This window comes from Nocardia sp. NPDC046763 (genome assembly GCF_040645495.1).
Lineage (GTDB): Bacteria > Actinomycetota > Actinomycetes > Mycobacteriales > Mycobacteriaceae > Nocardia.
Genome location: NZ_JBEYYI010000027.1, coordinates 1 through 57,671, shown reverse-complemented (window position 1 = coordinate 57,671; position 57,671 = coordinate 1). Strand labels below are relative to the sequence as shown.

The following is a 57,671-nucleotide window of genomic DNA, read 5'->3' as shown; positions in this document are numbered from 1 at the left end:
GAGGAACACCGACAGGTGGTCCTGGAGGTTCTGCCCGACCGGCAGATCGCGAACGGTCTCGATGCCGAAGGCCGCCAGCTGTTCGGCCGGGCCGATGCCGGACAGCAACAACAGCTGCGCGGAGCCGTAAGCGCCTGCGGCCAGCACGATTTCACGCCGGGCCCGAATGGTCTCGGTGCTGCCGCCGCGGCCGATCACCACACCGGTGGCCCGGCCGTTCTCGATGACGATCCGGTGCGCGAGGGCATCGGTGATGACCGTCAGGTTCTCCCGCTCCAGCGCCGGGTGCAGGTAGGCGACCGCGGCACTGCATCGCATGCCGTTGCGCTGGGTCACCTGGTAGCGGCCGACGCCGAGCTGGGTGACGCCGTTGAAATCGTCGTTGCGGGTGTGCCCGGCCTGTTCGGCGGCACGCAGGAATGCTTCGCCCAGTGGATGATTCGACCGGCTGTCACTGACCGACAGCGGCCCGCCCACACCGTGGTAGGCGTCCTTGCCGCGCTCGTTGTCCTCGGCCTGCACGAAGTACGGCAGCACCTCGTCGTAGCTCCACCCGTCCGCGCCGGCCGCGGCCCACGCGTCGTAGTCCGCGCGGGCGCCACGGATGTAGATCATGGCGTTCATGGAGCTGGATCCGCCCAGGACGCGGCCGCGCGGCAGGTAGGCGCGGCGGCTGTGCAGCCGGGGTTCGGGTTCCGTGTCGTAGTCCCAGTCCAGCGGGCTCTTGAACAGGGACGGGAAGGCGACCGGCAGGTGGATCTCCTCGGCGGTGTCCCGCGGCCCGGCCTCGATCACGGCCACCCGGATCGCCGGATCCTCGGACAATCGACTGGCCAGCACGGATCCTGCGGACCCCGCGCCTACGACGATGTAGTCGTACACGGTCGGCACCTCTCTCCACCTCATCGATCGACCCGGGTCCGCTATGACCCGGGTCACTGTCGCTGTCGGTGTCGATACTGCGGGTCAGGTGCATCCGCCCACCATGTGCGCGGGTTTGCCGATGCCGCCCGGCCGACTGTGCTGGAGCACAGTAGGCGTCGAGAGCAAGTGCCTACTATCGAATCCATGACAGCGCTCACCGGCCCGCCGCGCAACGGCTCCACCGCAGTGCCGCCGACCGGTTCGACCGTGGTAGCACCGAGCGGTTCGACCGCGGTAGCGCGCACCCTGCTCGTCGAGGTCGACGACCTCACCACCGAACTCGTCGGCCGCATCCTCACCGGCGAGAACGCCTACGCGGAGGCCGCCCTCACCGAGGCGCAGCTGCACCTCGTCGTCCGCGACAATCTGGCCGCCCTGCTCGAACAACTCTCCGGGAGCGCCGGGCGGCGGCTGCAACCGGCGACCGTGGTGGGCCGGGTCAAGGCGGAACTGGGCGTGCCGATCGCGGCGGTGCTGCACGCGTACCGGCTGGCGGGACGGCTGCTGTGGGAACGCGCGCTCGTCACGGCGCGGGGGACGAATCTGGACGCGCTGCCGCAGCTCGGCTCGGAGATGTGGCGGCTCCTCGACGACTATTCCGGAGCCGCCGCCGACGCGTACGCCGACTACCTCACCGAGCGGGTCCGCCGCCACGACGTGGAGCGTCGCGCCATGCTGCGGCGGCTGTTCGACGGCGAGGCGGACGATCCCACCCAGCGCGACATCGCCCGGGCCCTGCACCTGCCGCCACTGGGCAGTTTCGTCGTCGTGCACGCCGAAACCGATTCCGGCGCAATCGAACCGCTGTTCGGGATCGAGGATCGGCTGCGGGCCGACTTCGTCGAGTCGATCTGGCTCACCGAGCCGGGCGCGCGGATCGGGCTGCTCAATGTGGCCACCGCACGCTCGCACGAACGGGTGCTGTCGCGCCTGCGCGCCCATGCGACCGGGCGAATCGGGGTGAGCCGTCCCTTCCCGACGCCGGGATCCGCGGGGACCGCCCTGCGCGAGGCCGAACTCGCGGGGCGGTGCGCGCCACCCGGCAGCCCGACCGTGACCGCGTACGGCAGCACGCCGATCCCCCTCGTCCTCGCGCATGCGCCCACGGCGTCCCGGGAATTGGCGGACGATGTCCTGGGCCCGGTACTCGAACTGCCGCCGGAGGAACGCGACACCCTCCTCGACACCCTCGAGCTGTGGTTCGAATGCGGTGGCTCCAATACCGAAGTGGCGCAACGGCTCCACTACCACCGCAACACCATTCACTACCGGCTGCGGCGGATCGAGACGCTGACCGATCGCCGGTGCTCGGACCCGAAAGCCGCCGCCGAGCTGTACATAGCCTTGCATGCCGCGCGGCTCGCCGGATTCGATCCGGCCTGAGCCGCAACCGGGTTCAGCGTCCGGATCACCCGACTTCCTCGCCCAGCTGCGCCGCGAACTCGACGAACCGACCCAGGAACTGCCGGGGATCACCGTCGACACCCGGCACCCGGCACCCGGCGTATCAGCCCGGCCCCGCCGCCGCGCTGATGCCGGGCGTCACGGCGCCAGCGGGAGTCGATCGGGCGTGCGGGCTACCGGCCGTCCCGCGGCACGGACCAGCTCACCGATCCGGATCGCATCGCGGACGGCCGCGCCACCGGCATCGTTGTTGAAGAAGACATAGGCGTCGAGATTCCGATCCCACGTGTCCTCGATGCGCCGGACCCATTCGGCCAGAACGCGTTCCGGGTAGCGAGGCGCGGACCGGCCGCGACCTTCATGGAAACGGACGTAGGCCCAGTCGGCCGTGCGCCACAGCGGCGTGATCGGCCGCCCGAGCCGGTCGGCCCAGCACAGTGCCGCACGGTGCGCTTCGAGCACGGCCCGGACCCGGTCGTCCCACCAGCTCTCGTGGCGCGGCTCGACCGCCACGCGCAGCTCGGCGGGGATCAGCCCGAGCACCCGGTCGAGCCGCTCGGGTTCGGCGGGCAGGGTGGGCGGCAGCTGAATCAGTATCGGCCCCAACCGATTCCCCAGTCCGCGCGCCGCATCGATCATCCGCTCCAGCGGGACTTCGACGTCCCGCAGCCGGCGATAGTGGGTGATCACCTGACTGGCCTTCACCGCCATCACGAAATCCTCCGGCGTCCGCCCGTGCCATCCCTCGAAGGTCGTCCGCGCCACCGGCCGATAGAAGGCCGCGTTCAACTCCACGGCCCCGAACGCCCGCGCGTACACCTCGAGCCACCGCCGCTGCCCGAGCCCTCGCGGGTACACCAGCTCCCGCCAGTCGGCGTACTGCCACCCCGATGTCCCGACGAACATCGTCACGGCTCGCCACCCCGGCCGCGCATCACGAGAGCAAACCTCCGGAGGCCATACCCCACTGTCCCACTACCGGTCCGGCAAGACAGTGAAATCTTTGTGTTTCACACAACTTTTCGATCGATCAGCTTCGGTCGAGTAATCTCGTGGCGCCCGCGGGCGCCACGAGGCCGCCCCACGTCATACCCAGGACGGTCGATCGACGCGCAGGCACCGTGAGCGGGGTGGCTGTGGCCTACTCTCGGATGGCATGAGCTCAGCCGCTGATACAACTGCCGTGACGAACTTGATCGCGAAGTATGCCGAGTTGGTCGATAGTGGGGATTTCGCTGGAGTGGGTGCGTTGTTCGCGCACGGTGTGTTCGGCGGCAGTAGTGGGTCGGTCGCGGGGAGTGAGCGCATCGAGAAGATGTTCCGGGGCATGGTGATCATGTACGAGGACGGAACGCCGCGCACCCATCACGTCACCACGAACATCGCCGTCGAATTCGACGAGGATGCCGATACCGCCACGGCGCGTTCCTATTTCACGGTTTTCCAGGCCACGCCGGACCTGCCCTTGCAGCCGGTGGCGGCCGGCCGCTACCGGGACCGCTTCGAGCGCAGTGCCGGGCAGTGGCGGTTCGCCGAGCGCCAGGTGCAGATCACGCTGACGGGCGACACGAGTCGGCACCTGCGCACCCCGGCCCCACAGGAGAGCTGACGGGCGGGTCATTCCCACCCGTGCAGGGCGAAGGAAGTGCCGAGGTGGCAGTTGCGGACGCCCGCGGCCTGGTAGGGGATGATATTGGGCGGCAGGGCATTCGGGTCGGCCCAGAGCAGGCCGGCGCATTTGTGGGGCTCCATGTTCACCGGCTCTCCGGTCCAGCGGAGCGCTTCGAAGAAGAAGCCGATGCGGGCGGCCCCGGACTCGCCACGGTGGTGGAGTACGTGTGCGAAGCGCAGATCGGCAGGATCGATGGTGATTCCGATTTCTTCCATGGCTTCACGGATCACGCCGTCCACCACCGATTCGCCGTCCTCGAGGTGGCCGCTGGGTAGATTCAGCCAGCCGTCACCGTAGCCCGTGTTCGCGCGCTCGCCGAGCAGAACCAGGCCATCGCGCCACAGGACGATGTGGACATCGATGATGCTGCGGTAACGATCCGTCACTCTCCGACCCCAATTCCGTACCGGCGCTGTCGTTCTTGTTGCCGACATTGTCGCCGATCGGGGGCTCAGCGGGGTGATCCGCCCGACTTCCGCCCGATTCCACACGCCCACAAGGTCCCCAGCACCGCCCCCGGCGGCACCAGCACCCACACCCACCACGGATAGAACCACTCCAGCGTGACACCCAGCAACAGCCACACGATCAAGTTCAGCCCGCTGAGCGACAACCACACAATGGTCAGCACCGTCATGGCGATCCGCCCGCCCGATGGCCCCGGCTCTTTGATCTCGGGCAGATCAGCGGACACCTTGGCCAGCTCGCCCCGGGTACGAGCCTGCCAGATCGACTGCACCCGGCTGTCGAACTCACCGAGATCGAGCACGCCGGCGTCCACAGCGCGGCGCAGCGTCTCCTCGAGCTTCTTTCTTTCGGCATCGGAGATCCGAATGTCGTTGGGGTGCACCGGCTCACTCACCATCCCGATCCTGCCATCCCGGGCCCAACCGCGCACGCGAGTGAATGAGGAGCGCGACGAGAAGCGACAGCACCCGGAAAGGCGGTCACGGTGAACCGATTACGGAACTCTCCGGATGCTGTTCAGCGCTGGTGCTCGATTCCGTAGCGGCCCGGCTGATATCCGATCCGGCCGAGGTCGACGGGGCCGGCGTCATCGCGGCGGCCGCCCGCAGCATGGCCACCGTCCGGCAGGTGTGGCTGACCTCGGTGTGGGGCAACGGGATTCAGTAGACGACGATCGGCCCACCACGAATCGTGGTGGGCCGATCGTTCAATGAAACCCTTTACCGCACGCCGGTGACCTGCCCGGACGTGGATATCGCCGGGACTAGCCGCGCCGGGCCGCTGCGGTCACCGGACCGACGGCCCGGAAGGTGAGGGCGACGACGAAGGTCAGGGCCGCGATGGCGGCGGCGGCCGCGAAGGCGGTGGTCATGCCGCCGACCAGCGCGTGCTGGAGCGAGCCGCCCGCATCGCGGGAAGCGGTGCCGAAGACCGTGACCAGGATGGCCAGGCCGAGGGAGGCGCCGGTCTGCTGGAGGGTTTGCAGTGCGCCGCCGGCCGCGCCCGCCTCGTGGGTGTCGACATTCGACATGATGATGACGTTCAGGGGCGAAACCGCCAGGCCGATACCGCATCCCATCAGGATCATGGCGATGAACAGGAGCGGGAAGTAGCCGCTGTCGGCTGTCAGCTGGGTGAGCAGGACCAGGCCGGCCACCATCAGGGCCGCGCCGGTGACGGTCACCGGTTTCGGGCCGAAGCGGGGCAGCAGGCGCGGGATCAGCCGGATCATGGTGAACATCAGCAGGGCGGTGGGCAGAAAGGCGAAACCGGTTGCCAGCGCGCTCAATCCGAGCACGTCCTGCAGAAACTGGGTGAGGAAGAAGAACATCGACATGCCCGCCATCGGCGCCAGGAACATGTTCGCGTAGGCGGTGGCACGATTGCGGTCGGCGAACAGCCGCAGCGGCAGCAGCGGTTGGGCCGCACGGGATTCGATGGCGAGGAACGCGGCGATCAGGATCGCGCCGGCCGCCAGGCAGATGTCGGTGGTGGCAGTCTCCCAGCCGTCCGAGGCGGCGTTGATGAAGCCGTAGACGAGAGCGGCCACACCGGTGGTGGCGGTCAGCGCGCCGGGCAGGTCGAGGTGGGCCGGCTGACGTTCGGCCCTGGGCAGGTAGCGCAGTGCCAGCACCACGACGATCAACCCGAACGGCACATTGATGAAGAGCACCGAGCGCCAGCTCAGCCATTCGGTCAGCAGCCCGCCGACGATGAGGCCGATAGCGAAACCGGCACTGGACATTCCGGAGAACAGCGCGAGTACGCGCATCCGGGCTTTCGGATCACTGAAGGTGGTGGTCAGCAGGGCGAGTGTGTTGGGTCCGGCCATTGCCCCGCCGATGCCCTGCACGACGCGCGCGGCGAGCAGCCAGCCGGCGGAGGGCGCCAGCCCGCCCGCGAGCGAGGCCAGGGTGAACAGGGTGGCGCCGGCGATGAACAGGTTGCGGCGGCCGAACAGGTCACCGGCGCGCCCGCCGAGCAGCAGTAATCCGCCGAAGGCCAGGCTGTAGGAGTTCATCACCCAGGACAGTCCGGTGGCGCTGAAGTGCAGATCGGTCTGGATGCGCGGCAGCGCCACATTCATCACGGTGATGTCGAGGACGATCATCAATTGGCAGGTCAACAGGGTGGCCAGCACGATTCCCGACCGCAGCCCGGGGGCTCGAGCGGGTGCCGGCACGCGCACGGCAGCGTTCGAAGGAAGAGTGGTCGACAAAGAATGCTCCATCGAATGGGATACAAACGGAGGAAGCCTCCGTTTCCGATGGAGTTATCATATGGAGGGTTCCTCCATTTGTGCAAGTCTAACCGGAGGGTCCATCCGTTTCTAGTGGAGGGTTCGTGGAAGCACCGTCGACCGGAAAGCCGATGCGCGCCGACGCGCGCCGCAACTATGAGCGGATCGTGACCACCGCCCAGCAGGCCTTCACCGAACTGGGCCCCGAGGCGCCGCTCGAGGAGATCGCGCGCCGGGCGGGGGTCGGGATCGGCACCCTGTATCGGCACTTCCCCAATCGCGAGGTGCTGATCGAGGCCGTCTACCGTTCCAGCATCGAGCATTTGAGCCAACGCGCCCACGACCTCCTCGAAACCCACACGGCCGGAACGGCTTTCGAATACTGGCTGCGCGAACAGGTGGAGTGGGTGATGGCCAATCGCGTCCTCGCCACCACCCTGAAGGCGGGCATGGACCACAACACGCCGACCTTCACGCTGTGCCGCGTGGCGATCACCGAGGCGGCTTCCCTACTGGTGCAGGCGGCGCGGGACGCGGGCACGATCCGCACCGACATCGAGCCGCGCGATCTGATCAGGCTCGGGCACGGGCTGGGCGTCGCCTGCGAGACCACACCCGATGCCGCCGAACGCCTGATCTCGGTGACCCTCGACGGCCTGCGCGCCACCCCGGCCGACGCTCAGCGGTCGTAGAGCTGTTCCCGAACCCAGCCGAAACCGCTCTCCAGCAAGGGAAACGACCTCGGGTCGAGCCGAACCACGCGTGGACGCGATGACCCGAGTAGTCGTCGGCATCGACGACCATCCTGCCGGGACCCGGCCGCCAGTAGCCGAGGCGCATGGCGGCGGGTGCTAGAGCAAGCTGTGGGCGGCGAGGCGCGCGAGGCAGGTGTCGACGACGTCGGCGGCGGAACCGGACGCCTCCCCCGCCGCCCAGAGTTCGGTCGCCAGGCGGACGGCGGTATTGGCCATGGCGGCGGCGAGTGCGACGTCCAGGTCGTCGGCGGGGCGGCCGGTGCGGGCGGCGATGATCGGGATGAGCTGGGTTTCACAGTCGTATTGAACGCGCAGCCAGGTCGCACGCAGAGCGGGCAGTTGAGTTGCGGCCCGGACCAGCGGGCGCAGGCGGCTCTCGGCGATGCCCTCGATCGCGAGGGTGCCGACCGTGGCGGTGCGATACGAGCGGCTCAGGGCTTCCCGCAGCGACAGTTCGGGCGGGCAGCCGGCGAGTTCGTCGGCCCAGGCCTGAGTTCCGATGGCGAGCAGCGGCGCGACGACGTCCTCCTTCCCGGCGAAATACCGGTAGAACGTGCGCAGCCCCATCCCGGCGGCCGCCGCGATCTCGTCCACGGTCGTTGCGGCATAACCGTTTTCGATGAAGAGATGGGCCGCCACCAGCGCCACCTCCCGGCGTGTGGCCGCACGGCGGGTCTCGCTGAGCGCCGGGCGTCCGGCACGGTTTCGCTCGCTCGTCACCCGGGGAACTGTACCGAGGTCGAAGACGTTTGATGGCGCGGCGTGCCATTTTCGGCATATCGTGTCAGAAACTGTTCCACCGATCAGGAAGTGATCCATGAACCGTCTCGAGCAGCGCCGCATTCTGGTGACCGGCGCCGGATCCGGTATCGGCCAGGCCACCGTCCTCCGTCTGCTGTCCGAAGGCGCGGTCGTCGCCGGCGCCGACGTCAATGCCGAGGGCCTCGCCCTGACCCGCAAGCAGGCCGCCGAGGCGGGCACCGCCGCGCGGCTGACCACCGTCGAGATGAATATCGGCGTGGAGTCCGAGGTGGTCGCGGGCGTGCGCACCGCCATCGACGCCCTCGGCGGACTGGACGCGGTGGTCAACGCGGCGGGAATTCTGCGCGCGGCCCACACCCACGAGACATCGCTGGACCTGTGGAACCAGATCATCAGCGTCAACCTCACCGGCACCTTCCTGGTGATCCGCGAGGCCCTGCCCGCACTGCTCGCCAACCCGCGCAGCACGGTCGTCAACTTCAGCTCGACCTCGGCGAACTTCGCCCACCCGTACATGGCCGCGTACTCCGCCAGCAAGGGCGGGATCCAGACCCTGACCCACGTCCTGGCCCTCGAATACGGCAAGCAGGGCCTGCGCGCGGTGAGCGTCGCCCCCGGCGGCATCAAGTCCGGCATCACCGACGCCACCCCCGGCTATCTCCCCCAGGACGCCGACTGGTCGCTGTTCGGCCGCCTGATCGCCGTTCTCCCCCAGGACAATCCGGCCGAACTGGCCGGCCCCGAGAACGTGGCCGGCGTCATCGCCATGCTGGTCTCCGACGACGGCCGCTTCATCAGCGGCACCGAAATCCGCATCGACGGCGCGGCCCACACGTAGTACGGCAAGGCCCCGATCGACGATCCGATCGGGGCCTGCTGTCGCAACTACTTTCCGGCACCCGCCATTCCGGCCGGCGCCCCGCGCAGAATGCCGTCCGCCGTCCCCGCCACCCACTCGAGCGCCGCATCCAGCTTGCCCAGCACGTCCCCCGCGGGCGCCTCGACCAGGCACCGCTCGATCTGACTGATCACCCCGGCCGACGGCCCACCCTTCTTGGCCACCTCGGCCTGCGTCCACCCGTTCTCACGCCGCCGCGCCTTCACCCGCTCGGCCAGTGCCTTGATATCCGGCGCGCCCGCGGCAACGGGCTCCGAGATCTCCGCGACAACCGCGACCGGGCCGTCCGCGTCGATCGGCTCCGCGACCCGCGAAACCACCGCCTCCGCAGACTCCACGACGGCAGCCCCCACCGTCTTCCCGGAAGTGATCATCCCCTGGGTGATGAGCCGAGACCGCTTCCGCCTACCCATCTTCGCCATGCGCCACTCCTCGATCCGCAATCTCAGCCTTCGCTGAAGCCCCGGCAAGGTTGCCACAAGTTCGCGCGAATCCCCCGCCAATCCCGCTCCCTCGGCGTGCCAAGCCTTGGAATCGCACGCACAGACGACCGGCCGATCGCTGGATGCCGACCGCGCCGAACTCCGGACTCACCCGGATTTCCGACCCCAACGCCGAGCCCGGGGGTGCGGACCTGCGATTCCCTCGCGAAGCCGACCCGGTACCGTGTCAACCGTTTTCAGGTGAGTTGTTGCGGTGGAGCGGTACGTCTTCGAACTCGGTGAGCACCTGACGGAGGAAGGCTCGAATCAGCTGCTGGGCTGATGTCGTTGCGCCGTACAGGGTTCCGATTACCGGTTGCAGCTGCGCACCGGTGTCGACGACAAGGCGCACCAGGCCTTGTTCGGCGCAGCGGGTCAGGGTCGGCTCGAGGAACGTCGCGGCGTCCGCGGTCCGGCCGGCGGCCGACAGGCAGCAGCCGTACAGAAGTTCGGCATTCGTGAGCGCGCGAGGGCGGTTCTGGGTGGAGATCACGTCGACGAGGCGCTGCGCCTGCCGGCATGCCTGTTCGGCCGCTGTCGAGGTGCCCTTGCCGAGGAGTAGCCGGATGGCCGAGTCGTGGGCCAGTTCCGCGGCCACCGCGGTGGGAGCATCGGGGTGGGCGGTATACGGTTCGAGATGTTCGAGGTCGCGGCGGTCGGTGTCGGTGATCGGCAGACCCAGTCGAATGCGTTCGTTGATCATGCGGGCTGCCAGCCGCGGCAGGTTCATGTTCGCCGCGAGCTTGGCTCCCTCGTCCAATCGCTCGTTCATGGCGTCGATATCGCCGCGCACCGCGGCCAGGCGGGCGGCGGTGCCGTAGCCCGCCATCTGGAACTCGACCGCCCCGCCTTCGACGCCGAGCCCGCCCGCGAGCAGTTCCTCGGCCTCGATGAATTGGCCTTTCTCGTACAGCAATTCGCCGAGCAGCGCGCTGGCGAGCCGGGTGGCCTGCGATTTCGTGCCCGTCTGCAGCGCCTGACCGAGCGCGGTGCGGAACCGGGACTCGGCAGTGCCGACATCGAGCTGTTCGCTGGCGGCGCTCCCGTCGACACAGTCGCAGTACACCGCGCCGAACGGTCCGCGCGCCCGGTCGCGGTACGGTTCGATCCAGCGATACCAGCTGTGCACCTCGGCGAAGTCGAAGCGATACAGCGCCGAGATCATCGCCCCCACTGCCAGCCCGTGGGCCAGGAAGGGCCGCACCGAATCCCGTGCCTGCGCGAGTTCCGGCGCCAGTTCCGCCGTCTGGTCGGTGGCGAGCGCCAGGCCGATGCGCACCAGCTTCATCTCGAGCTCGAGGTCGGCGGATTCGCCATCGTGGTCGCGGGCCAGCGCGAGCGCCTTCTCGGCGCGTTCCAATGCGGTCTCCGCGGCGGCCGGCCGCTGTACGGCGACGTTCGCCCACGCGATGTGTACCTGCAGTTGCGGATTCGACGCGGTGAGCGAGCCTGGCAGTTTGGCCGCCAGCCCGAGCAGCGTCCCCATGCGCGACTGCTCTATCAATTGCCCGGCGTGCTCGGCGACCAGCCGGCAGGCCCGCTGGGGTTCGCCCGCGGCGAGCAGGTGATCGACGGCCTCGGTGAGCATGTCGTGGGCCTCGAACCACTGCGCAGCGGTGAAGTGCAGTTCCTCGAGCAGTCCCGGGTGCTGCCGGATCAGCCGCTCGCGCAGGAAGTCGGCGAACAGCGAGTGGTAGCGGAACCAGCGCAGATCGTCATCGATGCTGCGCAGGAACAGATCCCGCTGCCGCACCTGTTCGAGCATGTCCTGGCCGTTGCTCACGCCGGTCAGCGCCTCGGCGAGGTCACCGTTGATACGCACCGGAACCGATGTCCGCATGACGAATTCGAGCAGTTCGGGTTCGAGGGTGTCGACGACGTTCTCCATCAGGTACTCCCCGATGGCGTAGTGCCGTCCCGAGATCTGATCGATGTACGCGCCCGGATCGTCGCGGCCACGCAGCGACATCGAGGCCAGTTGCAGTGCCGCCGCCCACCCTTCGGTGGATTCGCGCAATCGCTCGACCTCGTCCGCGGCGAGGGTCAGCCCGCTGGTGTCGGCGAAGAATGCCGCGGTTTCCGAGTCGTCGAATCGCAGTGCGGACTCGTCGATCTCGGTGAGCTCGTCGCGAACCCGCATGCGCCCCAGCGGAAGTCCGGTGCGGCTGCGGCTGGTGACGATCACCCGCAGGTGATGGCAGCCGTGGTCGAGCAGGAATTCCATCGCGGCCACGGTCGCGGCGCTGGTCACCCGGTGCCAGTCGTCGATCACGAGCGCCACGTTCTGGCCGCTGTTGTGGATCTCGTCGATGAGGGTGGTCATGACGTGCCGCGCGGCATCACTGGCATGCTCCTCGAGCAGCTGTTCCAGATCCGCGGCCACACCCGGATGGGCGTAGCGGATCGCCTCCACCACATGGGTCAGGAACCAGACGACATTGTCGTCATCATCGTCCACGCTGAGCCAGGCCGCTCGAACGCCCTCGGCGGCGAGCACATCCACCCATTCCGCGGCCAGCGTGCTCTTCCCGAATCCGACGGGTCCGTGGATCAATACCAGCCGCCGGCCCTGCCCTTCCCGCAGCCGGTCGAGCAGGCGGCCGCGCAGTACCGGCTGCCGCGGCGAGCTCGGCGGACGGTACCGAGTGGACGGCGTCGGCGCCGGGCTCGAACGCGGCCGCGGGACGGGAACCGGCGGTGTGACCGTCTGGGCTTCGACATCGGTCGGCAGCGCCATCGAGTCGACCACGAGCCCGGAGGCGAATTCGATTTTGCGCAGCCGGTCACCGAACTCCCGGGCCGTCTCCGGCCGGTCCGAAGGATCGTGTGCCATAGCGGTTTCCAGCGCCGAGCTCAGCGCCGCCGGCACATCACTCTGCCGCAGGTCGGGCACCGGCTCGGAGGTGATCCGGACGAATTGTGCGACCATCGACTCGCCCTCGCGGCGTTCGAAGGCGGCGTGCCCGGTGAGCAGGCAGAACAGTGTGGCGCCCAATCCGTAGATGTCCGCGGCCTCGGCCGGTTCGGCGCCCCGCAGCACCTCGGGCGCGGTGAACGCCGGTGTGCCGGCGATGAGTCCGGACCCGGTCTCGAAGGCCCCACTGATGCGGGCGATTCCGAAATCGCTCAGCAACGGCTCGCCATAGTCGGACTGCAGGATATTGGCCGGATTCACATCGCGATGCACGATCCCGTGCCCGTGCGCGGCCGCCAGCGCACCGGCGATCTTCACCCCGACCGACAGCACCTCCTGCCACGACAGCGGTCCCCGCTCCCGAATCCGCGATTGCAGCGACCCGAGCGCATAGAACGGCATGACCAGATACGGCCGCCCGGTGACGGTGACGTCGGCGGACAGCACCTGGACGATGTGCGGATGCCCGCCGAACCGGCCCAGCGCCCGCTGTTCGCGGAGAAACCGTGCCCGCTCATCCCCGCTCGACCGCGTATCGAGCACTTTCACCGCGACCAGCCGATCCAGCGAATGCTCGTGACACCGGTAGACGACCCCGAAACCACCCCGCCCGATCTCCAGGGCATCGTCGAGCCCGGCCGCGGCGAGTTCCTCGGCGACCCCTATCCGCAGGTCAGGCTGCGTACCGTCGCTATTTCGTTCGACCATGCCCCGCTCACTTGCCCTGACGAGTTGGGCCCCGATACCCCGATCGTAACCACGGGTATGCCCGATCCGCGGATTGTTTCCCGCACCGGGCGAGGGGATCGCCACCACCTTGGGTTCTCGGCGGCGGCTCGCGCGCCGATAGCCGACCGCGGCCACACACGGCGCGCCCAGCGACCACGCCAGGCTCAACAGCGGCCGGGCCAGCGACCGCCCTCGGCGAGCGCGCGCGTGGCCGCGTTGGTGACCGAGACGGGCTGGTGCTGTGGCAGCGGAAGGATCCAGTCCGGACAGGCAGGGGCCGGCGCGCAGCCCCCGCCGAGCCTATTCGGACGGGGAAGCCGCTCCGGAGCGACCCCGCACTGCTCTGACGTCCACGGAGACCGCTTCCCCGATTCCGGGGAGGCGAGTCGTTCGGTGCGTGGTCCGATAACCGGAACAGCGGTCCGCAAGACAAGACCGCCGGAATCGGCTCCCCCCAGCGAACGCTGCGCGATAGTTGAAGTCGGCGAAGGAGTTCAGATGGCAGAAATCGTGTCCGTCACCGGCGGCAAGGTTCTGGGCACGCGCGAGGGCGGCGTCACCCGATTCCTCGGCATCCCTTACGCGGCAGCACCGATCGGGCCCGCCCGGTTCGAAGCCCCACGACCGGTCGAGGCCTGGTCCGGGGTGCGCGAAGCCCTCGAATTCGGACCCACCTGTGTGCAATCCCCGTATCCGGCACCGATTCACGCCCTCATCGGCAGCGACGGGATCCCCGGTGACGAGTATCTGAACGTCAATGTGTGGACCCCCGATCACACGGGGTCCGGTCTGCCGGTGCTGGTGTGGATTCACGGTGGGGCGTTCGTCCGCGGGTCGAACGCCAGGCGTATCTACGACGGCACCGCCTTCGCGCGCGACGGCGTCGTGGTGGTGTCGATCAATTATCGGCTCGGCATCTCCGGGTTCGCCGCCGTTCCGGGATCCGCGTCGAATCGTGGTCTGCGCGACCAGATCTCCGCATTGGAGTGGGTGCGCGAGAACATCGCGTCCTTCGGCGGCGATCCCGGCAATGTCACGGTCTTCGGCGAATCCGCGGGCGGGATGAGTGTGGTGGCGCTGCTCGCGTCACCGCGGGCACGCGGGCTGTTCCGGCGCGCTATCGCACAGAGCGCCAACGGTTCCGCGGTCGCCACCGCGGAGGACGCGGGCAAGGTGGCGCGGCAGCTGGCCGATCTGCTCGGCATCGAACCGACGGCGTCCGCCTTCGGCCGGCTCGGACCGGAGGAGCTGCGCAGCGCCCAGGATGCACTCGCCCTGGCGCTGATGACCGACCCGGATCCGGACCGCTGGGGTGCGTCGATCGTCGCCAACGGACTCGGCATCATGAGCTTCTTCCCGATGATCGACGGCGATGTGATCCCGGACCGTCCGACGGATATCCTTGCCGCCCAACCGCATCGGACCGTGCCCCTGCTCACCGGATGGACCGCCGAGGAATTCCGATTCTTCACCTTCCCCTCCGGTCTCGCCGCCGGAATCACCGAGCAGACGCTGCCGCATTTCCTCGCACGCTACGGCCTGGATCCGTCGGTCGCCGAGCGCTACGCCGCCAACCGCCCGAACGCCACACCCGCGGACGTGTTCGCCGCGGTCCTCACCGACCTGGTCTTCCGCGATGACGCCATGCGCATCGCGGAATCCACCGCCGCAGCGGGCAACCCGGCCTACGTCTACGAATTCGCCTGGCGCTCAACCATCGCCGACCTGGGCGCCTGCCATGTCATCGAGATCCCTTTCGCCTTCGACCAACTCGCCGCCGCCCACACCCTGATCGGCCCGAACCCACCGCAACCCCTGGCCGACGAGGTGCATCGCGCCTGGGTGCGCTTCGCCACCCACGGCGATCCGGGCTGGTCCCGCTTCGACACCACCACCCGCGCCGTCCGTGTCTTCGACGCCCCGGAATCCCATGAGGTAGCCGACCCCCGCGCGGACGAACTGCGCGCCCTGCGCCGGGCGAAGCTCACCTCCAGCGCTGCGGTATAGCGGCATGAAATGACAAAGGCCGCAGGTCAGGAACCTGCGGCCCGCGTCGAGCGTGCCTGCTCGATTCCGCGAGAGGCGTTGGGCCCCAATGAATCCGGGCGGCGTGATCGGCATGCAAAGCACCGTCCGAAGCCGCTCGGCGCACGCCCGGCTTGACGCGAGCGCGGCCCCGCCGGTACCTTGAAATCGAGACAGATCAGTCTCGATCTTGGCCCGATGGAGGCGAGTCGAACATGGTTTCGCAGGCACTGGACGCGCGGGAAGCCGTCCAGATCGTCGAACGATTGGCACAGGCGAAAAGCCGACAGGACGTGGCGGCCACAATGGCCGTATACCACCCGGACGCCGTGCTCGAATCGCCGTCGCTCGGATCCCATTACGCCGGGGCCGAGGTCGAGGGCGCGATCACGGGATGGTTCGCGTTCGCGCCCGACTACGAGGTCCGGCTGGATGGCCACGGACTCGATGACGAGACGCTGTGCTGCTGGGGCGAGATCGCCTTCACTCCGGCGTTCACCTTCAATGGCGCAGTGCCGAACGGCAATCGGGTCTCGGTGCCGGTCTTCATTCTGTTCCGCTTCCTGGACGGCCGGGTGAGCTGGGAGAGCTTCCACTTCGATGTCGCCGGGGTCGCCCGTCAGTGCGGCGTCGACGCGAGCGCCCTGGTGCGGGCGTCATGATCGTCGGCGCTCGCCGGCCGAGCACTACCACCATGCGCGCGGCTCGGCACGAGAACTGGGGATCGCCACTGGAGATCGCCGACGTCGAACGGCCGGAGCCCGCCGCGGGCGAAGTCCGCATCGCGGTGCGGGCGACCAGCGTGAACCCGATCGACATGCACACCGGCAACAATTCCGGCTACGAGCAGTCCATGCGGCTGCCCTGCATTCCCGGGTGGGACGTCGCCGGTGTGGTGGATGCGGTCGGCTACGGAGTAACTCGCTATGCCGTGGGCGACCGCCTCTACGGTCTGGCCTGGTTCCCCTATCCCGCGGGCACGTATGCCGAGTACATGACCGTGCCCGCGTATCAGCTTGTGCCGATGCCGAAGTCGGCTTCCTTCGCGGAGGCGGCGTGCTTGCCGATGGCCGCGCTGACGGCCTGGCAGATGCTGGACGCTGCCGGGGTACGCGCCGGTCAGCACGTTCTGATCAGTGGGGCCTCCGGCGGCGTGGGTCACCTCGCGGTGCAGTTGGCGGTCGCACGGGGAGCCACGGTCACCGCCCTGGTGCGTCCCGATCATCATGCCGCACTGCGCGAATTGGGCGCGCACGCCTGCGTGGACTACACCGATGCGGACGCTGTCACGGCGATCGGGAAGGTCGACGCCGCGATCGATCTGGTCGGATTCGATTTCGGCGCTTCACTGTTCGACCGCGTCACGCCCGGCGGCGCGATCGCCTTGTCGACCGCATGGTCGGTCAAGGGATATCAGGCCGCCGCGGCGGAGCGAGGTATCCGCGCGGCCTCGTGCTTGGTGGAACCCGACCCCACGGCCCTCGCGGCCATCGCGGAGCTGGTCGATTCGGGCGCGGTGCGCGTCGTCGTCGGCGCCGAGTTCGATCTCACCGAGGCCGCCGATGCCCAGCGGTGGGTCAAGGACCGGCGCGGCTTCGGCAAGGCCGCGATCGTGGTGAACTAACCGGAGCGAGCGTGACCGAAAAGCCCAAACAGCTGCGTGGTATCGCGGTGCGCGACAAGCTTGTCGGCATCGCGACCGACCTCTTCTACGACAACGGTGTGCGTGCCATCGGCGTCGATGAGGTGGTGCGGCGGGCGGGGATGGCGAAGGCGAGCCTGTATCGCTGGTTCCCCACCAAGGACGACCTCGTTCTCGCGGTGCTGCAGCAGCGCGACGACAGGTTCTGGGCCCGATGGGACCGGACCGCGTCGCGCCACGCCGACGCGCGGGACGAACTCGAGGCCCAGCTCGCCTGGATCCAGGACGTCGCGACGCGCGAGGGCTACCGCGGCTGCGCTTTCGTCAACACAGCCGCGGAATTCAGCAGTGCGCAATCGGAGCGTATCCGGCTGCGGTGCGCCGAGCACGAACACGAACTCGCGCGGCGGCTCCGCGCGCTGACGGCACGGCTCGGTGTCACCGACGGCGATCGGCTCGCCGATCAACTCCATCTCGCCATCGTCGGCGCCTTCGCGGTCGGCGGGATCTACCCGACGGGCGGACCGGCCGTCCGGCTCAGAGCATTGGCCGAGGACCTGATAGACGGGCGGCCGCCGAACTGACAGTGTCGGATCGGTCGCGCCTATTCGACAGCCAGCCGGGTCGGCAGGGGCGCGAGGGAGAAGTTCCTCCAGATGTAGGCGTCCATCTGGTGCTGATCGAGGTGGGAGAACCCCGGCGTGTTCCCCCACTGTCACACCAAATCACGTGGACTACGCATGTGAGCGTGGGCGAAGCCGTTCCGCGGGTTGGTATAGATCCGGACGCAGAGTCCGTCGGGGGTTCGGAATTCGATCAGGTGTCCGATGAATCCGGTGATGATGGGTGAATGCTCGACGCCGACCTCGTCCAGATGGGCCGCCCACCGCCGCAATCCCTCGACCCCGTCGACGCCGAAGGTGATCGGATCGAAGCCCGCTATCGCGGTGGCCGCCAGCGGATTCAGGCGCAACTCCACCGGAATCGCCACACCGGGCAACATCATGATGACGCCGAACAGGGTGCCGTCGGGGTGGCAATGGTCGAACTTCTCCAGCCTCCTCGCACCGAGCGCGGTCTCGAACCAGGCGATGCCGGCCGATAGATCGGATACCGGCAGCTTCAGATGATGCACACCGGCGAGAGAGGGAGCCATGGCGATCTCGTTTCGACTTTGACGGAACAGATAGTTAGGTGCCATATTAAGTCCATGGCGACGGATCCGGATGATGCCCTTGCGGCTCCCACACTGGAGCAGGCGCGGTCACAGATCCAGCGCTACGCACTCGAAGACGAGATCGACCCGCGGGTCGTCCTCGTCGCGGTGCGGCTGCTGGCCACAGGAGCCAGGCTCACCCAGGCGACCGAGGCGCACTTCGCGCGATTCGGACTCTCGGCCGGGCGTTATCGCCTGCTCGCCGCCCTGGAGGATGCCGACGGCGAGCTGTCGCCGTCGCAGTTGGCGACCGTGCTCGGTGTCACGCGCGCAACGGTTACCGGACTGATGGCCGGTCTGGAACAGCAGGGGCTGGTGTGCCGCCGCGCCTCGGCGGAGGACGGTCGCGGCGTGGTGGCGGTACTCACCGCGCGCGGCGCCCAGCAGCTTCGCGACATGGCTCCCGAGCATTTCGGTCGCCTGCAGGCCATGGCCGGCGCGCTCACCTCCGAGGAACGCGCCACCTTTCTCGACCTACTCGAACGCATCGGCCGGGGCATCGGCGCGCTCACCGCGGACTGAGTGCGACACCCTGCGGTCCGGCGCTTTTGCTACGACATATAGTTAGGTACCTAATCATATGAGCACAACGGCGGTGCCGCCCAGATTCGTCCTGTGGCGGGAAGTCCTGTTCGCGTACCTGGCGCCGGCGCTCAGCGCGGGAGTGGGCGGATTGCTCACCGGGCGGCCCGAACTGGTGCTCGCCGCGCTGACATCGATCGGGGGCACGTCTGCGATGGTGGCCTTCCTTTTCGGCATGTGGCTTCGATACCGGGAAGTCCGGTGGACGTGGCCGCGACGTATGCCACCGGCCGCACTCGCGGTGGGGTTCGGTCTCGGCTCGGCCGCGCTCGGGGCGGTGGTCGCCCAATTGCTCTGCCGCACATCGTGGTTCCCCGAGCGTATTCGCATCGACGTCCCGATCGCCGCCGCACTGGCCGCCGCCATCGTCGTGTGGCGCTGGTGTTCCATCCAACGAAAGGAAGACCGCCGATAACGCTCACCGACCGGGTCCGAGTCCGGCGCCAGGTCGGTCGGCCTACACACAGGGGTGGTGTGGGACCTGATCGCCGCGGTCTGCCCGGTGGTGCGGGTGAGCGGTGCCCGCCGGTTCGGTACCCAGCGTCTCCAGGGCGGTGGTCATGGCGGTGACAATGGATTCGACGGTAGGATGGTCGAAAAGTTCGGCGGCGTAGATCATTTCGCCGTGGATCCCGGCCTGGTCGCCGTCGGGGGTGTACTCCTCACGCAGGTTGAGTAGGAGTTCCCAAGGGGTGTGGCGGACCGGGACCGGGCGGTGGCGGATGGTCAGTTCGGCTCCGGCTGTGGCGATTTCGGCTCCGCGAAGGTAGGTGACCATGACTTGAAAAAGCGGGTGGTGGGTTCGGGAGCGGGGTGGGTTGAGGAGTTCGACGAGGTTGTCGAACGGGAACTCCTTGTTGTCGTAGGCGGCGAGGACGCGTTCGCGGACCTGTTGGACGAGGTCGGAGTGGGGCGGGTCGCCGGAGAGGTCGACGCGGACGATCGCGGTGTCGACTACGCAGCCGACCAGGTCCTGCAGGCCCTCGGCGTCGCGGGCGCTCAGGGCGACGCCGATGGGCAGGTCGGGGCCCGCGCCCCGGTCGTGCAGGGCGAGAGCGAGGGCGGTGTGGACGAGCATGTAGATGCTGGCCCGGTGGGTACGAGCGGTGCGGGCGAGGGCGCGGTGGGTGGCGGCGTCGAGGTGGACGGGGACGGCTGCCGCGATGTTCTCCCGACGCTCGGCGCGCGGGCGATCGGTGGGCAGCACCGGATGTGGTGGCAGACCGTCGAGTGCGGTGCGCCAGTAGCGCGCCTGCCGGGTCAGCAGGCCCCCGTGCGCGCCGGCGGCGTCGAGCGTTTGCCTCACCCACAGGGTGTAGTCCGCGAACTGTGTTGCCGGAGTGCGCCAATGGGGTGCTTGCCCGGTAGCACGCGCACGGTAGGCGGTGAGCAGGTCCCGCTGGAGTACGGCCAGGGATTCGCCGTCGCCGGCGGCGTGGTGAAGTACGCCGAGTAGGACGTGATGCTCCGGGCTCGAGCGGTAGAGCCGGATGCGCAGAGGTGGTTCGGTGGTGAGGTCGAAGCCGCGTTGCAGCTCGGAATCGATGGTTCTATCGATGGTTTCGCTGTCAAGGACGTCCACGACGCGGAAATCCGGCCGCGCGGACTCCATGGGCAGGATGCGCTGAATGGGACCGTCCAGAGCATAGGGCAGGACGGTTCGCAGGATTTCGTGCCGCTCGACCAGATCGTTCACCGCCGCCGCCACCGCCGTCACATCGAGCGGCCCGCGCAGCTCGAGTCCGGTGGCGATCAGATAGTCGGGGCGGTTGCCGCTGAGATAGTTCACGGTCCACAGCCTCTGCTGTGCGGGCGCGAGCGGGATCGGGTCGGTGCGGTGCACGGCGGCGATGCGCTGCGGGAGATCCCCGGGTTCGCGCCGATCCAGGGTCTGCTCGAGGGCGGCGATGGTCGGCGATTCGAACAGATCGCGCAGCGATACCGCGACGCCGAGTGCGGACCGCAAGCCTGCGACGACGCGGATCGCGGACAGCGAGTTGCCGCCGAGCGCGAAGAAGTCATCGGTGACACCGACTTCCACCACACCCAGCGCCCGCGCGAACGTCATCGCGATGACCTGCTGCCGTTGTGTGCGAACCGGAACGTGATCGCCGGCGACGGGCATCGGCAATGCGCCGACATCGAGCTTGCCGATGGGAGTCAATGGCAATTCGTCCAAGGCCACGATCGCCGACGGAACCAGGTACGACGGCAGGGCCGCTGCCAGCCGGGTCCGCAGCGCGGCGGTGTCGACGGTGCTGTCCCCGACGACGTGCGCGATGAGCGACTGTCCGCTCGCGGCCCGGCGCGCCGTGACGATCGCCGCGGTGATGCCGGGTTCACGCCGGATGGCCGCCTCGACCTCTCCGGGTTCGACGCGAAAACCGTTGATCTTCAACTGCCGGTCGGCACGGCCGAGGAAGTGCAGCCGGCCGTGGGTGCCCCAGCGCCCGAGATCACCGGTGCGGTACATGCGCGCACCGGCCGGGCCGAACGGGTCGGCGACGAAGCGTTCCGCGGTGCGGGCCGGGTCCCGGTGGTAGCCGTTGGCGAGTCCCGCGCCGGACAGGTAGATCTCCCCGGTTACCCCGGCGGGTACCGGTCGCAGGCCCGAGTCCAGTACCGCGACCCGGGTATTGTCAGCCGGGTGTCCGATCGGGACCGGACTGTCCGGCGACATGTCGTCCGGGATGGCGAAGTAGAGCGCGAAGCTGGTCGCCTCGACCGGCCCGTACAGATTTCTCACCACGGGCGGGCGCTCGCCCCGCCGTACCGTCGCGGCGGCGTGCGGCGGCAGCACATCCCCGGCGGACGCGATCATCCGCAGTTCGGCGAGCTCATTCGGAATCTGCTCTGCGAGTAGGTGAAACAGGCCCGGCGGCAGCATGATCGAGGTGACCTGGCCGGCTCGCAGCACTTCGGTGTAGTCGTGCACATCGAGGACGCCGGGTCGCGCGAGCACCACGGTGTGGCCGTTGAGCAGCGGCAGCCACAGCTCCCACACCACCATGTCCCAGGTGTAGGGCAGATGCATCAGCATCCGCTGGTGCCCTTCGTCCCGGCCGATCCGGTCGCGGGCGCGCGCCACGATATTGCGGTGGGTGACCTCGACGCCCTTGGATGCCCCGGTCGATCCGGAGGTGAACATGAGCGTGGCCACGGCATCGGCCGGCACGGCGACGCCGAGATCGCTGTCGTCGAACTCGGTTGCCGCACCGTCGAGTTCATGTATCACCAGTTCGGCACCGGTGAACGCCAGCAGCCGTCGCACGTGCGCGGGCGGGTAGCGGTCGCTCAGCGGTACGCATACCGCGCCCAACTTGGCGATGGCGAGAAAAACGACGACGAGATCGACCGAGCGGGGCAATGCGATGCCGATCGGCACGCCCGGGCCCGCACCGCGGGTGCGCAGCCAGCGGGCGACCTGATTGGCGCGCGCGTTCAACTCGACGTAGGTGAGCTCCGCACCGTCGCACCAGAGCGCGACATCGTGTGGGTGCGCCCGTACGGTCGCCTCGAAACACTCTGCGAGCCCGCCATTATCGAGTTCGGTCGCCGCGCCGCGTCCGGCGGCGAGCAGCTCGGCCCGATGCGCGGGCGGCAGTAGGTCGAGTTGCCCCACCGGGGACTGTCGCGATGCGGTGAGCGCCGCCGCGGCGGCTAGGATGCGCGACCACAGCTCGTCGACCTCGGTGAGGGCATCGACCTGCTCGAGCTGCACCGCGATTCGGAAGGTCAGCGCGCCCGCACCGGGCTCCACGATGACGGTCAGCGGGAAATGTGTTCCGCCGAGAACATTCACCGAGGTCACCCGGAAGTCCGCGTCGGGGTCGTCGAGCAGAGCGGTATCGAGGGGGAAGTTCTCGAAGACGAGCGAGGTGTCGAACAGGTCGCTCACGCTCTCCGCCGCCAGGATGTCGGGCAGCCCGAGATGGTCGTGCTCCATCAACGCCACGCGTTCCCGCTGAATCCGGACCGCGAGTTCGAGTGGCGTTTCCGACGTGCGCGAGCGCACCCGCAGCGGCACGGTATTCATGAGCAGCCCGACGACGCCGTCCAGATCGCCGCCGTCGCGGCCGGAGACGGTGATGCCGAAGACGACGTCATCGCTTCCGGTCAGATTCGACATCACCAGCGCCCACAGCGCCTGGATCATCGAGTTGAGCGTCAGCCCGTGCGCCGCCGCCTGTTCGCGCAGCGCGGTGACCGTGGCGGCGGGCAGGACGAAGCTGCGCTCGTCGGGTCGCCGCCACCGCCGCTGGTCGACACGTGCGACCTTGCACGGCTCGGCTCCGGCGAGGGCCTCCGCCCAGGCCCGACGCGCAACGTCGCGGTCCTGCGCCGCGGACCATTCCAGGAAGGCCGTGAACGGTGTGGCAGCGGGCAATTCGAGGCCACGGTAGCCCAGCAGCAGTTCACGGAGCAGGATGCCCAGCGACCAGCCGTCGAGCAGCGCATGGTGATGCGTCACCAGCAGAGTGGCGGAGTTCGGCGCGGTGCGAACGAGAGTGACCGTGAGCAGCGGACCCACCAGCGGATCCGTGTGGGCGTCCTCGGCGCGCACCCGCTCCACCGCGTCGTCCCGCTCACCGGAGGTCTCATCGTCGAGATCCACTACCCGCCAGGGCAACTCGACGTCCGTGCGAATCTCGTATTCCGGTGTGTCGCCATCCACGACGAACCGGCCCAGCAGGTGTGGATGCCGGTCGAGCACCGCGCGCAGGGCGGCGCTCAGCCGCTCCGCGTCGATCGGGCCGTCCACCCTCAGCGCAACCTGTACGAGATAGGGGTCCTCGCCTTCCCCGTCCTGGTACAGCGAGTGGAACAGCAGCCCGGCCTGTAAGGGCGTCGCGGGCAGGAAGGCACGGCCGTCGCGCATGGTGAGCGGGTTCACCGCCGCTCGGGCGGGCTCCGGCGCAGGCGTCCCGACCGTGCGCGCCAGCGCACGAATACTCTGGTGTTCGAACACATCCCGCGGCGTGATCGCGATCCCGGCGGCACGGGCGCGGTCCGACAGCCGGATGGCGAGGATGCTGTCTCCGCCGACGGCGAAGAAGCCGTCGTCGACGCCGAAACCGTTGTGCCCGAGCACCTCCGCGAATACCGCGTGCAGCCGTTCCTCGGCCTCGCCGCGCGGCGAGGCGCCGCCGGCGGGTGCCGTGCCATCGCTGGTGAGCGCGTGCAGGGCGCGTTCGTCGATCTTGCCGTTGGGGGTCGTCGGGATGGCGTCGACCGCCACGATGATGGACGGAACGGCATGCGCGGGAAGCTGTTCGGCGATCGCGGTGCGCACCGCGCCGATGTCGACACCCGGGCCGGCGACATAGGCGGCCAGCCGCCGGTCACCCGGCCGGTGTTCGATGGTCAGCACCACCGCCGCACGTACCGCCGGGAGTGCGCACAGGGCCGCCTCGATCTCGCCCGGTTCGATGCGGAAGCCACGGATCTTCACCTGCCGATCTGCTCGCCCGAGGTATTCGAGCGTCCCGCTCTCGGTCCACCGCGCCACATCGCCGCTGCGATACATGACGGTGCCGGACCCACCGAAGGGATCGGCGGTGAAACGCACGGCGGTGCGGCCCGGCTGGCGCAGATATCCCGCGGCGACGCCGGGACCGGCGACATAGAGCTCGCCCGGCACGCCGGGCGCGGCGGGGCGCAGTGCGGCGTCGAGGACGTACACAGCCAGATCCGGTATAGCCGTGCCGATTTCGCCCGCGGACGCCGTGCCTGCCAACGGCGTGCCGGTGGTGAACACCGTCGTCTCGGTAATTCCGTACATATTGACCAGGCGCGGCGCCCGTGGATCATGCCGTGTCCACCACTCGGCCAGCCGCCACGGCTCCACCGGCTCACCGCCGAACAGCACGTAACGTAGTGCGAGCCGGTCGCTTTCGGCCGGCCGGCTCGCCTCGGCGTCGACCAGCATTCCGAAGGCGGACGGCGTCTGGTTGAGCACCGTAACCCGTTGCGTCACCAGCAGTTCGAGAAACTCGCGCGGCGACCGCGCCGTCTCGGCGTCGACGATGACGAGCCTGCCGCCATGGCCCAGCGCTCCCCAGATCTCCCATACCGAGAAGTCGAATGCCGTGGAGTGGAACAGGGTCCAGACGTCATCGGGCCCGAACTCGAACCACGGCCGGGTCGCCGTGAGCAGCCGGACCACATTGGCGTGCGTGACCACCACGCCCTTCGGGCGGCCGGTCGTACCGGAGGTGTGAATCACGTAGGCGGGGAACTGCGGAGAGCGCAGGACGGCGGGCTCGCTCGGAACGACCTGCGCGGGGTCCCCGATGCGCAGGACGGGCGCGGCCGAGATCCCCTCCGGGAGTTCGACTCCAGCACCGGTGAGCACGAGCGCCGGTGCCGCATCGTCGAGGATTGCCCGCAGCCGCCACCGCGGATAGCTCGGATCGAGCGGAACATAGGCGGCACCCGCGCGCAGCACCGCGACAATGGCGACGATGAGGTCCATGGAGCGCGGTAGTGCCAGGCCGACGAATTTCCCCGGGCCGACGCCGGATCCGGCAATGATCCGGGACAGTCCGCGAGCCCGCTCGTCGAGTTCGGCATAGGTGAGATGCTCGCCGCCATGGGCCACGGCGATGGACCCGCCGTTCGCGGCCACCATGCGCTCGAATCGATCGACGAGCGTCTCGGTCACCTCGGCGGCGGCCGAGGGCCCGGCCGGATCCGATGTGGGCCGCAGCATGCCGAGCGGGAGTTCCTCCGGGGCCACGGCCAGGGCGGCAATGGTCTCGGTGAGCCGGTGGTGGTGCGCGGCGAGGTCGCGCTCGGAGTACCGCAACGCCGTCGATTCCAGCACCACCGACAGCGCCGGATCGCCGTTGTCATAGACGCTGATGTTCAGATTGTCCGAGCGTCCGGCCGCCAAATGCCGCAGGGAGGCGGATTCGGATCCGAAGCGCAGATCCTTCTGCATGGGCATCACATTGACGGTGGGCCCGAGGATGCCGCCTTCGAGCCCGCTCCCGCCCAGATCGGCGAGCATATCGCCGTATTGGAAACGCTGGTGGCGCAGGATGATCATGGATTCGGCGCGCACGGCGGCGAGTAGCTCGCCGAGGGTGGCGGCCGGATCGACCGTGATCCGCAGTGGCAGGATGTTCGCCGTCATGCCGAGTGCGTGCCGGGAGCGCTTGGCGGGTACGGCCAAACCGACAGTGACCGTACGGGTGCCCGAATCCGCGTGCAGCAGCAACGCGATGGCGGCGAGCAGCCACACCGGCCACGGGGTCCCGGTGGCATCCGCCCGGGCGCGCAGTGTCTTCCACTCGGCTTCGGCGAGCACTCCGGCCTGCCGGAGGAAACGATTGCCGTCCGCGGCCGACGGCGCGGCGGCGAACTGCGGTGGGTCGTACGACCCGCCGATCGCGAGCCGCTGCGCCCAGAATTCGCGGTCGGCCGCGAACCGCGTGGAAGTCCGGAACCGCTCGTCCTCGGCGACCAGATCCGCCACCCGGTCGAATACCGATTCCGGCACCGGACGCCCGTCGAGCAGCGCGGTGTAGGTGTCGGCGACGCGCCGGATGAAGGCGGCCGAGGACGCCCCGTCGATCACCATGTGATGTGAGCGAATGAACCACAGCGTGCCCGCCTCGCCGACATCGAGCAGATGGTGTTCGAACAGCGGCGCGCGCCCCAGGTCGAATGGCCGCTGCAGGGCCGCCTCCATGAACCGCAACGCCTCCCCGTGCGCGTCCGCGGCGGCGCGGAAGCTGTTGCGGTGCAAGGGCCAGTCCGGCACCTCCTCCACCACCTGCACGAGCGATCCGTCGGCCTCGGTGTCGAAGCGCACGCGCAGTGATTCCGCCCCGGCGGTGACGAGGCGCAGTGCCCGTTCGAACACCTCCTCGTCGAGCGCGCCGTGAATCTGCACGTAGCCGCCGACGATCAGACGCTGCCCGGTGTCGTCGAGTTGCTGTGCGACCCAGGCGTGTTGCTGCGCACGGGTCAGCGGTAGGCGCCGGGTCATGCTAGCTCCTCGATGGTCGCGTGTGGACGGCGGGCGATGGCGGTCAGCAGTTCCCGCATGGTGGCCCCGATCTCGGCCGCCTGTGATTCGTCGAAAACACTTTGGAGATAACCAATTCGGACTCTCAGCTCGGGTCCCGGATCGACGATGACCGACAGCGGATAGTGGGTGGCGTCGGTGAGTTCGAGGCGTGCGCCGGTCACGCCGTGCAGGGCGGCGACCGCGGCGCTGAGTTGCTCGGCGTCCACCGGATAGGACTCGAAGACCAGCACCGTATCGAACAGCAGGTCGCGCAGGCCCGCGGCGGCGTGGATCTCGGTCAGCCCGAGTTGGTGGTGTTCGATCATCTCGGCCTGTTCGGCCTGCACCGCGCGCAGCAGATCCGCCACGGACGTGCTCGGACCGAATTGCACGCGTACCGGCACGGTGTTGATACACAGTCCGACAATGGATTCCACGCCGGGCAGCGCGGCCGGGCGACCGGAGACGGTCACCCCGAAGACCACGTCACCGCGTCCGAGCCTACGTCCCAGCAGGATCGCCCAGACCACCTGCACCACGGTGTTGACAGTGACGCCGAGTTCGGCGGCGGACCCACCTAGTGCGCCGGTGGTCTCCGCGTCGAGGGACCAGCGGTATTCCCCTGTCGTGACCGTGGTTTCGCGGGTGCGGGCGGCCGGGGCGACCAGGGTCAGCGCGCTCACGCCGTCGAGGACTCGCCGCCAGGCCCGGGTGGATGCGGCCGCGTCCCGGCCGTGGTTCCAGGCGAGATAGTCGCGGAAGGATCCGGCCGGTGCGGGCAGTTGCTCCCCACCGGTGTAGAGCGCGAGCAGATCGCGCAGCATCAGCGGTACCGACCAGCCGTCGAACAGGATGTGGTGGTAGGTCACGATCAGCACCGGCTCGGCCTCCGCGACACGCGCGAGCGTGAAGCGCAGCAGCGGCGGACGGGCCGGATCGAATCGACGTGCACGCTCCTGTGCGGCCAGCTCCACGAGATCGTCCGCGCTGGCCAGATCTACCTCACGCCAGGGCAATTCGACTGTTTCGGGCACCACCTGTAGGGGCTTTCCCGAAGCATCGAAGACGAAGGCCGCACGCAGGTTCGCATAGCGCTGCAGGATGCGCTGCCCGGCCTGTCGCAGCCGATCGCGGTCGATCGCCCCACCGGGCCGCAACACCGTCTGCACGTTGTAGACATCGGCGACGCCGGGCGCGGCCGGCGTCGCTATGACGGCGTGGACGAACAGCCCCGACTGCAAAGGCGCGAGCGGCCACACGTCGGTAAGCGGGCCGTAGTCCTGCTCCCAGCCGGTGATGTCGTCGCGGCTCACCCGCACCAGCGGGAAATCCGACGGCGTGTGCCCGCCCGCCTGTTCGCCCCGGGCGTGCATGGCGATGGCTCCGAGCGCGGTCACCCACAGCTGCGCCAGCTCCGAGACCGCCGCCTCGTCGAGAAGCGTGGTGGGATAGGTGAATCCGGCGCGCAGCCGGGTGCCCGTCACGATCGCGTTCACGTCGATGACGGCAGCCGCGGGCAGGTCCGGATCCGGGTCGGCAGCCGGTGCCGCGAGCACTCCCGCACCCAGGTCGTCGACGCGGCCCAGGTAGTTGAAGCCGACCTGTCCGGGCATCGCCGCCGGGAGCTGTTCGGCGGCATCGGGATTCAGGTAGCGCAGCAATCCGTAGCCGATGCCGTGATCAGGGATGGCACGCAGCTGTTCCTTGATCGTCTTGAGCACGTCGCCGATCGCATCGGTCCCGGCCAGCGCCGCCTCGATATCGATCTCACGAATGTCGAGCCGAACCGGGTACAGCGAGGTGAACCATCCCACGGTGCGGGACAGGTCCGCGCCCGGCGCGATCTGTTCCTCGCGCCCGTGGCCTTCCAGCCGCAGCAGGGAAGCCGGAGCGTGCGTGCCCCACCGGGCACGCCAGACCGTGAGCGCGACGGCCAGCGCGGCGATCAGGACCTCGTCGACACCCGCGTGGAAGCGTGCGGGGACGGTCCGCACGAGCGCCTCGGTCACCGTTTCGTCCACGGCGACCTCGACCGTCCGGAGCCGAGAGGCGAGATCGACGGCGGGATCCAGCGACCGATAGCCCAGCGGGGGATCCGGTGTCGCGCACACCCGCCGCCAGAATTCGAGCTCGGCGGCCCGCTCCGGTGCGTGCGCCGCGTCGACCAGACCGTGCGCCCAGCTGCGCATGGAGGTCCCCACCCGATCCAACTGCGGCACCGTGCCACTCGCGGCACTCGCGAGGGCCGCGAACAGGTCGGGTAGCAGGATGCGCCAGGAGACGCCGTCCACGGCAAGATGGTGCACGGAGATGATCAATCGGCCCGGCACACTCCCCCGCTCGGCATCGAGCCGGACGAACTGCACCATCACCCCGGCGGCGGGATCGAGGCGATCCAACGCGGCATCGAGTTCCGCGGTGACGAGCTCGCGCAGGGCATCGGCGTCCGCGGCATCCTCGAAGGTGCCGCGGTGCACCAGCTCCGACGCATCGAGCGCATCCGTCGACATGGTCTCGAATCGCCATTCGCCGGAGTCGCGGAACAACCTGCTGCGCAACATATCGTGCCGCTCGATCAGCGCCGAGACGGCCTGGATCAAGTGATCGTGCCCGGTCTGAGCGGGCAGTTCGATGGTGAGGGTCTGATTGACCCGGCGGAAACCGCCGCCACGTTCGGCCAGCCACCGGACCACGGGCGTCAGTGGCATATCGCCGATCCCGCCTCCGGGCAATTCCGGCAGCAGGCGAGGCGCGTCGGCATCCGCCTCCGGTGTCCGTGCGACAGCGGCGATCCCGGCCACCGTCCGGCGCTCGAACACCTCGCGCGGCGTGAAGTGCAGGCCGCGAGCCCGCGCCCGGGAAGCCAGCTGAATGGAGATGATGCTGTCCCCGCCGAGCGCGAAGAACGAGTCGTCCACACCCGGCCGGTCGACACCGAGCACCTCGGTGAAGAGCTCGGCCACCACCTGTTCGGCGGGGGTCCGGGGTGCCCGATCCGAGCGCGACACCGGGACGGGATCGGGCAGCGCGGCCACGTCCAGCTTGCCGTTGCCGGTCAGCGGCAGCGTATCGACCAGCACGATGGCGGCCGGTCGCATATAGACGGGAACACGCTGTGCGATATGCGTTTCCAATGACTCTTCCGCGGGCGCGGTCCCAGCGGCGGGTACCACATAGGCGATCAGGCGTGCCGATCCGGAATCCCCGGCCCGGACCACGACGACCGCCCGAGCCACCGACTCGTGCTCGAGCAGCACGGCCTCGATCTCCCCCGGTTCGATGCGGTAGCCGCGAATCTTCACCTGCTGGTCGCCGCGGCCGAGATATTCGAGGTGCCCGTCACCGTTCCAGCGCGCCAGATCACCGGTGCGATACATGCGGGCACCGGGCGCACCGAACGGATCGGCGACATAGCGCTCCGCGGAGGTCGCGGCGCGAGCGTGATAACCACGGGCGAGTTGGGATCCCGTGAGATAGATCTCGCCGCGCGCGCCGACCGGCGTCGGCCGCAGGCGCGAATCCAGCACGCGCACAGTCATTCCCGGTAGGCCACGACCGATGACGCTGGCCCGTTCGGACCCGGCGTGCCCACGGTCCACCGCGAAGTGGGTGGCATGCACTGTCGCCTCGGTGATGCCGTACAGGTTCGAGATTCGGGCCTTCCCCGCCCGATCCGTGTCGTACCACACCCGCAGACTGCGTGGATCCAGCGCTTCGCCACCGAGCACGATATGCCGTAGCGCGGGCACGGCGGTGGGACGCAGGCCGGTGTCGAGCAGTGCACCGAAGGCCGAGGGTGTCTGGCTCAGCACCGTAATACCCTCGCGCGCCAGGAGTTCGGCGAACTCCTCCGGCGAACGTGTCATCTCGGCGTCCACGACGACGAGCGTGCCGCCGCTCGCGAGCGCACCCCACATCTCCCACACCGAGAAGTCGAAGGCATGCGAGTGGAACATGGTCCACACATCGGTGTGGTCGGTATCGACCAGACCCCCCGTCGCGGCGAGCATGCCGACGACATTGCGATGCGTCACGCTCACGCCCTTGGGACGCCCCGTGGAACCCGAGGTGTACAGCACGTAGGCGATATTGTCCGGGCCCGGCGCGATCGAGATGATTTCGTCGCCGTTGGCGCCGCCGCGGTCGGCACCGTCGAGCACCAGGCACGGCCGGTGGCTCGCAGGCAGTGCCGCACGGTCGGCGGCCGTGGTCACGACGCAGACCGGGTTCGTCTCCCCGAGGATGAATTCGAGCCGCTGCGGCGGATTGCCGAGGTCGAGCGGAACGTAGCCCGCGCCCGATTTGAGTACTCCGAGGAGCGCCACAATCAGCTCCACCGAACGTGAAACACCCACGGCTACCAGCGATTCCACGCCGACGCCATGAGCCGCGAGAGCGCGGGCCAAGTCATCGGATGCCTCGTCGAGGTCGTGATAGGTCAACGCGCGGTCGCCGAATCGCACCGCGAGGGCCTCTCCGCGCGCCGCGGCCCGGGCACGGAACAGGTCCACCAGCGTCACGTCCGGCACCGGCGCGGCGGGGCGCTGCCAGTCCCGCACCTGGTTGCGTTCCACCTCACCGAGCGGATCGATCTGCGCCACAGCGATATTCGGATTCGCGGCGAGCGCCGCCAGCACGCGGGTCAACCGTTCTCCCAGTCGGGACACGGTCTCCGCGTCAAGCAGTTCGGGCCACCAGGAGGCCAGCAGGTGCAGGCGATCGGTGTGCCGGACGGTCAGCGTCAGCGCGTAGTGCGTCGCCTCCCTGGACTGGAATCCGCCGATCGGCAGACCGGCGAATGCGAGGGCGTCCGAACGCAGTTTCGCCTCGTCGACGGGGTAGGACTCGACGACCAGGAGCGTGTCGAACAGGTTCCGCTCACCGACACCGGTCTGGGCGCTGATCTCCGGCAGGCCCAGGTGGTGGTGGGCCGTCAGTTCGAACTGCTCACGCTGTACGCGGCGCAGCAGCACGCCCACGGACTCGCCCGGGGTCAGTCGAATGCGCACCGGGATCGTATTGATGAACAATCCGACAATGTTCTCGACACCCGCGAGCTCGGCGGGGCGGCCGGAGACCGTGGTGCCGAAGAGGATGTCGTCACGATCGGTGCTGCGCGCCAGCAGGATTGCCCAGGCCGCCTGCACGACGGTATTGATCGTCACCTCGAACTCGGCCGCCAGTCGGGTCAGCGCCCGGGTCTGCGCCTCGTCCAGGTCGAACGCCCGCTCCTGGGGCAGGCCGGTGGGAGCGTGCACCGCGGCGGTGTCCGCGAGCAGCGTCGGCTCCGTGACCCCGGCCAGCGCTGTGCCCCACACCCGCAGCGAGAGCGAGTTGTCCTGCCGGGCCAGCCATTCCACATAGCGGCGGTAAGGATGTGGAGGTTCGACCGCGAGACCGGCGTAACCGGCCATGATCTCGCGCAGCAGCAGCGGGATGGACCAGCCGTCCAGGAGCAGGTGGTGGCAGGTCACGGCGAACCGGGTCCGTCCGTCGCCGAGGCGGAGTAGAAGGAAGCGCAGCAGCGGCGGGGCGGTGAGGTCGAATGGCATGGTGCGTTCGGCGTCGAGGAGGCGCTCGTCCTCGCCGGCCGCGTCGGACAGCTCGACCTCGCGCCAGGGCAGGACCACATCGCCGGTGACGATCTGGACGGGGGCCCCGGCGGCATCCACCTCGAAGGCGGTGCGCAGGTTGGCATGTCGCTCCAGCACCGCCGCCGCGGCCGACCGCAGCCGCGACGCGTCGACCGTGCCCTCCAGATCCAGCACCAGCTGCACCGTGTACACGTCGACCGCGTCCGGATCGAACAGGGCGTGGAACATCATGCCGGACTGCAGCGGCGTAGCCGGCCACACCTCGCTCAGTGTCGGGTACCGCTGTTCCCAGGTGTCGATATCGCCCTGTGTGACGGTCACGAGCGGGAAGTCGGACGGGGTGTGCCCGCCGCCGGTATGCGGATTGCGCGCGTGCCGTGCGACGGCATCGAGCGCCGCACGCCAGAGCTCGACCAGTTCGTCGCCCGCGGACTCGCCGAATATGCCGCGCGCATAACCGAAGCCGGTCACCAGACGGTGGCCGAGGACGATGGAATCCACTTCCACGGCGCCCAGCGCGCCACGGCCGGCGTCGGGACGAATGGCCAGCATGCCGAAGTCGGTGGAGGGCAGGAAGCCGATTCCGGCGAGCTCCTCCGGAATGTCGAGGCCGGTGATGTGCCCGAAGTAGTTGAACGAGATCTCCCCCGGCTCGCCCGGCGGCAGCGCGGCGGCGGTGTCCTCGTTCAGGTATCCGAGCAGGCCGTAGCCGAAGCCATTGTGCGGCGCTGCCCGCAGCTGTTCCTTGACGGCCTTGATCGCGACTCCCATGGCCGGGCCGCCGCCGAAGGCATCGTCGAGATCCACTCCGGTCAGGTCCAGCCGCGCCGGGACGATGGAGGTGAACCAGCCGACGGTGCGAGACAGTTCCGTCCCGGGCACCGCATCCTGTTCGCGGCCATGGCCTTCCAGGCGCAGCAGCACCGACCGCTCGTCCTCGCCGCGCCGCGACCGCCAGCGCGTCACCGCCAGCGCGAGTGCCGTCAGCAGCGCGTCCGCGACGCGGGCCCGGTAGCGCTCCGGAATGGCGGTGAGGATGGCGGCGGTGTCGCGTTCGTCGAGTTCGACGGAGGTGTGCGCTACGTCGACTGCCATATCGCGGTGTGGATCGAAGGGCCGCTCACCGAAGGACGGCGCCGGGCCCTCGACGATCTCGCGCCAGAGCGGCAGCTCGGCGGTGAGCGCCTCGGTGTGCGCGGTGTCGACGAGCGCGTGCGCCCATCGGCGCATCGATGTTCCGACCGCGGGCAGCCGCGGGATGTTCCCCGCCGCGACCGCCGCCCATGCGGCAATGAAGTCGGGCAACAGGATTCGCCAGGAGACGCCGTCGACGGCGATGTGGTGGGCAACGATGACGAGCATTCCGGGGGCGGTGACCGAATCCGGTGTCAGCCAGACGAACCGCAGTACCGCGCCGACGGACGGGTCGATCCGGTCGATGGCCGAGTTCAGTTCGGCTTCGGCGAGTGCCCGGAGTTCATCACCGGTGAGGTCGGCGTCGTAGGCAACCTGGTGGATGAGGGAGTCCACATCGATGCTGCCCGGCGGCGTGACCAGCGCATGCCAGTCCCCCGTGCCGTCGCGGTAGAGCCGCGAGCGCAGCATGTCGTGGTGATCGACGACCGCGGAGATGGTGGAAACCAGTGCGCCGCGATCGATTCCGGTCGGCAGGTCCAATGTCATGGACTGGCAGAAACGATCGAAGGTGCCACCGCGCTCGACCAGGAACCGGAGGACCGGGTTGAGCGGCAATTCGCCGACACCGCCGCCCGGCAGTTCGGCGAGCGGCGGAATCTGCTCTCCGCCCGCGGTTTCGGCAATGGCCGCCAGACGGGCGACGGTGCGGTGCTCGTAGACCTGTTGCGCGGTCACCGCGATACCGCGCGACCGTGCCCGCGACACCAGCAGGATCGACATGATGCTGTCGCCGCCGAGCGCGAAGAAGGAGTCGTCCACACCGATGCCGTCCCGGCCGAGCACCTCGGCATAGGCGGCGGCGAGCGCGGTTTCGGTGTCGGTGCGCGGGGCACGGAAGGCCACCGTCTCGACCTCGGGTGCGGGCAGGGCCTTTCGATCCACCTTGCCGGAAGGGGTCACCGGTAGTGCGGGCAGACCGATGATCACGGCGGGCACCAGATGCCGGGGCAGTACCGCACGCAACCGCTGGTCCAGAGCGGCGGGATCGATGCTGTGCCCGGCGGCCGGGGTGACATAGGCGACCAGGCGACCACCGACGGCACCGGCATGGTTGCCGTCCTGAACGAGGGCAACCGCCTGGGCCACGGATTCCTGTGCGGCGAGCACCGATTCGATCTCGCCGAGTTCGATGCGCACGCCGCGCAGCTTCACCTGGAAGTCACTGCGGCCGAGGTACTCCAGCTCGCCGCGACCGGTGGACCGCACGATGTCACCGGTGCGGTAGAGCCGCTGCCCGGAAGCACCGAACGGGTCGGCGACGAAACGGGTGGCGGTGTACCCCGCCCGGCGCACGTAGCCGCGCGCGAGCGTCGCGCCACCGAGATAGAGCTCGCCCGGCACGCCCGCCGGAACGGGCCGCAGAAAGGCATCGAGCACGTGGGCACGGACATGCCAGGCGGGTGCGCCGATGGGCACTGCGGCAATGTCGTTCTCGCCGATCACGTGCCGGGTGACGGCCACTGTCGCCTCGGTCGGACCGTAGAGATTGTCGTAGCGCGCGCCCGGAGCGATGGTCGGCAGAGCCGCGGCGAGTGCCGACGTCAGCGCCTCACCGGCGAGCAGCACGCGACGCACACCGGACGCCATCGGCGCGGCCACCGCCTGCCGGTGCGCCGCGAGCGTGGACGGCGTGAACTGCACCGTGGTGACATCGTGTTCGATGATCGCTCGCGCCAGCTCGCTCGGATCGCCGTGCACACCCGGCCCGGTGACCACGACCCGAGCACCGACGGTGAACGGCCACAACACTTCCCAGGCCGAGACATCGAACGTCAGGGCGGTCTTGCGCACGACTGTGTCGGTGTCGTCGAGGCGGTGCAGGTGCTGCATCCAGGCGAGATGGGTGCACACGGCCGCGTGGGTGACGCCCACGCCCTTCGGCTGCCCAGTGGAGCCGGACGTGAACAGCACGTACGCAAGGTTTTCCGGACGCAGCGGGGCGATGCGATCGTCATCGGTGACCGTGGCACCCGACTCGGCGGCCAGGTCGAGTTCGTCGATGTGGATCACCCGGACGCCATCGGGAGCGTCGAATCCGTCCCGCCGCGTGGTGAGGACACACACCGGCTCTGCGATGTCGAGCACCTGAGCATGACGCGAACGCGGATGCTCCGGATCCAGCGGCAGGTATGCGGCGCCGGTTGCCAGCACCGCGTGCACCGCGAGGATCTGTTCGCTCGATGGCCCGAAAGCGAGCGCCACCACGTGTTCCGGCCCGACGCCGAGGGTGATCAGCGTGCGCGCCAGGCGATTCGATTCACCCTGCAGGTCCGCGTAGGTCATGCGGGTTTCGCGTCCGACGATCGCCAATGCCTCCGGTGACCGGGCTGCCTGCTGGGCGAACATCGCCGCGAGTGTGGTGGGCGCCGCGACCACCTCGGCGGGGGGACTGCCGATGAGACGCTCGATCTCCTCCGGTGCGGCGATATCGATCCGGGCAATGGGCGCATGCGGCGCGCGGACCAACTGCTCCAGCAGCCGAACCAGCCGGTCCCGGTGCGAACGATGCGCTCCGGCAACGGCAATTCGCCATCCGCCGACGGCCTGGTCGTCGACGCACACGGTGAACTCGCCGCCGTCCCCGAAACACTCGGTCACCGACGCCGTGCCGAGATTGCCGATCGCGGCACCGCCGAGCATGCGGACCGCGAGCGGCCACTGCCCGTGCACCGGCGAATCCGCCCACGGCTCATCGATATCGGGAATGAACCTGAGTCGGCGTGCCTTGCGCAGCTCTCGCCCCACCTGTTTGGCGATCGAGTGGAATCCAGCCTGCGCCGCAACCCGAATCCGCAGCGGCACAGTGGTTTCCCCGGTATCGAGTGCGACCACGCACTCCCCCGCAGACCCCATGCGAGTCGCGTAGACGGCCAACGCGGCCAGCACCACCGCGGGCGCACCGGCCCCGCACACCCGCGCGGCCCTGGTGAGCTCCGCAGACGCCCCCACCGTGGCCCACACCGCCTCGTCCGGAGTACCGCTGGAAGGACGCGCGATAGCCGCGGCGGGCGGTTCGGGCCGGGCGGCATCGGCGAAGGTCTGCTCCCAGTAGTCCCGGTCGCCGGACCATGCGCCGGATTCGCGGTATCGGCGATCGTTTTCCAGCTGGTCCGCAGTCTCGCCGAAGGGCGGATTCGAGCCGGGGGTGGTGGGCGCGCCGTCCAGAAGGTGACGCACTCGGGCGAGGATAGCGAGCGCTCCCGGGAAGTCGTTGACCAGGCGGTGGTAGCGCTGGTACCAACCGAGCCGGCCATCCGGGAATCGGAAGACGGCCTGCCGGTACAGCGGCCCGTGCGCGATATCCATGGGGCGCGCACGTTCTTCCGCTATCCACGCGGCGACGAAATCTCCCGGACCGGTCCCGTCGGCGCTGAGCACGGCGGTGGGTACGGGCGGGTGCTCGCACACCTGGATCGCGCCGGTGCCGGCACGGAACGCACTGTGCAGCAACGGGCATTCCGTCATGACGGTGTCGACCGCCCGGCGCAAGGCGTCCGCGTCCAGCGAGCTGGCCAGTCCGACGTACAGGTCGACGTAGCGATCACCGGCCGCGAGGGCGGCGCGCTGCGCATCGCTCGGGACCCGCGGTCCGGCCGTCGCGGTGCGAGTGGTCTCAACGATAGTCATGGAATCCTTGTCCGGTCTTGCGGCCGAAATGTCCCCCGGCGACGAGCGTCGCGAGCGCGGGCGGAATGCGGTAGTGGTCCTCGCCGGTCTCGCGCCGCAGCACCTCGATGGTGTCGGCGACGTTGTCCAGGCCGATCAGGTCGGCGGTGCGCAGCGGACCCATGCGGTGGCCGAGGCAGCGTTCGAAGAGGGCGTCCACCGTCGCGGCGTCGGTGCCGGTGTCGAGGGTGGCGGCGGCTTGCGCGATGCTCAGCATGAGCAGGCGGTTGATGACGAACCCGGGGCGGTCGCCGACGACCAGCGATTCCTTGCCGAGAGCGGTGAGCAGTTCGGTGGCGCGCGCCATGGTGTCGGCCGAAGTCTGCGCCCCGCGAACGACTTCCACCGCATCGGTCAGTGGGGCCGGGTTCATGAAGTGCAGACCGAGCACGCGATCCGGGCGACCGGTCGCGGCGGCCAGCCGGGCGATGGGGATGGCCGACGTCGCGGAGGCGAGCACGGCGTCGGCCGGGCAGACGCGGTCCAGTTCGGCGAAGAGCTGCTCCTTCAATTCGATCCGCTCGACCGCGCACTCGATGACGAACTCGACCGCATCGAGGTCGTCGATGCTGTCGGTCCAGCGCACCCGGCGGGCAGTCTCGAGCGCTGTCCGCCGATCACCGCGGCCCAGCAGCAGCGCCAGGCGCACCGCTTCGTTCAGGCCACGGCGCGCCCGCTCCACGGCGCCCGGATCGGGTTCGACCACGATGACATCGCGTCCCGCCTGCGCGAGGCATTGTGCGATGCCGGCACCCATGGTGCCTGCACCGATCACTGCTACGACTCCGGTCATCGGGTCACCTCCGCTTCCGCGATGCAGCGCACCGCGATGTCCGGCACCGGATCGTTCGGTGTCTCCAACAGGCCGTGCAGCAGCCGGGTCAGATCCGAGAGCATCTGCTGCGCGGTCGATTCGTCGAAAAGTTCTGTGGCGTAGACCAGTTCCAGGACTGCGCGGTCCCCGGACTCGCGGTCGAGCGCCAGTTCCGCGGTGTCCGGCGGGGCGGTGCCGAACCAGATGGCCCCGGCATGGCTGTCGCCCTGCGCCGACGCGGCCAACTCCGCGGCGGCTCGTTCGAGCAGTTCGGCCCCGGTGGGTTCGTCGGCGAAGTCCATTCGGACGGTACCGGTTGCCGAGCCGACCACTACGTCATCGGAGCCGGAGTACCAGCTCAGCAGTGCCGCCCAGGCGGCGAGCAGGTCCGCGTCGCCCGGCGCGGCATCGAGCCGCTCGCGCACCGTCCCGGGCGTGTATCGGGCCGAGCCGGTTCGGCGCGGCCGGTCCGTCGGAATATCCAGTACCACAGCCTGTTCGGCCGCACCTACGCCGGCAGGCGACGGCACGGTGACGAGCAGCTCCTCGATCGACCGATCCGGAGCAGACTCCACGACCTCGGTGAGGATCTCGAGGTAGGCCGCGGCCAGCCCCGCGGCGGTGCGCTGGGTGAACAGCTCGGTGCTGTACTCGAAGCAGGCCAGCATGTCGAGGTCGTCGCTGCGATCGTAGGTGATCAGGCTGAGATCGAATTTGGCTGTGCCGGGCGGTAATCCGCCGAAGGCATTGTGGATGGTGTGCTCCGAATCGAAGAACTCCGTCGCCCCGCCACCGAGCGGGTTGACCGATCCGGCGCCGGTGAGGTCCTGGTGGACGTAGAGCACATCGAAGATCGGGGTGCGGGACACGTCGCGCTGATCGTCGAGGGCATTGACCACTCGCTCGAATGGAATCTCCTGATTCTCCAACGCGCCCAGCACGATTCCACGCACTCGTTCGAGCAGATCGCCCAGCGTCGCGGGACCGGAGAGGTTGGCGCGCAACGCGACGGTGCTGTTGAAGAAGCCGATGAGCCCTTCCAGCTCACGGCGGGTGCGGCCGGTGGTCGGCGTGCCGACGACGAGGTCGCGCTGGCCACTGCGCCGGGCGAGCAGCAGATAGAAGGCGGACAGCAGCACCACGAACAGCGACACCGACTCCCGCTTCGCGACCGTGCGGGCCGCGGCGAGCAGTGTCGCCGGCACCGGGAACGGCTCCAGTTCACCGGCGAACGTCTTGCGCGCCGGCCGCGGGAAGTCGGTGGGCAGCCGCAGCTTCGGCGCGCCACGCAGCATATGCATCCAGTATTCGAGCTCATTGTCGAGCGCGCCCGAGTCGAGCAGCTCCCGGTGCCAGCGCGCGTAGTCGCGGTAGCGAATCGGCAGCGGTTCCAGCTCGGCCGTGCGGCCCTCCCGCCGGGCGGCATAGAGCACCGGAATCTCCCGAGCGAGGATCCCCGGCGTCTGACCGTCGGTGACGCAGTGATGGCACACCACCTGCAGCACATGCATATCCGGAGCGAGTTTGACCACCAGCACCCGCACCATGGGGTCGCGGCCCAGATCGAACGGCCGGACCGCGGCCTCCCGGACCAGCTCGCGCGCCCGGGCGACCGAATCGGCTGCACCGGACACATCGACGACCCTGAAGAACTCGCCGAGAGCGGGCCGCACTCGCACCGCCGGCGCACCGTCGACCTCGACGAGGTTGTAGCGCAGCGGTTCGTGTCGCTCCGCGAAATCCTCGAATGTTCCCTTGACCGCGTCAACGTCGATCGGCCCGCGCAGCACGTTGACCACCGGATAGTTGTAGAGCGTGGTGTCCGGAACAAGCTGATGGTGGAACCACATCCGTTCCTGCCCGGGCGACATGACCAGCTCGTCGGTGCGCGTAATGGCCGGCAGCCCGCGCACTCCCGACATCACCTCGGGCGCGGGGCGCGCCCCTTCCCGCAGCAGGTCCGCGAACTCGGCAACCTTGGGCCGCTCGTACACATCGAGCAGTTTCGGCCGAAATCCGAATGCCTCCTCCACCCGCTCGACCAACTGCACGGCAATGATCGAATTGCCGCCCACGTCGAAATAGTCGTCATCCAACGCGATTTCGTTCTCCGCATGCAACAGTTCGCGCAGCACTGCGCGCAGCCACTCCGCCGCATCCGACGGCATGGCAACCACCGGACGCTCGGGCGCGGCGACAGCTTCGAGGGGCTCGGACGCGATCTCGGCATGCTGTGCCGCAGTGGGCAGTTCAACCCAGCACCGGGTGCCGCGCAGCGGGTGCCCGGGCAATCGCATCCTGCGACCGTCCCCGCCCTGCACCCGCGCCCAGTCGAGATCGACTCCACGCTCGTAGAGCCGCCCCAGGATGCCGAGCGCCCCCGCGGAATCGGCCGAGCCGAACAGGATCTCCGCATCCGCGCGACCCGCGAGATCCTCGGTGAGATACCGCCCGAGCATGCCGTCCCGGCTGGGATCGACAAAGACGACCGGCCCATCCCGCAACAGCATCTCCGCCGCCGCGAGCAGACGCGACCGGTCCACCGCGGGCGTCTCCGCGGCAACAGCCAATTCTCCCGGGTCGACAGGCTCTCGCGACCCGAGCAGATAGCGTGCCGCGAACTTCGACGCGCCCCCGCTGAGCACGGCCACGAACTGAATCCCACAGGCACGCAATCGATCGTGCACCGCGAGCTGTGCCGCGAGCACTTCGGCCGTCTCCCCGTTCGCGGGCAGCTGTTCCGGCAGTGCGGTGCGATCTTGCCCGACCGGCAGCGCACCCGGCGAGAGCAACAGCGCCACTCGCGGCGCGACCGGCTGCACACCGTCCGAATCGACAGCAGCACCGCGTGTTTCGAGCAGATCGGCCAATTCCATGGTGCTGCCCGTATATACCGCGATGCGATGGCCGAAGTGCGCACGGCCCCGGCCGAGCGTGAACGCCACATCCGCAAGATCGATCGGATCGTCCCGCAGACGCCCCGCCAGCGAGCCGCACAGGTCGGCGAGCGCCGTCGCCGTCCGCGCCGAAACCCCGATCAGCCGGGGCACCGGCTCGCGACTCGCCTCGGCCGGTTCCACTTCCGGCTGCGGTACCGCATCGGGGGCCTGCTGCACGACGCAGTGGGCGTTGGCGCCGCCGAGGCTGTAGGAGCTGACACCCGCCAGGCGCGGGCCGTCGCTCCGCCACGGTCTCGGTTGCGTGACCACTTCGAGGCCGGCCGCGGCCAGGTCGAGATCGCCAGTGGGACGGTGGAAGTGGAGAGATGGGAAGAGTTGTCCGTCGGCGACCGACAGGACGGCCTTCACCAGGCCGGCCACACCGGCGGCGTGATCGAGGTGGCCGATATTGGTCTTCACCGATCCGATCGGGAGGGCGGTGGCGCGCTCGGCGAACGCGGTGCGCAGGCCCTCCAGTTCGACGGCATCGCCCAGCCGGGTGGCGGATCCGTGGGCTTCGAGGTACCCGGCATCGCGGGGATCGGCTCCGGCCGTGCGCCAGGCGCGCGCGATGACCCGGGCCTGCGCGGCGGCGCTCGGCGTGCTGATGGTCACGGCGGAATGGCCGTTGTGCAGGACGGCGCTGCCCCGGATGACCGCGTATACCGGAGCGCGGTCGGCGCGGGCGCGCTCGAGCGTGGTCAGCAGCAGCGCCGCACCGCCTTCGCCGGGGACTGTGCCGTCAGCGTCGGCGTCGAAGGCTCGGACCCGGCTGCCGGGTGAGGCGATCTCGCTCATGGTGTGCACGGCCCAGGCCGGAGCGCCGTGGGCGCGGACGCTGACTCCGCCGGCCAGTGCGTAATCGGCATCGCCGCTGCGCAATTCGCGGCAGGCGTGGTGGACGGCGATGAGCGAGGCGTTGCAGCCGCTGTCCACGGCGTAGCAGGGCCCGTCGAAACCGAGCAGGTGTGCGATGCGAGCGGGGACACCGAAGGGCAGATTGCCCAGCATGGCGAGGGGGCCCGGGTCGACGGCCATGGCGTGATAACTGGGCATGGGCGCGCTGAACACCACCGCGGTGGTGGCCGCGCGCAGGGTGGCGGGTGCGTAGCCGGCATCCTCGATGGCGCGGTGCGCCAGCTCCAGGGCGATCCGCTGCTGCGGATCCATCAGGGCCGCTTCGCGTTTGGACAGGCCGAAGAACGCGTAGTCGAAGGTGTGGATATCGGTGAGGTGCCCCATGGGCAGGTACCGGACGCGGCGGTCCAGGGCGGTCGCCGCGGCACGAGACTCCGGCATGGGGCCGATCGAATCCCTTCCGGCGGCGAGGTTCTCGCGGAACTCTTCGAGGTTCGCCGCGTCCGGGAAGCGCGCGCCGATACCGATGACGGCGATGTCGCCGTCGCGTGGTGCGAGTGCGGTCACGATGTCCTTCACACTTCGAATGCCAGGGGAACGTCCGCCGGTGCGGCGGGGTGTAACGGATCCGCGGGCAGTGCGGCCGCCTGCGCGGCCACGGTGTCCAGATCGAACAGCAGGCCCACCGAGATGGCGCCCGGCCAGCGCGCCTGCAGGCGCACGTGCAAGGCGACCACGCGATGGGAGTTGCCGCCGACGTCGAGAAAGCGGTCCGCGCGATCGAATTCGTCGTGCAGCAGCACCTCCGACCAGATCTCGCCGAGGGCACGCTCGGTCTCGGTCCAGTCGTCCCGCGACACCGCCCGCCGGACCGTCGAACCGGTCAGCAGCGCGCGCAGCGCCGCCTCGTCGAGCTTGCTGCTGCCCGGCGTGATGGGAAGGGCATCGACGGTCACGAACCGTGCCGGAACTGCTTCCGGCACAAGATGTTCAGCGCAGAATCCGGCCAGCGCGCTCGATGCGGGCGTGGTCGCCGCGGTGTCCAGAGGCACCCAGAAGGCGGCCAGGTACACCGAGTCATCGACATCGGCGACGGGCAGCACGACCGCTTCACGCACGGCGGGATGGTCTTCCAGCACCGCCTCCACCGCGCCGCGTTCGATGCGCACGCCACGGACCTTCACCTGATTGTCGACCCGGCCATGGAATTCGATGTCGCCGTTCGCATCCGCGAGGGCGAGGTCGCCGGTGAGGTACATGCGAGCACCCGGTTCGGTGGCGAAGGGGTCGGCCACGAATCGAGTCGCGGTCAATCCGGGACGTGCCGCATAACCGTCGGCGATCTGCCCGCCACCGAGGTACAGGTCGCCGCGAGTGCCACGGAGCACGGGGCGCAGCTTGTCGTCCAGGAGGTGAGCCGTCGTCCCCGCGGCCGGTTTTCCCATCGGGACGACCCGCCGCGACGTGTCCGCGACGTACGGGCCGATGCAGGTGATCGTCGCCTCGGTGGGGCCGTATTCGTTGTGCAGCGCCACGGCGGGCAGTACTTCGCGGTGCTCGTCCACCAGGCGCGGCGGGACCGCCTCCCCCGCCAGGATCACCGTTCGCAGCGTCGCCCGCAGCTCGGCCAGCCGTGGCAGCGCCAGCCGATAGAACGACGGCGTCGCGATGAAATGCGAAACACCCCGGCTCCGAGCGAGGTCGGCGACGGCATCGACATCTCGCACCATCCGGAAGTCGGGAAACACGCTGGTGCCGCCGACCGCGAGCGGCCACACCACACCCAGCAGGGAACCGTCCCAGATCAGCCGCAGGGCCGAGAGGGTGACCAGCGCACCGTCGGTGTGCGCATTGTTCCGGGACCCGATCTGGGTGGCGAGGTTCGCGCGGGACACGACCACCGCCTTCGGAACACCGGTGGAGCCGGAGGTGGTGATGGCGTAGGCCGGGGCGAGCCGCGGCGGCGGGCCGGGCAGCGGGATCTCGGGTGGATCCACCCGCGCCGCGATGTCGATCACCGCTGGACCATTCGTCGCGTCCGCCAGCGCCGTCGCCGCATCGCCCGGAGTGAGCGGATCCCGCCCATCGATGATCACCGCGGCACAGTCCAGCGCCTCCAGCACCGCGCCGAGCGACGACTCGCCGCCGTGGCCGGGTTCGATGACACACCAGGCCGCAGCGACGCGCAGGGTCGCGATCATGCCGATCACGGTGTCCAGGTTCTGCCGCTGGTAGACGACGACCGTCTGCCCGGGCCGCACCCCGGCCACGAGCAGCCGGCGTGCGAGAGCCATTGTCGCGGTGTCCAGTTCGCGGTAGGTGAGAGACCGATCCCCGACCACGACCGCGAGACGATCGGGCACCCGCTCGAATTGGCACAGCAGGCCGCCGAGCAGATCCACGCTCATCGAACCACCTCGACATGGCCGGTGCCGCCGATCTTTTCGGCGGGCACGGTGCAGACGAGCAGGACGCGATCTCCGTCCTGCTCGGCCACTTCGAAGCCGGCGAAGCGCAAAGTCACCAGCATGACCCGATTCCGCGGTGTGGCAACGAATTCCGCCGCAGGCCGCAAACCGGCCGCGTGGGCACGGCGCACCACCTCGGCGATGAGAGTCGTGCCGACGCCGCGCGACATGACGCGACAGGACATGAGCAGCAGGAGCAGCACCGCATCCGGGCCACGCTGTTCGGTCACCGCCAGCCCGATCGTGCCGTAGCCGCCGAAACGGTCGGTCAGGGAAGCGACGAGCACCTCGTGACGCGGGGACGCGCACAATGCCCGCAGCTCGTCCATGTCGAAGGTGACGCCGGTGGTATTGAGCTGGTGGGTGCGTTCGGTCAGCTCATGTGCGCGAACCAGATCCGCCTCGGTCGCCTCGCCGACGGTCATGACCAGATCCAGCGAGGCCAGGAAATCCGCGTCCGAGCCGCTGAATTCGGCTTCGGATGCTTTGCGCTCCCGTTCGGCGCGATATAGCAACCGGCGCTGCTGTGCCTCGGATGTCGTTGTGGCCGACATGAATTCGGAAAGATTCGGGAGTTCGGCGATCCGGTCGGCAGGATAGCACCGGACTTCCGGGAGGGTGGCGGCCACCTCCGCCAGCTCGACCGGATCATTGTCGACGAATGCCACCGTGTCCAGGCCGATATTGAGGGATTCCGCGATCCGGCGAATGGCCTCCGACTTGGGACCCCAGCCGATCTCGACGGCCGAGAACATGTCCTCGATACCGTGCATGCGCAAATGCGCTGTGGCAGCCTCTGGTTCGCCACGACTTGCGACGGCGTGCAGGATGCCGCGTTCATCCAGTGTCCGGATCGTATGCAGCACTTCCGGTTTCGGCGCACCGCCGTCCGACTCCAGCACAACGCCGGGCCACACCGTATCGTCGAGATCCCAGACCAGGCATTTCACTGTCGCCGCCATTACACCCTCCGCAGCAGGCCGGCACTCCACGCGGCGACCGGGCTGCTGTTCAACAGCAGCGCGTATGCACCGGTCGCGCGGCTGGCCGCGGCGGCCTCCAGATTGACCAGCACGTCCATCGAGCCCAGGTGGCCGTAGGCCGCGAGATTGGTTCGGCAGACCTTGTCGACCGGGCGTTCCAGAGCCTCCTCCCAGAAGGCGAAGGCGCCGGCCGACAGGTTCTGCATGAGGATCGGTCCCACCTCTCCGTCTCGAATGCCATTGCGTCGCAGCACTTCCGGAACAATGGCGTCGAATCGCTTCTTGCTCTCGACCGCGAGCCGGAACGAGTAGGTGGACTCGTCCGCGCACACCTCGGCCCAGTCGCCGGAGCCGATATCGCGGTAGTCGATGCGGAACAGGTCCGCGTATTTGCCTTCGCTGCGCACGATCTGGTCGACGAACTCCCAGCGGCCGGGGCCGGAGGTGGTGACCAGCAGTGCGGCCGCACCGTCACCGAGCAATGTCATGGGAGCGCGGTAGCGATTCCGGGTGGGCGTCCTGGCGGCCGTGACCACCAGGACATTGCGGCAGTGGGCATCCGCGCGAACCAGGCTGGCGGCGAGAGTCAGTGCGGCGGAGACGGATACGCAGCCGAGGTCCCCGACCGCCGTGGTGAAGGCGCGCGCCGCGCCGATCCGGTGTTGCAGCCGGGTCGCCTCCGAGGCGAGCAGGTACTGCGGCGCGCGGCCGGTGACCAGAATCAGCGCGTCCAGATCGGCGGCCGCGAGATCGGCCTCGTCCAGCGCCGCGCGGGCCGCCTCGGCGGCGAGATCGACCTCGGTCATGCCGTCAGCGGTGCGCACCGTGTCGATGCCCAGGGCCAGGGCGTGTTCCCGGCGGTTCGTGGGCAGATCGGCCAATTCCGCCAGCGTCGCGACCGCGGCGGTCTGGTCCGGGAACCAGGTCGCGACCGGACCCAGTAGCACGCGTTCGTTCATGATCGCGCACCCCGCATGACGTGCTCGCCCATGGCCACCTCGGCGACCTCCTGTGCTCCCTCGATGATTTGCATGACCTTGGCGTCGCGATAGAAGCGGCCGATCCGGCTGTCCGGTGCGCAGCCCGCCGCGCCGAGTACCTGCACGGCCCGTTCGCTGACCGTCGCCGCGACACCGGCGGCGGCGTATTTGGCGGCAATCGTGAAGATCAGCGCCTGGGGCGATCCCGTGATCCGCGCATCGGCCGCGCGTTCGCAGAGGGCTTGCGCGCCTTCCACATCCGCCCAGCAGCGGCCGAGCGTGGCGCGGATCAGCTGATGTTCGGCCAGCGCGGTGCCGCCCTGGACGCGGGTGACCGCATGGGCGGCCGCATCGCCGAGGCAGGCGCGGGCCAGCCCGACACCACCCCAGGCGACGGTGTAGCGGCCGTGATCCAATGCGGTGCCGAGGACATGGGACAGACCGAACCCCGGTGGTGCGATCAGCTGGGTGGCGGGTATGCGCACGCGGTCGAACCGGACGGTCGCCAGCCGCGCACCGCGCAACCCGAGACCGCTTTCGGCGGGTTCCACACCGACACCGGGCCGGTCCCGATCCACCAGTGCGGCACACAGTCCACCGGGCGCTCTACCGAGCACGAGGTAGACGTCCGCACGCTGACCGAAGGTCACCCACAGCTTGGTACCGGACACCAGGATATCCGTGCCGTCGGGCTCGAAAGTCGCAGCGACAGCTGACAACTCGGTTCCGGCTCCGGCTTCGGTAGCCGCCAGCGCGGCTATGACCTCACCGGTGGTGAGCCGGGGCAGCCATGCCTCCCGCTGTGCGGCCGTACCCCACCGATCCACCGCGGCGGCCACCATGCCGTGCACGGTCACCAGCGAACGCAGGCTGGTGCACGCGTGCCCGAGCGTCGCGGCCAATCGCCCGAGCTCCCGCGCATCGAGTTCCGCACCACCGAAGCACGCGGGCCGATCCGCGCCCAGCAGCCCATTCCGAGCCACAAGCTCGATCATCTCGTCGGGCAGACCGTCCCGATCCCACCGTGCCGCATCGCGAGCCGCAGCCTGCACGAGGTCGTCCACTTCGATCACGGGCGGCTGTCCCCGCCCTGCTTGCGGACAACGAAGGCCGCCGCACGCGCGGCACTCCGAAAGTTGTCGAGTTCGAGATCATCGACATCGACCAAGATCCCGTAGGTGCTCTCCACGTGCACGACAATCTCGAGCGCCCGTAGTGAATTCACCAGTCCGAGCGCGAAAATGTCGTCATCCGGTGCCAATTCGATCTCGGCCATCGACCCGAAGTAGGCCAGCAACTCCTGCGTCAGCTCCGCCCGATGTCGCACGACCCGCGCCAGATCCTCCACCAACACTCCCTCTCACCGTCCTCTCGCGGCGAGGACGTCAACCCGTCCTCCCGCGCAAGACCACGACACCATCGCGGCTGTTCCCGGACAAGCCCCGGGTTTCACGGGCGGGCCGGCACGGATGCCACGCAGAGGGGTTCGAGTCCCGCCTCGCGCATTATTCGAGCGCACAGCATCCCCCAGGCACCCCCCTTACCGAGGCGCCAAAGCCGACCGCTCCAACGCTGCTGACCTGACCCCAGGATTTCTATCCTGGACCGAATCATTGGGGTCCCGTCACGGCGACTGCTGATTGCCCGGCGCCCTCGGGTGTCAAGCCTCACTTGATGTTCCGATGAAATCTGGCGACTTCGCGCAGGATTTAGGCTCGGATATTGGTCGCGATACCGTTCTATCGCGTTGTGATAGAACGGTATTCAGCCGATCTCCAGCACATACTGATGTGGATTTCCTCGGACCTCAACATGATCGGGTCGTTTACAGCAGAGTCAGGAAAAAGAAGTCTCGGAAGCGGGACCGGTTCCTCAGTACTGATCGATCACGGGTCGGTCGGAACCACCGCTACCTCCGGTGCCGTGTCGTTGGGCCAGCAGGCCGCGGCTCATCAGCACAATGTTCAATGCCAACAGGACCATGATGGCGACATAGGAGACAATCTCGGGTCCGGTACCGGTCCATCCGGAATCCATGCCGTTGTAGAGGATCCACAGGATGAACAGCGCGCTGCCCGCGATGGAGATGAGTTTGAGCCAGGTCATGATGCCTTCTTTCGCGATGAACCAACCCACGCCGAGCAACCAGCGGCGGCGGAGGGGACCGGCAGTGATCGATGCGGCCTCGGCGAGCATGGCCGCTCCCAGGTCGCGACGCCCGGACGGCAATAGCCGCACGCCGAACGACAGTGCGCGAGTGGGCCGGTCGGGGTAATTCATGCCAGACCGCCCGCCAGTCGCGGCGAGCTGATCGTAGGGCGCGGTCGCGTCGATTGCGCGGCAACGGCCACCTGCTCGGCGAATGCCCGACCATCCGGCGTGAGCCGGTACAGATGCCGCCGCGGCCTGCCGACCGGCGGATCCTCTTCCCATCGGCTTTCGAGGATTCCGCGATCGGTGAGCCGACCGAGGATCGGGTACAACGTGCCTGCCGCGAGCCCGCTCGACCGCGCCAGGTCGTAGCCGTGTCGCCACTCATCACCGGGAATCATCAAGGCGTCCAAAACAAGTCTCGTTTGCGTCGAGGGACGACGAACAACCATGCACTAACTCTATCTAGATAGACTTTGCGTCGCAACCAACCCTGCTCTTGAAAGTGGGTGAGGTGGGCAGGTACCCGCCCTCACCCGTGGGCGCCCACCGGCCGAACCTTGTTGCGCCGGTCCGGCAATCGCGCAGCGCTTCCAGCTCAACTGAGAGCACTTCTTGTTGGCTCGTGGTCAGTTGGTGTGGCGGCTGAGGACTTCGTAGGCACGCAGGACGTCCTCGGGGAACACCAGGATGTGTAGGCGGTGCAGTCGATGGTGGTGCCATCGAAGAGGCCGATGGGCGGGATCGGTCGCGGTGGTGGTTCGTACGTCGTGGGCGTGCAACAGGTTTCGTGTGGCGCGGGCGGCGTGGTCGTCGAAGACGGTTGCCGCGGCGACGAGTAGACCGTAGGCGTCTGGTTGCGGTCGGGTGAGCAGCGTTTCGGTGCGCCGGTGCGGGAATTTCATGTGTGTTCACGGCCATCCGGTGTCACGTCGGAGGACTGTTCGCGCCCGGTGATGCGCTGCTGGTAGGTCCGTAGGACGGTCAGTTGGGCTGATTCGGCGGCGTGGTCGGCGCGGCGGAGGGCTGCGACTTGGTCGGGTGGGTCGGCGCGGAAGAAGCTGCCGCTGCCGGGCCTGCCGGCGATCCCGAGTCGGTTCATCTTCTTGGGCACGGGTGCGCCCTGATAGTCCAGCGGGACCGGGTGGCCGTGGTCGTCGACGGGGCCGAGCGATTGGTGCAGCTCGATGTATTCGCCGTGGGGCAGGCGCCGGATGACGCCGGTTTCGATGCCGTGCTCGAGTACGGTCCGGTCGGCTCGCTGCAATCCGACGCAGATCCGGTAGGCGATGAAGTAGGCCAGCGGCGGCAGGAGCAGGATGCCGATGCGTCCCGCCCACGTGGTCGCGTTGAGGGAGATGTGGAACGCGTAGGCGATGATGTCGTTGCCGCCCATCAAGGTCAGGATCACGTAAGCAGTGATCGACATGGCGCCGATGCCGGTGCGCACCGGCACATCCCGGGGTCGTTGCAGCAGGTTGTGGCGGGCGGTGTCGCCGGTGAGGCGTTTCTCGATCCAGGGGTAGACGATCAGCACCGCGAAGATCAGGCCCATGATCAGGGCGACCCAGAATGCGGCGGGGATGGTGTAGCGGCCCAGATACAGCTCCCACGGCGGCATGGTGCGGGCCAGGCCCTCGGTCCACATCATGTAGAAGTCCGGTTGCGATCCCGCCGACACCTGGGAGGGGTTGTAGGGGCCGAGGTTCCAGATCGGATTGATCTGCAGTAGGCCGCCCATGAGCGACACCGCGGCCAGGGTGAACGCGAAGAACGCGCCCTGGTCCAGGGAGAAGACCGGCACGATCCGAGTGCCGATCACGTTGCGTTCCGTCCGCGCCGGACCGGGGTATTGCGTGTGCTTCTGGTACCAGACCAGGGCGATGTGGGCGGCGATCAGGGCGAGCATGATGCCGGGGATCAGGAGCACGTGGGTGATGAACATGCGGGGCACGATGATGTTGCCGGGGAAGTCGCCGCCGAAGAGTAGCCAGTGCATCCAGGTGCCGATGATGGGCAGGCCCATCGTGATGCCGCCGAAGGCTAGCCGCAGCCCGGTGCCCGAGAGCAGATCATCGGGCAGTGAATAGCCGAAGAAGCCCTCGAACATGGCCAGGATCAGCAGGATGGAGCCGATGACCCAGTTGGCTTCGCGTGGTTTGCGGAACCCGCCGGTGAAGAAGACCCGGAACAGGTGGACGATCATCGAGGCGACGAAGAGCAGTGCGGCCCAGTGGTGGACCTGACGGATGAACAGGCCGCCGCGGACTTCGAAGGAGATGTTCAGGGTGGATTCGTAGGCCCGTGACATCGTCACTCCGCGCAGCGGCTGATACGGCCCGTTGTAGACCACATCGGTCATCGACGGATCGAAGTACAGCGTCAGATACACGCCTGTCAGCACCAGGATGATGAAGCTGTAGAGCACGATCTCTCCGAGCAGGAACGACCAGTGCGTGGGGAAGACCTTGTTGATCGACCGTTTGATGAACGCAGCGGCCCGATAGCGCTCGTCGGCCGCGTTGGCCTGGACGGCGAGGGCGGATGTGTTGCGTCGGATCCGTGCCATGACCGGTCTCCTTGGGCATGCCGGGTCGCGTCTGCCCGGCAGAGCGGGACATCACGCCTTGTCGATTTTGGTCTACGCCGCGAAGATGAAGCATTCATGAAGATCAACTCGCTGCGTTCCGGAGGCCCGGCGTAGGTGTAGGCATGAACGGGATGGACTCTCACGTCAGGGTTGCCCGGCGTTGCCGATGCCGAGAATGTGGGCGGGAGGCTGATCCATATGCGTGTGCTGGTGGTCGAGGACGAACAGAAGATGGCACGGCTGCTGCGCCGGAGCCTGATCGAGGAGGGGTACGCCGTCGACGTCGCGGCGGACGGACCCGATGGCTACGGTGCGGCCGCCAGCCGCGCCTACGACGCGATCGTGCTCGACGTGATGCTGCCCGGATTCTCCGGGTTCGAAGTGTGCCGGCGATTGCGGAACGAGGGCGTTTGGGTGCCGGTGCTGATGCTGACCGCGCACGGCGCGGTGCGCGACCGGGTCACGGGGCTCGACGATGGTGCCGACGACTTCCTCACCAAGCCGTTTCATCTCGACGAGCTGTCCGCCCGGCTGCGGGCCCTGATCCGCCGCGGACCCATCCCGCGGCCGACGGTGCTGCGCGTGGGTGATCTGGCCATCGATACCGCGGCACGGCGGTGCTGGCGCGGTGACGACGAAATCGTCCTCACAGCGAAGGAATACGCCATGTTGGAGATGTTCGCGCGGCAGCCCGGCGCGGTGCTGACCCGGGAACTGCTCACCGAGCACTGCTGGGATTTCGCGTACGAATCACGCTCCAATGTCGTGGACGTCCACATCCGCGGACTGCGCGACAAGATCGACCGCCCGTTCGGCGTGACATCTCTGGAGACCGTGCGCGGCGCGGGCTATCGCCTGCGTAGCGACGGTGGCCGGATAGAAAGCCCGACAGCATGATTCGCCGCTGGCCTTTCCACATCGAACTCACCGTAGTGCGAGTCGTCGGAGAGCATATGGTTGTGCACCCACGTCGATGCCGCCCGTGCGCAGCGCGTCGATGACCTTGTCGATTTCGGTTGCGGTCGGGGCGAAGTCGCCATTGACAGCGGCCTTGCCGGCACCCTGAAGTCGAATCGATACCCGTTGCCGGGAGCCAAAGAAGCCGCAGGTCGCTGACCTGCGGCTTCTCCAAGGTGGTTCTAGCTGGGATCGAACCAGCGACCCCTCGCGTGTGAAGCGAGTGCTCTCCCGCTGAGCTATAGAACCGTAGCTCGTCGCCGAGGCGACTGTCCGGCCCGGGGACTCCCCGCTCCGGCTGAGAGAACATTAGCGCGTCCACCCACCGGCATGCCAAATCGGGTGCACCGTCGCTCACTGCCACGCACGGTAGGCAGCTCGGCCGGCGTCGGTCAGCGCGTCGAATTCCGCGTCGGTGCGGGCGATTTCAGCGGCAGGACGGACGCACGCCGAAACACGGCCGTATTTTTCCCGATACGACACGGTGCCCGGGCGGCGGTAGTTTGCCAGGATTAGGGTGCCCGAGCGATCGGGTGCGGATTCACGACGGAGGAACCTATGAAGTTGCGTATTGCTGGAGTACTCGGCGCTGCCGCAGTGGCCGGGATGGTGGCGGTGCTCGTGCCCGCGACAGCGGGCGCGTCGACCGGCACCCTGGTCTCGAACGGCAGGGTTCTCGTCGACCCGTCCGGTTGCGTCCGGATCAAGCTCACCGACCTGGACACGACCACCGTGACGAACTCGACCGACCAGGACGCCACCTTCTACGCCAGCACCGACTGCTCGGGCGACCCCATCGGCACCGTGGCCGCCGGAGCGAACGGCACGCCCCCGATGGCGGGCAGCTTCTCCATCAACTGAGGACTGCCACCCCGCCGACGCGACGGCCTGGCCAGTGCATCACACCTGGCCAGGCCTCGGTCCCAATGACCCTCACCGCTCGGGCAGCGGCGGCGAGGGCGTGAAGACGACCGGGAGGGCGGTCAGGGCGCGATGGAATGGTCCTGGCCGCCAAGACAATTCGGGGGCCGGGACCGCCAGCTGGATTTCCGGGAGGGCGTCGAGCAGCTGGTCGACGGCCTCCTGGGCGATCAGATAGGCCAGCGAATTGGCGGGACAGGAGTGCGGGCCCGCACCCCAGGCGAGATGCGAACGGTTGCCGGCCAGCTCCTTGTCGCGGATGGCCGGATCGGTATTGCAGGCGGCCATGCTGATCACGACCGGCTGATGTGCGGGCAGCCAGTAGTCGTCGATGAGAACAGGCAGGGGTGGGAAGCTGATGCAGAAGTTCGCCATCGGGGGATCGTCGAAGAGCACTTCGTCGAGCGCGTCCCGGGTGGACAGACTGCCACCCAGAGCGCTGCCGCGGAACCGCTCGTCCACCAGGAGCAGCAGCAGCGTATTGGCGATCAGATTCTGCTGCGGCTCGATACCCGCGCCGTAGAGTGTGGCCAGCTGGTGCGCCATTTCGGTATCGCCGAGCTCGGCGGGATGGCGGAGCATGCGGGTGGTGACGTCGTCGCCCGGGTGCGCTCGTTTGTGCAGGGTCAGCCGCAGCAGAGCGTCCGCGAGCAGCTTGTTGCCCTGTTCCGCGCCGATGCCCTCGAAGATGGCGCGGAACCCCTCCGCCGCCTGCCCCGCAATGTCCACCGGACAGCCGAGCAGGTGGTTGAGCACCCGGAAGGCCAGCGGAAAAGCGTAGTCGCGCACCAGATCTGCCGACCCGGACGCGCAGAACGCATTGATCAGCGACACCGCGACCCGGCCCACCGTGCCCTGCAGACCGTACTGATCGACTCCGGCCAGCCCGGCAGTATTGGCCCGCCGGTACCGCGCGTGCTCGATTCCCGCACTACGCAAGGCATTCGGCCGCCACTGCATCATCGGCAGGACCGGACAGTCGGCGGGAACCCCTGCCTGCCACTCCCGCGGATCGGCGGGAAAACGGTCCGGATCGTTGAGAATCCTTACCGCCGTGCGATATCCGAGTACCAGTGTTGCGGGCACGCCCGGCGCCAACTCCACCGGAGCCAACGCCCCGAACCTGTCCCGCATCTCCCGATAGACCCGGTGCGGATCGGCCGCGAACTCCGGCGTATAGATGGGCACCCGCGCACCGGCGGCATCGAACGCCCCGGCATACCGGCCGCCACCGGCCGGCACTGACTCTGACATCGAACCCACTCCACATGCTGCGCAGCACTCCACCGACGCCCGACACCGCATATCCCGGACCCGGACCGAGGTGTCACCATACCGACGCGAGCGCTCCCCCGTGTGCCCATCGCGTTCTTTTCTACGCGGCGCGAGTGACCGGGGGGAATCCGGCCGGGTTCGACGAAATCATTGACAAGGGTGATCCGGAGTCGCAGGCTTTACGAGGCGCAATTGTTGTCTCGACAGTTGCTGTCGATATCCGGTTGTCAGTGATCGTCGCCGAAGCGGCGAAGGGAGCTGCACAGCGCACGGAGATTCGGAGGACGCGGTGTCATCCCGCGTCCGATCTCGTAGTTCGGACGGAACCTACCAATGCGGAGGTTTGAGATGTCTGATCGCAAGGGCCGAAAACCCAGCCAGATGGCGGGCAAGGCCAAGCAGGGCATGAAGGATCAGAGCCAGCGCATGGAACGCGACGCGGACCGGCTGGCCGACGACGCCAGGCGTGGTATGGACCGGGTGGGCGAAGGCATGAGGCGAGAAGGCCAGCAGGCAAAGTCGGACATCGATGACCGGACCAAAGAGATGAAGCGGAAGTTGCAGCACCACTAGCCCTTCCGCATGACGATGGCCGGTCCATCGGAAATCTCCGATGGACCGGCTATTCCACCAGCTCGAAGACGAAATCACTTGTGCCGATACGGATTTTGTCGCCATCGGACAGGACCGCGCTGTCGCCGATCCCGTCGAGCCCGGTGGCGGGGCCTGCCAGTCCCGTTCGGCCCGAACGGGACTCGGTTCCGTGGCAACCGAGTCCCGTCAATTCGGTTATTTGCCGGAGACGTTCGGGGTGAACGGCTCGTTGATGGTGGTGAAGTACTGGATCACCGACGCGATGGCGACCGGGGCGGTGAGCAGGATCGCACCACCGAAGGCGCCGACACCGACGCCGATCGGGATGCCCGCCAGACAACCCGCCAGCGGGCCTGCGCCGAAGAGAGTCGCCAGGATTCCGGTGACGACCGCACCGGCGAACGCGCCCGCTATGCAGCCGGCCGCCCCTCCGATCGCAGTGCCGAGGGCAGCTCCGGCCGCCGCGGCGCTGGTGATTTGCAGTGCGGCACGGGAGAATGCGGCCTGTTCGCGCTCGTAGCGGGTACGCCACGGCGCTTCGTCCTGGTAAGGCAGAGCTACGGGAGTCAGGGTCGCGGTGCCGCCGGCGATATTCGCCTCGACGGGGTAATCGATATCGTCGATGCGCACCGACAGCGGGACTCCCGCCAGGACAGTGCCGTCGTCGGCCTTGATCTTGAAGGTGTTGTCCTCGACTACCATGCTTCCCGCATCGATCGTGATGACCGCTGCCGCGCCGGTATTCGTGGCGTGGTAGTTCACACCGGTCGTCGCCGTGGCGGCAGTCGGATTCGCAGGCTCGGCCGAGCTGGCGCCCGCAGACACGGTCAGGGCGCCGGCGGCCAGGGCGGCAACGGCAATCAGTTTGATCTTCATTGGATATTCCTCATCTTCTTTCCGAAAGGGGACAGATCGATCGACGGAAACGGCTCAGTGCGCCGCGCCGCCGGTCGCGGGAGTGCGGCCGTGCCGCATGATCAGGGCGATCGCCAACGCGATCAGGGCAGTGACCGCTGAAAACCAAAAGCCCAGTTCGTAACCCGAATCACTGAATACTCCGGCCAGGAGTTTGGTGGTGGGCGAATGTCCGTCGACGGTGACTTCGGCGGTGACGGGATGGGCACGGAGAAAGGCGGTCACGACCGCGACGCCGACGGCCATGCCCATGCTCTGCATGATGCCGAGCATGCCCAGGCTGATGCCCTGCTGTTCCTGGGGAACACCTTCGACCATCAGAATCGGCATGGAAGCGTGATAGAGACCGAAACCGATGCCGAAGGCGATGTTCAGCCAGAAGAATGTCACCCACGAGTGGGAGAGAAGCGCGAAACACGCTGCGGAGGCAGTGAAGAGCGCCAGGGCGCAGACGAGAGGCAGCCGGGCCCCCAGCCTGCGGGCCAACGCTCCGGCGGCAGCACCGAAGACCATCGACAACACGGCCTGGATCAATTGGACGTGCGTCGCGAACTGCAGCAGAGTGAACCCGTCTCCGTAGGTGTAGGCCGGATTCAGGGACACCGCGACCGCATCTGGCGAGAGAACCGGCCCGCCGGACTGCCGAATTCGCGCGAGCGTGGCGTGCTGGATACCCGTGGACACTGTTGCCGCGCTTGGTGACTGCGCCATGTAGGCGATGGCGAACGAGTGCACGCCGTTGTAGAACGAGGCGAGCAAGCCGGCCAGCAGCACCAGACTCACCCGGGGCTGGAACAGCAACGTCATATCCATGATGGGCCGGGCCGACCGCATCTCGACCAGGAAGAACAGCGCCAGCAGCACGATTCCGCCGATCAGCCAGGCCAGCGTCGCCGCTCTGCCCCAGCCCCAGTCCTGTCCCTTGTTGAGATAGATGAGTACCAGGCACGAACCGATGGAAAGCAGTGCGGCGCCGACCATATCGATGTGATCGCGCACCCGCAGCGCCGATTCGGGGACGACGGCCACCACCACGGGCATCATCAGCAGGCTGAAGCCGCCCAAGCACCAGAACACAGCACGCCAACTGAAGCTGTCGACGAGAAATCCGCCGACCAGTGGACCGCCCACCGCCGCGAAGCCGATGCCGGTGGCCGTGATCCCCAGACCCAGTGGAATGTACTTGCGGGGCAACAGGTCGCGGATCAATCCATAGGCGATGATCGTGGTCGCGACGGCGGTGGCCTGCAGGCCGCGTCCGATCAGGAAGACCACCCAATTGCTGGTGACCGCGCACAGCAGGCAGCCGATCACGAATAGCCATCCGCAGATCAGGAACATGCGCTTCTTGCCCCAGACATCGCTCATCTTGCCGATGACAGGCGAGGCGACGGCGCCGACGAGTCCGAAGATGATGATCGACCAATTGATATCGGCACCGACGCCGGGGAAGCTCGGAGCGATCTTCTGTAGAGCTGCCGCCACGATCGTGTATTGCATCGGAGTGACTTCGGTGAACAACACGATGACGGTGAGTACCGCGAAAACACGGGCGCGGGAGGTTTCGGATAGTCGACCGGTATCCCCGGGTCCGCCCGGAACACCACGACTCTCATCGGACGCCGGCGCGTCGGATGTGACAGACATCAATGTCCTCCCTGAGAATTCATGAAAAGGGGATTGGGTGAAATCTGCCACATTCGAAAGTGGTTGCTATGACCCAAGTCTCGTTGATCGGGACGTTCAAGTTGAGCTCTTGAAAACGTCGACTTCGAGCTATATCGACTGTCACTCAGGGCATTTCGAAGGACACACGAGACGAGGCGCGTGGCTGCCCACGCGATCCGGCCAGCGCCACTATCTCCATCAACCAGCAAGGGCCCGGGATACGTATCCCGGGCCCTTGCATATTGAATTGTGCTGGGGCGAAACCCCTTGTGCTGCAGCGTCAGAAGGCCGCTTCGTCCAGCTCCATGATGTCGTTGTCCAGGTTGGACAGGACGGTGCGGACCGAGGTCAGCTCCGGCAGCACGTTGCGGG

At 68.3% G+C, this 57,671-nt stretch carries 40 protein-coding genes, 1 tRNA gene and 1 pseudogene (1 of these 42 running past the window's edge); 14 read left to right on the top strand and 28 right to left on the bottom strand.

Features of this window, described 5'->3' with window-relative positions; translation table 11 throughout:
* Positions 1–891 carry the 5' portion of a GMC family oxidoreductase N-terminal domain-containing protein gene (locus ABZ909_RS33390; protein ID WP_357007743.1) on the bottom strand. Its footprint begins 687 nt before the window's first position, so the window shows 891 of its 1,578 coding nt (coding positions 1–891); it begins with the start codon at positions 889–891; its stop codon lies off the left edge, out of view.
* 177 nt (positions 892–1,068) lie between these two features.
* Between ABZ909_RS33390 and ABZ909_RS33385 the strand changes: the two genes are divergently transcribed.
* The gene (locus tag ABZ909_RS33385; protein WP_357007740.1) at positions 1,069–2,307 is read left to right on the top strand and encodes a helix-turn-helix domain-containing protein; all 1,239 of its coding nucleotides are present in this window, start codon (positions 1,069–1,071) and stop codon (positions 2,305–2,307) included.
* Between the two features lie 159 nt (positions 2,308–2,466).
* Here the strand turns inward: ABZ909_RS33385 and ABZ909_RS33380 are convergent, their stop codons facing one another.
* Positions 2,467–3,234, bottom strand: a complete 768-nt coding sequence (locus ABZ909_RS33380; RefSeq protein ID WP_357007949.1) for a DUF72 domain-containing protein — start codon at positions 3,232–3,234, stop codon at positions 2,467–2,469.
* Between the two features lie 250 nt (positions 3,235–3,484).
* On the opposite strand from ABZ909_RS33380, the gene ABZ909_RS33375 reads away from it, so the two are divergent.
* Positions 3,485–3,937 carry a nuclear transport factor 2 family protein gene (locus tag ABZ909_RS33375; protein WP_357007737.1) on the top strand — a complete coding sequence of 151 codons (453 nt, stop codon included), beginning with the start codon at positions 3,485–3,487 and terminating at the stop codon, positions 3,935–3,937.
* An 8-nt stretch (positions 3,938–3,945) separates the two neighbouring features.
* On the opposite strand, the gene ABZ909_RS33370 is transcribed toward ABZ909_RS33375, so the two are convergent.
* Complete coding sequence (locus ABZ909_RS33370; RefSeq protein WP_357007734.1) at positions 3,946–4,386, bottom strand: NUDIX domain-containing protein; 441 nt, start codon at positions 4,384–4,386, stop codon at positions 3,946–3,948.
* Positions 4,387–4,451: 65 nt separating this feature from the next.
* Positions 4,452–4,862 (bottom strand): DUF1707 domain-containing protein, encoded by a 411-nt coding sequence (locus ABZ909_RS33365; RefSeq protein WP_357007731.1) that lies wholly within the window; start codon positions 4,860–4,862, stop codon positions 4,452–4,454.
* A 131-nt stretch (positions 4,863–4,993) separates the two neighbouring features.
* On the opposite strand from ABZ909_RS33365, the gene ABZ909_RS33360 reads away from it, so the two are divergent.
* Positions 4,994–5,134 carry a hypothetical protein gene (locus ABZ909_RS33360; protein ID WP_357007728.1) on the top strand — a complete coding sequence of 47 codons (141 nt, stop codon included), beginning with the start codon at positions 4,994–4,996 and terminating at the stop codon, positions 5,132–5,134.
* A gap of 97 nt (positions 5,135–5,231) precedes the next feature.
* Here ABZ909_RS33360 and ABZ909_RS33355 read toward each other — a convergent pair whose 3' ends face one another.
* Positions 5,232–6,650 (bottom strand): MFS transporter, encoded by a 1,419-nt coding sequence (locus tag ABZ909_RS33355; RefSeq protein WP_357007725.1) that lies wholly within the window; start codon positions 6,648–6,650, stop codon positions 5,232–5,234.
* A gap of 161 nt (positions 6,651–6,811) precedes the next feature.
* On the opposite strand from ABZ909_RS33355, the gene ABZ909_RS33350 reads away from it, so the two are divergent.
* Entirely contained in the window at positions 6,812–7,399 is a 588-nt protein-coding gene (locus ABZ909_RS33350) for a helix-turn-helix domain-containing protein (RefSeq protein WP_357007722.1), read from the top strand.
* On the opposite strand, the pseudogene ABZ909_RS33345 reads toward ABZ909_RS33350, so the two are convergent.
* Positions 7,387–7,547 (bottom strand): annotated as a pseudogene (locus ABZ909_RS33345) (DoxX family protein); the annotation flags it as partial. The gene ABZ909_RS33350 and the pseudogene ABZ909_RS33345 sit on opposite strands and share 13 nt — an antisense overlap.
* 11 nt (positions 7,548–7,558) lie before the next feature.
* Positions 7,559–8,182 (bottom strand): TetR family transcriptional regulator, encoded by a 624-nt coding sequence (locus ABZ909_RS33340; protein ID WP_357007719.1) that lies wholly within the window; start codon positions 8,180–8,182, stop codon positions 7,559–7,561.
* A gap of 97 nt (positions 8,183–8,279) precedes the next feature.
* Between ABZ909_RS33340 and ABZ909_RS33335 the strand changes: the two genes are divergently transcribed.
* Positions 8,280–9,062 carry an SDR family oxidoreductase gene (locus ABZ909_RS33335; RefSeq protein WP_357007716.1) on the top strand — a complete coding sequence of 261 codons (783 nt, stop codon included), beginning with the start codon at positions 8,280–8,282 and terminating at the stop codon, positions 9,060–9,062.
* A 47-nt stretch (positions 9,063–9,109) separates the two neighbouring features.
* Here ABZ909_RS33335 and ABZ909_RS33330 read toward each other — a convergent pair whose 3' ends face one another.
* Positions 9,110–9,544 carry a helix-turn-helix domain-containing protein gene (locus ABZ909_RS33330; RefSeq protein ID WP_357007713.1) on the bottom strand — a complete coding sequence of 145 codons (435 nt, stop codon included), beginning with the start codon at positions 9,542–9,544 and terminating at the stop codon, positions 9,110–9,112.
* A gap of 247 nt (positions 9,545–9,791) precedes the next feature.
* Positions 9,792–13,226 carry a protein kinase gene (locus tag ABZ909_RS33325; protein WP_357007710.1) on the bottom strand — a complete coding sequence of 1,145 codons (3,435 nt, stop codon included), beginning with the start codon at positions 13,224–13,226 and terminating at the stop codon, positions 9,792–9,794.
* 519 nt (positions 13,227–13,745) lie between these two features.
* Here ABZ909_RS33325 and ABZ909_RS33320 point away from each other — a divergent pair.
* The 4 genes from ABZ909_RS33320 to ABZ909_RS33305 all read left to right on the top strand — a co-directional run bounded on the left by ABZ909_RS33320 (position 13,746) and on the right by ABZ909_RS33305 (position 17,498).
* A complete protein-coding gene (locus tag ABZ909_RS33320) occupies positions 13,746–15,254 on the top strand; it encodes a carboxylesterase family protein (RefSeq protein ID WP_357007707.1) in 1,509 nt (502 codons plus the stop codon).
* Between the two features lie 233 nt (positions 15,255–15,487).
* A complete protein-coding gene (locus tag ABZ909_RS33315) occupies positions 15,488–15,934 on the top strand; it encodes a nuclear transport factor 2 family protein (protein WP_357007704.1) in 447 nt (148 codons plus the stop codon).
* Positions 15,931–16,896, top strand: coding sequence for an NADP-dependent oxidoreductase (locus tag ABZ909_RS33310; protein ID WP_357007701.1), 966 nt, complete (start codon positions 15,931–15,933; stop codon positions 16,894–16,896). Before ABZ909_RS33315 ends, ABZ909_RS33310 begins: the two co-directional genes overlap by 4 nt.
* Positions 16,897–16,907: 11 nt before the next feature.
* Positions 16,908–17,498: a TetR/AcrR family transcriptional regulator gene (locus tag ABZ909_RS33305; protein ID WP_357007698.1), complete on the top strand. Its 591-nt coding sequence runs from the start codon at positions 16,908–16,910 to the stop codon at positions 17,496–17,498.
* Positions 17,499–17,629: 131 nt separating this feature from the next.
* Here ABZ909_RS33305 and ABZ909_RS33300 read toward each other — a convergent pair whose 3' ends face one another.
* Positions 17,630–18,070: a VOC family protein gene (locus tag ABZ909_RS33300; protein WP_357007695.1), complete on the bottom strand. Its 441-nt coding sequence runs from the start codon at positions 18,068–18,070 to the stop codon at positions 17,630–17,632.
* A gap of 54 nt (positions 18,071–18,124) precedes the next feature.
* Here ABZ909_RS33300 and ABZ909_RS33295 point away from each other — a divergent pair, with 54 nt between their 5' ends.
* Both ABZ909_RS33295 and ABZ909_RS33290 read left to right on the top strand, forming a co-directional pair.
* Complete coding sequence (locus tag ABZ909_RS33295) at positions 18,125–18,652, top strand: MarR family transcriptional regulator (protein ID WP_357007692.1); 528 nt, start codon at positions 18,125–18,127, stop codon at positions 18,650–18,652.
* Between the two features lie 58 nt (positions 18,653–18,710).
* Positions 18,711–19,127 carry a hypothetical protein gene (locus ABZ909_RS33290; RefSeq protein WP_357007689.1) on the top strand — a complete coding sequence of 139 codons (417 nt, stop codon included), beginning with the start codon at positions 18,711–18,713 and terminating at the stop codon, positions 19,125–19,127.
* A gap of 42 nt (positions 19,128–19,169) precedes the next feature.
* Here ABZ909_RS33290 and ABZ909_RS33285 read toward each other — a convergent pair whose 3' ends face one another.
* From ABZ909_RS33285 to ABZ909_RS33225, 13 genes are all read right to left on the bottom strand, one after another.
* On the bottom strand, positions 19,170–26,708 hold the full coding sequence (locus ABZ909_RS33285) for an amino acid adenylation domain-containing protein (protein WP_357007686.1): 7,539 nt from the start codon (positions 26,706–26,708) through the stop codon (positions 19,170–19,172).
* Positions 26,705–37,147, bottom strand: coding sequence for an amino acid adenylation domain-containing protein (locus tag ABZ909_RS33280; protein ID WP_357007683.1), 10,443 nt, complete (start codon positions 37,145–37,147; stop codon positions 26,705–26,707). Before ABZ909_RS33280 ends, ABZ909_RS33285 begins: the two co-directional genes overlap by 4 nt.
* Complete coding sequence (locus ABZ909_RS33275; RefSeq protein WP_357007681.1) at positions 37,134–37,979, bottom strand: 3-hydroxyacyl-CoA dehydrogenase family protein; 846 nt, start codon at positions 37,977–37,979, stop codon at positions 37,134–37,136. Before ABZ909_RS33275 ends, ABZ909_RS33280 begins: the two co-directional genes overlap by 14 nt.
* The gene (locus ABZ909_RS33270; RefSeq protein ID WP_357007678.1) at positions 37,976–42,376 is read right to left on the bottom strand and encodes a condensation domain-containing protein; all 4,401 of its coding nucleotides are present in this window, start codon (positions 42,374–42,376) and stop codon (positions 37,976–37,978) included. Before ABZ909_RS33270 ends, ABZ909_RS33275 begins: the two co-directional genes overlap by 4 nt.
* Positions 42,373–44,205 (bottom strand): amino acid adenylation domain-containing protein, encoded by a 1,833-nt coding sequence (locus ABZ909_RS33265; protein WP_357007676.1) that lies wholly within the window; start codon positions 44,203–44,205, stop codon positions 42,373–42,375. The genes ABZ909_RS33270 and ABZ909_RS33265 overlap by 4 nt, the downstream gene beginning before the upstream one ends.
* Positions 44,202–45,227 carry an HAD-IIIC family phosphatase gene (locus ABZ909_RS33260; protein WP_357007674.1) on the bottom strand — a complete coding sequence of 342 codons (1,026 nt, stop codon included), beginning with the start codon at positions 45,225–45,227 and terminating at the stop codon, positions 44,202–44,204. Before ABZ909_RS33260 ends, ABZ909_RS33265 begins: the two co-directional genes overlap by 4 nt.
* Positions 45,227–46,207 carry a 3-oxoacyl-ACP synthase gene (locus tag ABZ909_RS33255; RefSeq protein WP_357007672.1) on the bottom strand — a complete coding sequence of 327 codons (981 nt, stop codon included), beginning with the start codon at positions 46,205–46,207 and terminating at the stop codon, positions 45,227–45,229. Before ABZ909_RS33255 ends, ABZ909_RS33260 begins: the two co-directional genes overlap by 1 nt.
* A complete protein-coding gene (locus ABZ909_RS33250; RefSeq protein ID WP_357007670.1) occupies positions 46,204–47,301 on the bottom strand; it encodes an acyl-CoA dehydrogenase family protein in 1,098 nt (365 codons plus the stop codon). Before ABZ909_RS33250 ends, ABZ909_RS33255 begins: the two co-directional genes overlap by 4 nt.
* On the bottom strand, positions 47,298–47,576 hold the full coding sequence (locus ABZ909_RS33245) for an acyl carrier protein (RefSeq protein WP_357007668.1): 279 nt from the start codon (positions 47,574–47,576) through the stop codon (positions 47,298–47,300). Before ABZ909_RS33245 ends, ABZ909_RS33250 begins: the two co-directional genes overlap by 4 nt.
* A gap of 524 nt (positions 47,577–48,100) precedes the next feature.
* Positions 48,101–48,508 (bottom strand): hypothetical protein, encoded by a 408-nt coding sequence (locus tag ABZ909_RS33240; RefSeq protein ID WP_357007666.1) that lies wholly within the window; start codon positions 48,506–48,508, stop codon positions 48,101–48,103.
* Positions 48,505–48,780, bottom strand: coding sequence for a helix-turn-helix transcriptional regulator (locus ABZ909_RS33235; RefSeq protein ID WP_357007664.1), 276 nt, complete (start codon positions 48,778–48,780; stop codon positions 48,505–48,507). Before ABZ909_RS33235 ends, ABZ909_RS33240 begins: the two co-directional genes overlap by 4 nt.
* 228 nt (positions 48,781–49,008) lie before the next feature.
* A complete protein-coding gene (locus ABZ909_RS33230; protein ID WP_357007661.1) occupies positions 49,009–49,284 on the bottom strand; it encodes a hypothetical protein in 276 nt (91 codons plus the stop codon).
* Entirely contained in the window at positions 49,281–50,948 is a 1,668-nt protein-coding gene (locus ABZ909_RS33225) for a cytochrome bc complex cytochrome b subunit (RefSeq protein ID WP_357007658.1), read from the bottom strand. Before ABZ909_RS33225 ends, ABZ909_RS33230 begins: the two co-directional genes overlap by 4 nt.
* Before the next feature lie 219 nt (positions 50,949–51,167).
* Between ABZ909_RS33225 and ABZ909_RS33220 the strand changes: the two genes are divergently transcribed.
* Positions 51,168–51,866, top strand: a complete 699-nt coding sequence (locus ABZ909_RS33220) for a response regulator transcription factor (protein WP_357007655.1) — start codon at positions 51,168–51,170, stop codon at positions 51,864–51,866.
* A gap of 27 nt (positions 51,867–51,893) precedes the next feature.
* Here ABZ909_RS33220 and ABZ909_RS33215 read toward each other — a convergent pair whose 3' ends face one another.
* Both ABZ909_RS33215 and ABZ909_RS33210 read right to left on the bottom strand, forming a co-directional pair.
* On the bottom strand, positions 51,894–52,043 hold the full coding sequence (locus ABZ909_RS33215) for a DUF1259 domain-containing protein (RefSeq protein WP_357007946.1): 150 nt from the start codon (positions 52,041–52,043) through the stop codon (positions 51,894–51,896).
* A 60-nt stretch (positions 52,044–52,103) separates the two neighbouring features.
* Positions 52,104–52,175: transfer RNA gene (locus tag ABZ909_RS33210), tRNA-Val, on the bottom strand.
* A gap of 309 nt (positions 52,176–52,484) precedes the next feature.
* On the opposite strand from ABZ909_RS33210, the gene ABZ909_RS33205 reads away from it, so the two are divergent.
* Positions 52,485–52,787, top strand: a complete 303-nt coding sequence (locus ABZ909_RS33205; RefSeq protein WP_357007653.1) for a hypothetical protein — start codon at positions 52,485–52,487, stop codon at positions 52,785–52,787.
* A gap of 72 nt (positions 52,788–52,859) precedes the next feature.
* On the opposite strand, the gene ABZ909_RS33200 is transcribed toward ABZ909_RS33205, so the two are convergent.
* Positions 52,860–54,101: a cytochrome P450 gene (locus tag ABZ909_RS33200; RefSeq protein ID WP_357007650.1), complete on the bottom strand. Its 1,242-nt coding sequence runs from the start codon at positions 54,099–54,101 to the stop codon at positions 52,860–52,862.
* Between the two features lie 369 nt (positions 54,102–54,470).
* Between ABZ909_RS33200 and ABZ909_RS33195 the strand changes: the two genes are divergently transcribed.
* Entirely contained in the window at positions 54,471–54,695 is a 225-nt protein-coding gene (locus tag ABZ909_RS33195; protein ID WP_357007647.1) for a hypothetical protein, read from the top strand.
* A 216-nt stretch (positions 54,696–54,911) separates the two neighbouring features.
* Here ABZ909_RS33195 and ABZ909_RS33190 read toward each other — a convergent pair whose 3' ends face one another.
* Both ABZ909_RS33190 and ABZ909_RS33185 read right to left on the bottom strand, forming a co-directional pair.
* The gene (locus ABZ909_RS33190) at positions 54,912–55,592 is read right to left on the bottom strand and encodes a hypothetical protein (protein WP_357007644.1); all 681 of its coding nucleotides are present in this window, start codon (positions 55,590–55,592) and stop codon (positions 54,912–54,914) included.
* 54 nt (positions 55,593–55,646) lie between these two features.
* Positions 55,647–57,278 (bottom strand): MFS transporter, encoded by a 1,632-nt coding sequence (locus ABZ909_RS33185; protein WP_357007641.1) that lies wholly within the window; start codon positions 57,276–57,278, stop codon positions 55,647–55,649.
* Between the last annotated feature and the right edge of the window lie 393 nt (positions 57,279–57,671).

Excerpts from the sequence above, each read along its gene's own strand:
- ABZ909_RS33385 (WP_357007740.1), top strand. The coding sequence starts at position 1,069 with ATGACAGCGCTCACCGGCCCGCCGCGCAACGGCTCCACCGCAGTGCCG.
- ABZ909_RS33380 (WP_357007949.1), bottom strand. The coding sequence starts at position 3,234 with ATGTTCGTCGGGACATCGGGGTGGCAGTACGCCGACTGGCGGGAGCTG.
- ABZ909_RS33375 (WP_357007737.1), top strand. The coding sequence starts at position 3,485 with ATGAGCTCAGCCGCTGATACAACTGCCGTGACGAACTTGATCGCGAAG.
- ABZ909_RS33335 (WP_357007716.1), top strand. The coding sequence starts at position 8,280 with ATGAACCGTCTCGAGCAGCGCCGCATTCTGGTGACCGGCGCCGGATCC.
- ABZ909_RS33330 (WP_357007713.1), bottom strand. The coding sequence starts at position 9,544 with ATGGCGAAGATGGGTAGGCGGAAGCGGTCTCGGCTCATCACCCAGGGG.
- ABZ909_RS33325 (WP_357007710.1), bottom strand. The coding sequence starts at position 13,226 with ATGGTCGAACGAAATAGCGACGGTACGCAGCCTGACCTGCGGATAGGG.
- ABZ909_RS33320 (WP_357007707.1), top strand. The coding sequence starts at position 13,746 with ATGGCAGAAATCGTGTCCGTCACCGGCGGCAAGGTTCTGGGCACGCGC.
- ABZ909_RS33315 (WP_357007704.1), top strand. The coding sequence starts at position 15,488 with ATGGTTTCGCAGGCACTGGACGCGCGGGAAGCCGTCCAGATCGTCGAA.
- ABZ909_RS33310 (WP_357007701.1), top strand. The coding sequence starts at position 15,931 with ATGATCGTCGGCGCTCGCCGGCCGAGCACTACCACCATGCGCGCGGCT.
- ABZ909_RS33300 (WP_357007695.1), bottom strand. The coding sequence starts at position 18,070 with ATGGCTCCCTCTCTCGCCGGTGTGCATCATCTGAAGCTGCCGGTATCC.
- ABZ909_RS33295 (WP_357007692.1), top strand. The coding sequence starts at position 18,125 with ATGGCGACGGATCCGGATGATGCCCTTGCGGCTCCCACACTGGAGCAG.
- ABZ909_RS33290 (WP_357007689.1), top strand. The coding sequence starts at position 18,711 with ATGAGCACAACGGCGGTGCCGCCCAGATTCGTCCTGTGGCGGGAAGTC.
- ABZ909_RS33285 (WP_357007686.1), bottom strand. The coding sequence starts at position 26,708 with ATGACCCGGCGCCTACCGCTGACCCGTGCGCAGCAACACGCCTGGGTC.
- ABZ909_RS33280 (WP_357007683.1), bottom strand. The coding sequence starts at position 37,147 with ATGACTATCGTTGAGACCACTCGCACCGCGACGGCCGGACCGCGGGTC.
- ABZ909_RS33275 (WP_357007681.1), bottom strand. The coding sequence starts at position 37,979 with ATGACCGGAGTCGTAGCAGTGATCGGTGCAGGCACCATGGGTGCCGGC.
- ABZ909_RS33265 (WP_357007676.1), bottom strand. The coding sequence starts at position 44,205 with ATGAGCGTGGATCTGCTCGGCGGCCTGCTGTGCCAATTCGAGCGGGTG.
- ABZ909_RS33260 (WP_357007674.1), bottom strand. The coding sequence starts at position 45,227 with ATGGCGGCGACAGTGAAATGCCTGGTCTGGGATCTCGACGATACGGTG.
- ABZ909_RS33255 (WP_357007672.1), bottom strand. The coding sequence starts at position 46,207 with ATGAACGAACGCGTGCTACTGGGTCCGGTCGCGACCTGGTTCCCGGAC.
- ABZ909_RS33240 (WP_357007666.1), bottom strand. The coding sequence starts at position 48,508 with ATGAATTACCCCGACCGGCCCACTCGCGCACTGTCGTTCGGCGTGCGG.
- ABZ909_RS33235 (WP_357007664.1), bottom strand. The coding sequence starts at position 48,780 with ATGATTCCCGGTGATGAGTGGCGACACGGCTACGACCTGGCGCGGTCG.
- ABZ909_RS33230 (WP_357007661.1), bottom strand. The coding sequence starts at position 49,284 with ATGAAATTCCCGCACCGGCGCACCGAAACGCTGCTCACCCGACCGCAA.
- ABZ909_RS33225 (WP_357007658.1), bottom strand. The coding sequence starts at position 50,948 with ATGGCACGGATCCGACGCAACACATCCGCCCTCGCCGTCCAGGCCAAC.
- ABZ909_RS33220 (WP_357007655.1), top strand. The coding sequence starts at position 51,168 with ATGCGTGTGCTGGTGGTCGAGGACGAACAGAAGATGGCACGGCTGCTG.
- ABZ909_RS33205 (WP_357007653.1), top strand. The coding sequence starts at position 52,485 with ATGAAGTTGCGTATTGCTGGAGTACTCGGCGCTGCCGCAGTGGCCGGG.
- ABZ909_RS33200 (WP_357007650.1), bottom strand. The coding sequence starts at position 54,101 with ATGTCAGAGTCAGTGCCGGCCGGTGGCGGCCGGTATGCCGGGGCGTTC.
- ABZ909_RS33195 (WP_357007647.1), top strand. The coding sequence starts at position 54,471 with ATGTCTGATCGCAAGGGCCGAAAACCCAGCCAGATGGCGGGCAAGGCC.
- ABZ909_RS33190 (WP_357007644.1), bottom strand. The coding sequence starts at position 55,592 with ATGAAGATCAAACTGATTGCCGTTGCCGCCCTGGCCGCCGGCGCCCTG.
- ABZ909_RS33185 (WP_357007641.1), bottom strand. The coding sequence starts at position 57,278 with ATGTCTGTCACATCCGACGCGCCGGCGTCCGATGAGAGTCGTGGTGTT.